Raw genomic sequence first — 57,671 nt, 5'->3', positions numbered from 1 at the left:
GCACTACGCCCAGCAGGGCACCATGCTCCATGAAGGGAGAAGGCGCAGGCGGTTTGAAGGCGATCGCCGGTGCGCACGCGTGAGGATCTATCGAAAGGTGGACGACCGGCGTCATGCCTCTCGGCGAGGCTGAGGGGCATGAAGAAGACGATCATTGCCGTGCTCGGCGCCATACTGCTCCCCGTAGCAGCGGGGACGCCGGCGGTGGCGGATATCGGGCTGGCCTGGCAGGACTGCGGAGACGGCCTGCAATGCGACCGGATCACCGTGCCCGCCGACTGGGCCGCTCCCAAAGGGAAGCAGATCACGCTGGGGCTCGCCAAGCTTCCCGCGCGTGACCCGGCCACCAGGAAGGGCACGCTTGTCCTCAACATGGGCGGTCCCGCCCAGCAGATCTCGATCCTGCGCCAGATGAAGGGCACCTTCGCCGACCTGACCCAATGGTTCGACGTGGTGCTCTTCGACCCGCGCGGGTTCGAGGCGAGCACCGAGGTGCGCTGCCCCAACCCGGCGCCGTATCCCACCAACGGGGAGTGGGTGTTCACCAACCGCGCCGCCTTCGCCCAGTACACGAAGCAGAACCACCGCTTCGGCAAGGGATGCGCCGAAGCCGCCGGCCCGCTCGCGGGCAATCTGAACAGCTGGCAAGGGGCCCGCGACCTGGAGGCGGTCCGGGTGGCGCTGGGCGAGCGGAAGCTGAACTACTTCGGCAACTCCTACGGCGGCGTCCTCGGTGTGGCCTACGCCGAGTACTTCCCGTCCCGCGTCGGCCGCATGTATCTGGATAGTCCGATCGACCACACCAACCGGTCGTGGGATGAATGGGTCCTGGCCAGAGCGAAGGTCAAGGAGGACAACCTGCACCGCTTCGCCGAGTGGTGCGCCACCGACCGGAGTTGCGCGCTCCACGGCCGCGACGTGCTCAAGGTGTGGGACGAGGTCATGGCCCTTGCCGCCAAGCGGCCCATTCCCGCGCCCGGTGCCGGAGCAGGTGCCACGGCCGGCGCGGCCCTGATCGCCTCCCGCGCGACTGTCTCGTTCGATGCGACGTGGCCCGAAGTGGCCAAGTCCCTGGCCGAGGCGGACGCGGGTGACGCCACCCGGTTCGCCAAGCCGTTCGCCGGGGCGCCCGACCCGGACCTCAGCAGGATCACGATGTGCGCCGACTTCCCGTTCCCGACCGCATACCGTGAGGTCAAGGCCATGGAGGCACGGCTGAGAAAGACCGCGCCGCGCATCGGCTGGACCATGGCCTGGCCGATGGCCGGCCTCTGCACCGGACTCCCGAAGAAGACGTCCTACCCGCCCCATCCGATTCGCCCACGCGGCCTGCCGTCGATCTTGATCGCCAATGGCGAGTACGACGACACGGCGGCGCCCGCGTACGGACGCCGGATCGCCGCGCAACTCGGCGGCGCCCGCTACCTGGCGGCCAAGGGCGGTCACGCGCTCTACTGGAGCGGCAACCCCTGCGTCCGCGACCACGTGCACCGCTACCTGACCACCGGGCAGCTCCCGCCCAAGGGCACGACCTGTGGTCCGGCATCGTCGTGACATGCACTGGCTGAGGGAGGTCTTGCTCGTCGCCGGCGCCGCGACCGCCGCGGTGCTGCTGACGGCGCTGGAAGCGCCGGTACCGATCGACGTGCCGCTCCTTGTCGGCTTCAGCGCCGGCGTCAGCCTCCCCTTGCTCGTACGGCGGGTGCTCCCGTTGACCGCCGCGGTGACGTCTGCGGTGATCGCGCTGGCCGGGATGGCGCAGCTGCACCGCTGGGAGGGGATGCTGGTCACGATGGCCCTGTTCTGTGCGGCCGTCTACCACCGGCCGCGGCGTCCGGGCCTGGTGCTGTCGGTCTCCTCGTGCTGGGTTCTCGGCACCCTGGCGGTGATGGGGGGCGAGGGCGTCCCGGAGCCGACCAGCATAGTGATCATGAGCATCGCGCCCGTGGCCACCGGCTACGCGCTGCGGCTGCACCAGGATCGGGCCGACCAGACGCTGCGATTGCAGCGGGCTGAGGCGGAGCGCGTCCTGGCCGAGGAGCGCACCTGGCTGGCCAGGAACGTGCACGACAGCGTCGGCCACCACCTGACCGCGATCCGGCTACAAGCGGCGGCGGCCAGGCGAACACGCGGTGACACCTCGGCGACGCGGGCCCTGGAAACGATCTCGGACCTGTCGCTGTCGGCGCTGACGGAGGTACGCGACCTACTCCGGACGCTCAGCGAGCACCCGGCCGCCCTTCAGCCCGGCACCGCCGACCTGGAGCGGCTGGCCGGGCAGCTCACCTCCGCCGACCGCACGATCACCATGAGCCGTTCGGGGACGGAGGGCGTCCTGCCGCCGGCCGTCGACCACACCGCCTACCGGGTCGTCCAGGAAGCACTGACGAACGTCGTACGCCATTCGACCGCGACCAAGGTGACCGTCCACCTGCGGCAGAACGACCGCGGCCTGCGCATCGAGGTACTCGACAACGGCGCCCCGGCTCAGGCGGCCCAGGCCGAGGGCCAAGGTATCCGCGGCATGCGGGAACGGGTGCGCCTGCTCGACGGCACACTGTCGGCGGGACCGGCCGAAACGGGCGGTTGGCGGGTCCGCGCCGACCTGCCCAGAGAAGGGAACGCGTGGTGACGATCCGGGTGCTGGTCGCCGACGATCAGGCGGCGGCTCGGGAGGCGCTGCAGCTCATCCTCGACGGTGAACCCGACATCGACGTGATCGCGACGGCCGCCGACGGCGCCGAAGCGGTGCACCAGGCGCTGTGGCGGCGGCCGGACGTGGTCGTGATGGACCTGCGCATGCCGGGCATGGACGGCATCGCCGCCATCGGCCGCCTGGCCGCCGCCGAATCCGCCCCCCGCATGCTCGCCCTGACCACGTTCGACCTCGACGAGTACCTGTTCGGCGCGCTGCGCGCAGGAGCGGCCGGCTTCCTGCTGAAGGACAGCGACCCCGACGTGCTCGTCACGGCGGTCCGCGAGCTGCACCAGGGCAGGGGGTTGATCGACCCGCAGGTCACCGGTCGCCTGATCAGCCGCTTCGCCGCGCTGTCCCCACGCCTTCCCACCCCCGAACTCGACCTGCTGACCCCGCGCGAACACCACGTGCTACGCCTCCTGGCCCGAGGACTGAGCAACGGCGAGATAGCCGCCGCCTGCACCATCGAGGAAGGCACGGTCAAAACCCACGTCAACCGGATCCTCACCAAACTCGGCCTCCGGACCCGCGTGCAAGCAGCGATCTACGCCCACGAACACGGCATCGTCACCCGTGATGCACCTTGACCGTCCGCCGGTCTCGGGCGCCCGCCCCGATCGACTTTCGTAACAGACCCTAGACTGGCCGGCGATCGCCACCAGGTGGGCGCTGACGACCCCCCGAGCCGTACCATCGCCCGGTTGGAGGGCGAGCTGGGCACGCCACTGTTCGATCGGAGCGGCCGGCTCCGGTTGAACGACGCGGGCAAGCTCTTCCTCGGTTACGTCGAACGCTCCTTGGGGGGAGTTGGACGCGGGGCGGCGGGCCGTCGCCGACGCCATCAGCGAAGGGGTGGGCACCGTACGGCTGGCATCGGAAACCTTCCTCACCCTTACCGGGCCGCTGGCGGCCTACAAGCGCGCTCATCCCGACATCGAGGTCGAACTCCGCTGGATGCTGGCCGAGGAGATGGCCCGCCATCTGCGAGCCCAGGAGGTCGACCTGTGTGTCGCCTCCCAGCCCATTTCCGCAGCGGGTTTGACGGCGGTTCAGCTGCTCGATGACGCGGTTGGGATGGCGACGCCGCTCGGCCATCCGCTGGCGAGCCGTACCTCTGTGAGCATCGACGAACTCGCCGGCCAGCCCTTCGTCAGCGCCCGCAAGGGACACTGGCGACGCAGGCTGCTCGATCGGCTCTTCGCCGCACGAAGCCTCACCCCGAAGATCGTGTGCGAGGTCGACGAACCCAGCGCCATCGCCGACCTGATCGGCGCGGGGCTGGGCATCGGCCTCGTCCCCGCCTTTGCCCGGCGTAGCTCCACGCGGGTCACCGCCGCCTGGGTCGCCGTCGACAGCCCCGACTGCCGTCGCACGGTCACCCTCTACTGGGCGGCCGACAGCCACCTGTCGACCGCCGCCCGGCTGATGCGCACCACGATCACCAGCTGGAACTGGATCACCGCAGAACCACGGAGCAACGCGGATGACGAGGGTGTCCTGCCGACGACGTCGACGATGTGATGCGCGATCCGCTCGCCGATGCTGGGCTGCCCGTGGGGTCGGTCCGCCCAGCCGGCCGTTCGGAGTCGTGATCATGTGGCTGGGAAAGGAGTGGACGGGATGGTGATCGGGCTTGTAGCTTGCAGTTGCCCGTGACACCGCCCGAGGAGGTGAGCCCCATGAACGCTGTATCGATGTGGGTGCTCCCCCTTCCTGTCACGGTCGGGCGATTGAGGTAGGTGTCGCCGGGAGCGCCTCGCCAACAAGGCACTCCCGAAAGGCAACACCTATGCACTCTCAGCAGGTCACCGCCGAGCCGCCGTCGAACGACAGGGTCGAGCGTGACTCCACGGTGGGCGACGTCCCCGGAGTTCTCTGGTCGCCGGCCTCCGGCGCCGATCGCGCGCCCTTCATCTTCGATGTGATCATTGCCGGGTGCGGGCCGACCGGTGCGATGCTGGCCGCCGAACTGCGGCTGCACGATGTACGGGTACTCGTTCTGGAGAAGGAAACCGAGCCCGCGTCGTTCGTCCGCATAGTCGGTCTGCATATTCGCAGTCTCGAGCTGATGGCGATGCGCGGACTGCTGGATCGCATTGTTCAGCATGGAAGACGGCGTCCGGCCGCCGGGTTCTTCGCCGCCATCCCCAAACCCGCGCCCAAGGGCCTGGATTCCGCGTACGCCTATCTGCTGGGCATCCCGCAGCCGGTCATCGAACGTCTGCTTGAAGAACATGCGATCGAACTGGGTGCGCAGGTCCGGCGCGGTTGCGCGGTCGCCGGTGTCGAGCAGGACGACGAGGGTGTGACCGTCGAGCTGGCCGACGGGGAGCAGCTGCGTTCGCGCTATCTCGTCGGCTGTGACGGCGGGCGCAGTACGGTCCGTAAACTGCTCGGTGTCGGCTTCCCCGGCGAGCCCTCACGGACCGAGACGCTGATGGGCGAGATGGAAGTGGGCGTGCCGCAGGAGGAGATCGCCGCCAAGGTGACCGAGATCCGCGAGACCCATCAGCCGTTCTGGCTCCGGCCCTTCGGCGAAGGGATCTACAGCGTGCTGGTCCCCGCCGCGGGAGTAAGCGACCGCGCGGAACCGCCCACCCTCGAGGATTTCAAACGACAGTTGCGCACCATCGCCGGCACCGATTTCGGCGTGCACTCCCCGCGCTGGATGTCGCGTTTCGGGGATGCCACCCGGCTGGCCGAACGTTATCGGGTCGGGCGGGTGCTGCTGGCCGGCGATGCGGCACACGTTCATCCACCCATCGGCGGACAGGGCCTCAACCTGGGCGTTCAGGACGCGTTCAACCTCGGCTGGAAACTGGCCGCACAGATCCGCGGCTGGGCGCCGGAAACACTGCTGGACACCTACCAGGCCGAACGTCATCCGGTCGCCGAGGACGTGCTGGACAACACCCGCGCCCAGACGGAACTGCTGTCCGCCGAACCGGGCCCGCAGGCCGCGCGCAGACTGCTCACCGAACTGATGGACTTCGATGAGGTGAACCGCTATCTGATCGAGAAGATCACCGCGATCGGCATCCGCTACGACTTCGGCGCAGGCCCCGACCTCCTCGGCCGCCGCCTGCGCGACATCGACGTGAAACGGGGCCGCCTCTACGAGCTGCTGCATCGCGGCCGCGGCCTGCTGCTGGACCGCACCGAACGCCTGACCGTCGGTGGCTGGTCAGACCGGGTCGATTATCTCGCGGATCCCACAGCGGAACTGGATGTCCCGTGCGTCCTGCTACGCCCCGACGGCCACGTCGCCTGGATCGGCGACGATCAGCATGACCTGGACGACCACCTCTCCCGCTGGTTCGGCAAGCCCGCCAACTGATCGGCGCCAGGAGCCGGGAGCGGTCGGCGTTCCCCTCGGACATCGACCGCTCGCCGGCATGGCGAAAACGGCCATGCCGGCGTCGGATGAGTTGCCCCAGGCGGCTTGCCGGCGGCCCCGGCGTCCCGGAAAAGGATCTCGGCGCGGTGACCCTCTCAACACGGGTGATCTCATCAGGCAACGGGGCGAGTTGCTCGCGTTCGTCCTCTGCGGTGAGCGCCTGGTAGCCCCCGGGCCTGCCGAGCAGCTCTTGCGCGGTTGCGCCGCCGCAAGCATGTACACCGGTACCCCTCCGCGCCGCGCCGCCGTCCGCAAATCGGGTTGCGCCCGTAATTAGGGTGGTTGTCATGGCAGAGATCGATGGCGAGGCGTTCGTCCGCGACGGGTTCGTGAAGGTGGCCGCGACGGTGGCGCCGGAGCTGGCCGAGGCGGCGCTGGCGCAGGCGTGGGCACAGCTGGGCGGCCGTTCCCCCGGCGATCCGTCCGGCTGGGACGAACCGGTGATGTGGGCGTCGGACCTGACCGGTCAGGGGCCGCTGGGCGAGATGGCGCGCAGCGCTCGGGTGGCGCGGGCACTGGATGAGGTGTGCGGGGCGGACGGCTGGGCGCCGCGTGGCGCGCTGGGCATGATCCCGGTACGGTTTCCCGGCAAGGCGGTGGTAGACGATCGAGGCTGGCACATCGATGCGAATGTGGCGCTGTCCGACGGGACGTACGCGGTCAGCGGGCGGCCGGAGATGATGCTGGTGCTGACGTTGCTGTCGCACGTGGGCCCGGATGACGCGCCGACGCGGATCCGGGTGGGTTCGCACCGGGCGGCGGGTGCGGCGCTCGCGGGGCAGGTGCTGGACCCGATGAAGGCCGGGCCGGTGGTCGACGCGGCCACGCGGGACTTCCCGCTGGCACACGCCACGGGCGAGCCGGGCGATGTGTTCCTGGTGCACCCGTTCACCGTGCACGCCGCCGACGAGCACCGGGGGACGGGGCCCCGGTTCATGGCGCAGGGGCCGGTGCTGCTGAGGCAGCCGGTTTCGCCGGAGGCGGGCAATCTCCTGGGACGGGCACTGGCCGGCTGACGCCCGCGGGTACCGGCGGTCCCGTACTCGGCATCGCCTTCACCGAACAGGTGCAGGTGATGCTGCTCCCAGCCCATCGCGGCCCTGGATCACCTCGTGCAGCTGGTCCAGGGCCGCCGTCGACGGCAGATGGACGTGGGAGCCGACGTGCAGCCGTGCGCGGTCGCGATGGAACTACTTCCGCTGGACGAGGAGTGTGCCGTCGAGGCGAAGGTGGCCGCGGCCTTCACGATCCGCGCCGCAAAGGTCTAAGGATGTCACCATTTGGTTAGGTCGCTCCTCCCCTGGATAGGCGATCATGAGGCGGCCAAGTCAGCGGATTACTTACGGGAGAGACCTCCGCGTGCGCAACGATGCCTCGTTACCGAGCTATGAACGTCTTTTCGGGCACCTCGATCTGCGGGCGGGAGATGAGGCCCGGTCCGTCTACTCGCCGGCGGCCTATCTGACCGACCTGCTCACCTTCCTTCAGGAGACCTTCTCCGATGTCTCCCTGCTGCGGCGACGGCCGGACATCGGGAAGGTCGAGCTCGACGCGGACGGCACCTTCACCGAGCTGCCCTACCTGGACGTCGTCAACGAGGTGCTCGAAGCCCTGGTGGGCGAGCGGCCCTACGACCGGCTGAAGACGCTCAAGCACCCGCTCCACCTGCCCTTCTCCCTGGACACCGCGCGATTCGCCACGTACCTGAAGTATCTGGGGGTCGATCCGGTCGAGTTCTACCGGCTGTTCGCCGCCAGGGTGGACCCCGATCGGGTGACCCGCGACCAGCTCGGGCTGACCCTGGAGGACGTCGATCTCATCTCCGTCCAGCGCTTCGACGCCGCCTCCCTGGCCGAGGCTTATGGGCTGGGCTCCGAGGAGCAGGTCAACGCGTTGTGCGACATCGACCGGTTCCTGTCCGCGACCTCACTGACCGGTGAGGAACTGCGCGATCTGCTTTACCAGGACCCCGAGATGGAACGTTCCCGGAGCGGGTTCTGGGTGCACCAGGGCGCCGTCGTGGAGGTCGGTCCCGACGACCGCACGCTCGTGCTGCGCTCCGGCGGGGAGCCGCCCCACGAGTGGTTCGACCGCGCCCATCGCTTCATCCGGCTGGCCCGCAGGACGGGGCTGTCGTTCACCGACCTCGACCGGGTGACCGCCGGGATCTCCAACGGGCTGGAGCCGGTCGCGCTGCGCGCCCTGGCCGCCGCGGTCCACCTGCACCGTACGCACGACGTGCCGTTCGATCTCATCGAGGCGCTCATCACCCGGACGCTGCCCGATGAGATCAAGGACGGCCCGTTCCCGGCCGGCGACATCCTCGCGCCGCAGAATCGGTCGTATCGTCGCCATTTGGCACGTTCCATCGACCTGGCGGAAACAGAGATCATCGAGGTGGTCCGCCGCCTCCGCGCGCGCTACGCGGGTCCGCTCGAGGAGAGCCCGTTCGACCGGGGCATCGGCCGTCCGGGCCTGGTCGTGCTCAACCGGGTGGCCCGCCTGACCGGCGCGCTGGGCATGTCCGTCGAGGAACTGTTCGCCGTGCTGGACGCGCTGGAGGCCGACCCGGCCATCGAACGCCACTCGACCTTCCCGGTGCTGCCGGTGCTCGACGGCGGGTCGGGCGACATCTACCGCATGCTCGAACGCGACGAGGACCCGGCCGCCTCGCTCTGGCTGACCCAGACGGTGTTCGAGGTCGTGGCCTGGATGCGTACGTGGGGCTTCGCCGGGGAGGACCTCGGCGCCGTCCTCGGCGGGCCGGCCACCCCGGAGTCGCGGGAGGAGCAGGCCCAGGTCATCGCCCAGATCGCCGAACGGTTCGCCGACATGGCGCTGTCCCCCCGGACCTTCGTCTCCGACCGGTTCGACGAGCGGGCCGCGCGGGTCCTGTACGAGGGGGTGACCACGTACACCGACGGCGTGGTGTCCCCGCACGACCCGCGCCTGCTGCGGATCGACCCGGCCGTGGTGGCCACCGCCGCCCACGATGCCGTCGGCCGCCTCGCCGTGCTCACCAAGGGCGACTTCCTGGGGCTCGGCCTGGGGAACCGGCTGACCGCCAAGATTTTCACCAACCTCGTTCTCCGGGATGTCATCCAGGCCGGCGGGCTGCTCGCCTCCGAGGACCTGCCTGCCGGGCTCACCTTGGCCGGGGACTTCTCCGCCTACCGGGAGACCCTGTTCGGCGTCGTCGCGGGGCTCCAGGACGCCTTTTACCCCTCCGACCTGGCCGCCGCCCTGCCGCAGCTCACCGAGGCCGACCGCGCCGAGCTGTACGACAACCTGGTGCACAACGGGTACCTCACCGAGGAGGGTGACGTCCTCGACCCCGAGATGTTCGCCGATCCCGCGCGGGCCGCCGACTTCCGCCTCAACGTGCCGCTCGACGACGTCGCGCCCGCCGTGCTCGCCCTGCTCAAGGAGCGGGCCGAAGCCTACCGTGCGGCCAGGATCCCGCTCGACCCCGACGTCTTCGGCGAGCTGAGGCTGACCGCCGAGCAGTTCGCCGCGCTCGCCGAGAGCCTGCGCTTCAACGGCGTCATCGACGCCGATGGCGTCTACCGTGACAAAGCCGCCCTGGCCGCGCTCGATGTCGCCGACCTCGGGATCGCCCTGGAGTTCTACCCGGTCCGGCGCGCGGTGCTGGCGGCGATGAAGGCCCAGCTCGCGGCGGCGAAGGCCATGATGCACCTGATCACCCCCGCTGACTTCGCGGACCTGGCCGATGACGTCATGGCCGCCCGGGTGGTCAGGCGCCTGGAGCGGGAGGTCCTCGACGAGGGCCACGCCGGCGAGGAGGACCGTAACGGCGTCGTCGACCTGGGCGAGGACTTCACCGGCGAGGACGGGACGCTGGTCGCCGAGCGCATCGCGGACATCACGCGGGCGCTGACGCCCTACCGCCTCGACCTGGACGCCCTCACCGAGCTCGGCTTCGACGACGACGAGTGCTCCCGGCTGGTCGCCATGCTCATCGACGCAGGACACCTGACCGAGACGCTCAGTGTGCCCGGTCGACGGCTGACCTACTTCCGCACCGTCACCAGCGCGCTCGACTTCAGCCTGCCCGGCGTCGACGACTACGCCAAGGACGTCTTCTTCCTGCTGCACGCGGTGGCCAAGGAGCAGGCGGACGCCGTCGCCGAGCTGACCGGCGCCCTCGGTGAGCTGGCCGCGCGCCAGCACGGCGCCCTGCTCATCCTGCTCCAGGACGTGCTCGGCGTGCCAGGCCCCGCCATCGAGGCGATCGGCGCGGCCGTGGCACCCGGCGGCCTCGACGTGCTGGTGGCACCCGCGCTCGGCGACGGCACGGCGGGACCGGAGTTCGCGCGGGTCTACCGGCGGCTCCGCGGCTTCGCCCGGCTGGCCGCCAAGCTCGGCCTGGACGGCGACGAGGTCACCGTGGCCTTCCACGACCAGGACCTGACCGGCAAATTCCCCGAGCCGCTCGCCATGCCGCCCGGTCACGACCGCTTCGACGCGCTGCTGACCGGCCACGACGGCCTGATCTACATGTTCCACGGCAGCGTCTACTGGACCTACTCCGCCCGGACACTGGCCCTGACCGACTCCCGGCAGAAGCCGCTGACCGAGCTGTCGCCCCACTTCGCCGGCCTGTCCGCGATCGACGCGGCCTTCACCCTGCGCGACGGCACCGAGTGGATCGTCGGCCGGGGCCCGAGCAACGTCTCGACGTGCTTCACCCGCGAGCCCGGCGGCACCCGCTGGGCGCCGAAGGAGCAGGTCTGGGGCAAGGTACGCAACAACTTCACGGACCCGAAGAAGATCGACGGCGCCTACGTCGATCCGGAGGGCCGCACCCACCTGTTCGCCGGCGACCAGTACGTGCGGTACTCCGGCGACGACCACACCTACGCCGACGAGGGCTACCCGAGGCCGATCACCGAGTGGTGGCAGGGCGACACCCCGCTTCCCGAGGTCTTCCGTGCCGCGGTGGACGCCGTGATCCACGGTCACGACGGCCGCACGTACGTCCTGTCAGGCGAACGGACCTTCGACGGCGTGACCGAGCAGCCGCTCACCGAACGGTGGGGCCGGTTGCGGAACGCCTTCGACGGCGCCGAGCGGATCGACGCCGCCTACGCCGACGCCGACGGCTATCTGCTGTTCTCGGGTGACCAGGTGGTGCGCTACTCCGACAGCCCGGAGAACGACGGTGTCCGGGTGGCCGAGGGCTATCCCCGGCGGATCGAGACGTGGCGGCCGGAGGTGCCGGTCGAGTTCGAGGGCGCCGTCGAGGCGGCCTTCGAGGACGGCTCCGGCACCGTGCACCTGTTCAAGGACGGCAAGACCGCTGCCCTCGGCACCTCCAGCGGCGTGGAGCCGACCGCCGCGAAGTGGGGCCTGATGGCCGACGTGCTGCCCGGTGGCCGGGTGGACGCCGCGTTCGTCGGGCTGGACGGCAAGACCTACCTGTTCAGCGGCGATCGCTACATCCGCTACTCCGGCGCCGACTACTCCGTCGTCGACCTCGGCTACCCGCGTGCCGTCGCCGGTGACTGGGGCGGGCTCGACCGGGTCGACGCCGCGTTCGTGATGGACGGCTCGGCCCACCTGTTCGGGCCGGTCGGGCTGATCCTCGACCTGCCCGCCGACTACGAGGCCGAACTGGCCGACGGCACCTGCTCGCCCGCGCTGCGCCGCCGCCTGCAGGAGCACGGCGTGGTAGTCGGGCCGGCCACCCCCGTGACCGGGGCCTCGCCCGAGTGGCGGGTGACCGCCGAGGGCGGCATCGCGCTGACCATCCGCCGGACCGGTGACCGCATCCGGGTCCACGGCGACGACACCCCCTTCTACGTGCGCTACTCCACCCGCGACTACACCGAACCCGACGACGGCTTCCCCAGGCCGCTGGCGGAGAACTGGCTGAACCTGCCCGAGACGTTCACCCGGCTCGACGCGGTCTTCGCCGGTGGCGACAACCAGACCTGCCTGTTCAGCGGCGACCGCTTCGTCGTGTTCGACAATCGGCACCGCTGGTGGTCGGAGCCCAGGAGTCTGCGCGAACGGTGGGACAGCATCCCGTTCGACCACATCGACGCCGCGTTCGTCGGCAAGGACGGCAGGACGTACGTCTTCTCCGACGACCGGTACGTCCGCTACTCCACCGCGGACTACACCGAGATCGACGACCGTTATCCGGCGACCACCGCGAACTTCTGGGGCAACGTCGTCAACACGATCCAGCGCACCGGCCGGGTGGACGCCACCCTGGTCATGGACGTGACCGAGCCGGCCGGCGACGTCCACACGTACACGTACCTGTTCGCCGGCGACCAGTACGTCCGCTACCGCGACCACGACTACCGGGTGATCGAGGACGGCTACCCGCGGGCCCTGTCGGAGCTGGCCGGGGAGCCCAGGCTGGGGGCGCTGGAGGTCACCCTCGACGGGGTGGACGCGGCGTTCGCCGACCGGCGGACGGTCTACCTGTTCCGGGGCGGCCAGTGGCACGCCGTGTCCGACGCCCTCTACCGGTCCTACGACCTGCCCGGGATCACGGCCGCCTACGTCGACCATGGCTCGATCATGGTGCGGACGGATCAGGGCTGGCGCCGGCAGCATGCCCTGGAGGGCCCGGAGAAGAGCGAGCCGGTCCGGCCGCCGGCGCTGCGCACGGCCCCGGCCGACTACCGCGACGGGCTCGACGCCGTGCTGACCGGGGCCGACGGGAACACGTACCTGTTCAAGGGGTCGATGTGCCTCAACACGGCCAGCGGGAAGGACTACCCGCTCGACGAGGAGTGGGGCCGCCCACGTAACACGATTTATCAGGACAACGTGGTGGATGCGGCGTTCGTTGGGCGGGACGGGAGGACGTACCTGTTCAGCGGGGACCAGTTCGTCGTCTACGGCGACTCGGCCGACGTCATCGACGGCGGGCCGAAGTCCATCGCCGAGCACTGGGGCGGGCTGACCAGCGTCGCCCTGGCCTACCACCGCGACGACACGACGCACCTGTTCGAGCGCCCAGGGCCCGACGGCACGAGCCGCCACCTGGTCTACACCGGCGACGAGGGAGCCTACGAGCGGCCCGACCCCGGCTATCCGGCGCTCGCCGACGAGACCTTCTGGAAGGCGCCTGACGGGTTCCCCATGCCTGACGCGGTGCTGTTCGAGGAGCAGACGATGGTGCTGCTCAGCGGTGACCGCTGCGTGCAGTTCAACGAGGCCACCGGCCTGTGGTCGTACCCGCGGCCGATCCAGCGCCTCTGGCGCGGCTTCACCGTCGCGCCCGGCGACCGGCTGAGGACCGCCTTCACCGGGACCGACGGGGCGACCCACTTCTTCTTCACCGAGACCTTCACCACCTACACCGGTCGCGCGTTCACCGCGCCCGTCCGGATCCGCGACCGCTGGGGCCGCGCGGTCAACCCGTTCGGCTCGGTGGTGGACGCGGCGGTGGTCTTCGGCGGCCACACCTACCTCTTCGGCGGCGGCCAGTACGTCCGCTACACCGGCCCGAGCTACCGGTACGCCGACCCTGGCTACCCCAAGCCCATCGTGCGCGAGCTGCGCAGGGAGGCGGCCTTCGCCGGGCTGCCCGAGTCCTTCGACGACGCGGCGGCCCTGCACGGCGTCAACGCGGCGGTGGCCAACGGCCGCACCGCGCACCTGGTCACCGGCCACCTCGTGCACGCCGTCTCCACGTCGCGGGCCGCGACGTACCCGATCGGACTGCTGGGCCAGGTGCGCAATGCGATCGCCGACCGGAAGAAGGTCGACGCCGCGCTGGTCCGCGACCGGCACACCTTCCTGTTCTCCGGTGACCAGTACGTCCGCTACACCGGCGCCGACTACCTCTACGTCGACGAGGGTTACCCCCGCACGATCGAGGGCGACTGGGGACCCCTGCCGGCCGAGTTCGAGGACGGCGTGGACGCCGCCTTCCTGAGGGACGGCAAGGTCTGCTTCTTCAAGGGCGACCGCTGCACCGTCGACGGTGTGGTCGACGGGGTCGGCGCCCGCTTCGGCCGCATCCGCAACGCGTTCGCGACCGCTCCGGTGATCGACGCCGCGTTCGTCGGCAGGCAGGGCGAGCTGTACGCCTTCGCCGGCGGGCAGTATGTCCGCTACGCGCCGGGTGAGCTCGACCACGCCGAGCAGGGCTACCCCCGCACGATCAAGGACGACTGGGGCGACCTGCCCGCCTCCTTCGAGGCGGGTGTCACCGGTGCCTTCACCCTGGGCGAGGCCGCCTACCTGGTCAAGGACGACCAGTACGTCCGTTACTCCGGCCGCCTGGACGTGATCGACCGCACCTTCCCGCAGCTCTTCCGGCACCGATGGCGCGACGGGGCCGACTACCGCCTGACCGACATGCACACCATCGTCTCCTTCGCCGACCTCAGCCGGCGCCACCCCGGCCTGGCAGCGCTGCTGGCCAAGGGCTCGAACGAGCCGTACGACCGCTTGTGCGAGCTGTTCCCGTGGGACCCCGACGAGCTGCGCTGGGTCAAGCGCAACGCGGGCCGGATCACCGAGTTCCCCGCCGAGGAGGACCGGTTCGAGATCGAGTTCCTGCTCAAGCTCAGCCGGCTGTTCACGGTCGCGGCCGGCATGGGCGCCGGTCCGTCAGCGCTGTACGGCGCCACCGCCGACACCCTTGAGGCGCTGCTGCCCGAGGCGGCGATCCCGCTCGCGCGGGGCGACCTCAACGTGCTCAAGCGCGACGCGCTGGTCCCGGCGGTGCTGCACCTGCACCGCGAGCTCGCCACCGCCGCCGAGATCTACGAGCACGCCCTGATCGACGTCGAGATGGGCCGCGAGGGCGTCACCTCGCGGGTGCGGGAGGCCATCGCGGCCGCCCAGCTCTACCTGCACCGCTACCTCCTGGACCTGGAGGAGCCGGCCGCGGGGGAGGACGTCAAGCCGAAGCTGCGCACCTGGTGGCAGTGGCTCCGCAACTACCGGATCTGGGAGGCGAACCGGAAGGTCTTCCTCTACCCGGAGAACTACCTCCGCCCCGAGCTGCGCGACACCAGGACCCCCGCGTTCAGGGAGCTGGAGGACGACCTCCTGCAGGGCGAGATCACCGCCGACACGGTCGAGCGCGCCTACAAGCGCTACCTCGACGAGTACACCGAGGTCAGCCGGCTGGCCATCGCCGGGGCGTACGTCTACCGGGCCGACGACGACGCCGACGGCACCCGGCAGCTCGTCCTGTTCGGCCACACCCGTACCGATCCGCGCCGCTGGTACGTCCGGGAGGCCGAGTTCCGCGACGGCGACCGCCTGTCGGCGAGCTGGGAGCCGTGGGACCAGGTCGGCGTGCAGATCGACGCCGGGCGGGTCGACCCCGTGCACGCCTTCGGCCGGATCTTCGTCTTCTGGAGCGTCGTGGAGGCGGTCGTCCCCGAGGACACCGGCAAGACCGTCATCACCACCAAGACGGAGGGCGACAAGCAGAACGTGTCCACGCCGCCGCCCGAGCACCGGGTGCGGATCTTCTACTCCTTCCAGAACCTCAACCGCGAATGGGTCGCCCCGCAGGCGCTGCCGCCCGGCCCGCTGCACGACGGCCCGATCACCGGTGAGAGCCTGTACGTGCGGGCCTCGGCCACCGTCCCGGGCGCGGGCGCGCACGACTCCATCGTGGTGTCCTGCTCGTACGCGGCCGGCGGCAAGCAGCACGCCGTGTCGTACGCGCTCACCCCCGAGCTGTACGCCGTCCCGATCGGCACGCCTGCCCTGCCCGCCAAGCTGGTGGACGTCGGCAAGGTCTTCGCCGAGCCGGTCGGCGGCGTGGTCCGGTTCAACATGCCGGTCGAGTCGCCCGACGGGCCCTGGTTCAGCGTCGACCACAAGGGCGGCAGTTTCCTGGTGCGCCCGGTCATCGCCGACCCCGGTGAGGACCCGCCGGTGCTGGAGCTCAAGGGCAACGGCCACCGGCTGCCCAACTGGGAGCGCATCGACGCCGCCTTCGAACGCGGCGACACCCGCTGGTTCTTCTCCAACCTGACCAAGGAGTTCCTGGTCACCAAGCCGTTCGGCCCGCTGCGGACGACCGGCGAGTCCACCGCGAGCCGCTGGGGCAACGTGGCCGGCGGGGAGCTGGCCGGCACCGGCCGGGTCGACGCGGTGCTGGTGCGCGGCGAGTTCACCTACGTGTTCAGCGGCCACGAGTACTACCGTTACCGGGGCCGCCTGGTGGACCGGGAGATGGACCTCGGGTATCCCAGACGGCTCGACGGCAACGCCGAGGACCTGCCGCCCTGGGCGTCGATCGACGCGGCGTTCACCTGGGACGGCGCCGAGTACTTCATCAAGGACGACAGCTACGTCCAGCGTGACGTGACGAGCGGCGCTTTCAGCCGGTCCGGCAGGGTCCGCGACCGGTGGCCGGTTCCGGACCGGGCCCGCGTGCGAGCCGCGCTCGTCAAAGACGGCACACTGTTCCTGATCCTCGGGGACACGTACCTGAAGATCGAGGACGGTCACCCGGGCGACGGCGTGCGCAGACTCAGGGACAACCCCGACGGGCTGCCCCCGAAGATCCGGGCGGCGGCCGACGTGCACGGCACGCCGCACTTCTTCGGCGACGAGACCTTCACTGTGGGCGCCGACACCACCCAGCACCAGACCCGCTCGCTCGGGAAGATCGCCACGGTGCTCAACACGACCGGGACGGTCGACGCGGCCTACGTGTCCGGCGACCACCTGTTCCTGGCCAGCGGGCGGGAGTACTACCGCTACACGCTCAACGGCGCCGACATCCCGCAGCTCGCCGATCCCGGCTACCCGAAGGCGCTGCCGCGGCCCGTCCACGCGACCTTCCAGCGCGGCGACCAGCGCTACATCTTCAGCGGCGCGGAGTACGCCGTCATCCCCGCAGGTCAGGAGCCCGCGACCCTGGGCGCCTTCACGCCGATCGACGGCAACTGGGGCTCACTGCCGCCCGACTTCGCCACCCGCTACACCGGCGCCCTGGACACCCCGTCGGACCTGTACCTGTTCGTCGGCAGCCAGTACGCCGTCCACCCCAGGACCGGCGTCGTGCAGCGCCCCTACGAGCACGCCGCCCTGCCGCACGAGATCGTCCGGCTCACCTCCAGCACGGCGTTCGAGCTCAACCGCAGGCTCCTGGTCGGCGGCGTGGCCGGACTGCTGGCCCCGGAGACCCAGGAGATCGACGAACTGCCCGCCTTCAGCACCGAGAGGACGGGCTCCACCACGATCCAGGTGCGCACCGAGGTCGCCGGCGCGCCGGTCAGCGGCCACCTGGACTTCCAGAGCGCCAACGGCCGCTACTACTGGGAGATCTTCTTTCACGCGCCGCTGCTCATCGCCCAGGCGCTCAACGCCGCCCAGCGCTTCGCCGACGCCAAGACCTGGTACGAGTACGTCTTCGACCCCACCGAGCAGGACCGCTACTGGCGATTCCTGCCCTTCCTCGCGATCGACGTGCGGGCGCTGGCCGCCGGATGCCGGGCGGACCTGGAGAACCTGCCCCCGAGTGTCGGCCAGCGGCTGCGCCCGATCCTGGCCGACGTCGAGTCGCTGGCTCCGCTGTTCGAGCACGCCCGCCCGTGCACCGCCGCCGACCTGGAGCTGCTCGACGGCCTGGCCGCACGGGTCCGCCCGTTCGAGAGCGAGGACCGGCTGCGCGAGAAGATCGGCATGATCGCCGGCCTGCGCCGCCAGTACGACCTGATGGGCGACCACGGTGCCCTCCTGAAGGCATACCGGGACGACCCGCTCGACCCGCACGCCATCGCGGAGCTGCGCCCGGCCGCCTACCGCCGGGCCGTCGTGATGGCCTACGTCGACAATGTGCTCGACTGGGGAGACCTGCTGTTCCGCCAGCACACGATGGAGAGCGTCGACGAGGCCAGGATGCTCTACATCCTGGCCTACGACCTGCTCGGCGAGCGCCCGCAGAGCGTCGGCCCGCGCCACCTGCCCCCGGCGAGGACCTACGACGAGCTCGACCCGGCCCAGGTCGCCGACCCGTACGCCGAGACCGTGACCGCCGGCGGCACCCTGCTCGACGGCATGGGGGCCGTCCACCGCAGCGTGGGCGACCCCTACTTCTTCATCCCCGGCAACTCGGTGCTGGGCGACTACTGGGACCGTGTCGAGGACCGGCTCCGCAAGATCAGGGCCTCCCTCGACTTCATGGGCCTCAGCCGTCCGCTGCCCCTGTTCGAGCCGCCCGCCGACGTGCTGGCCCTGGTCCGGGGCACCGCGGCCGGGCTCACTCCCGACCAGGTCACGGCCGGGCTCTCGGCGCCGGTTCCGCACTACCGGTTCGGCTTCCTGTACCGCAGGGCGCAGGACCTGGTCGACCGGCTGCGCGGCTTCGGCGGCGAGCTCCTGGGAGTGCTCGAACGCCGCGACGCCGAGGAACTGACCCTGCTGCAGACCCGGCAGGAGGGCAACATCCGGCAGATGATGCGAGCCGTACGCGAGGCCCAGGTGGAGTCGGCCACCGAGTACCTCGCCCAGGCCGAGGCCTCCCGCCAGGCCGCCGCGGCCCGGCAGGAGTATTACGACAACCTCATCGAGGCCGGCCTCACCCCACTCCAGCAGTCCCAGATCCAGGCCATGACGGACGGCGTCAACTCGCACTTCGCCTCCGCAGGGCTGAAGATCGGCGCCGCCATCGCGTACGGCGCCCCGCAGGTCCTGGCCGGTCCGTTCATCTTCGGCACCATGATCGGCGGCGAACAGGTCGGCAGGGTCCTGGACGTCGGCTCGGAGATCGCCCAGACCCTGGGCGAGGCCTTCTCCGTCCTCGGCGAGCTGTACGGCGTCCGCGTCGAGCAGGAGCGCCAGGAGGGCGACTGGCACTTCCAGGCCATGCTGGCCAGGGCCGACCAGCGCGAGCTGGGCCACCAGATCACCGCCGCCAAGGCCGGCCTCGCCGCCGCGCAACGGGAGCTGGAGATCACCGACCAGGAGATCGCCGACCTGGAGGCCGTGGCGACCTTCCTCACCGGCAAGTTCACCAACGCCGAGCTCTACCGATGGAAGGCCGGGCGCCTGGCGACGATGTACTTCGCCTCCTACGGCCTCGCCCATGAGATCGCCAAGGCCGCCGAACGCGCCTACCAGTACGAAAGGGGCGCGTCGGAGTCGTACATCCAGCCGGTCTACTGGGAGAGCCGCCGCAACGGCCTGCTGGCGGGAGAGGCCCTGGCGGTCGACGTCGAACGCCTCGGGCACGCGTACACCTCCTCCGACAACCGCGGCCTGGAGATCACCAAGCGGATCTCCCTGCTGCGGCTCGACCCGCTCGCGGTGCTCGCGCTGAAGAACGACGGCCGGTGCGAGTTCGCGCTGACCGAGGAGCTGTTCGACCGGGACTTCCCCGGGCACTACCGGCGGCGGGTCAAGACCGTCTCGGTCGTGTTCGACGGGCCGGAAGGGCCGATCGAGGTCAACGCCGTGCTCACGCAGACCGGGCACAGGACGGTGCTCAGCCCCGACGCCAAGGCGGTGCGCTACCTGCTGGACGCCAAGGGGGACGCGCCCGCGTCCGTCCGGTCGGACTGGCGGCCCAGCCAGCAGATCGCGCTGTCGGACACCGAGCAGCACCGCGACAACAACGGCCTGTTCGAGCTGCGCTTCGACGACGAGCGTTACCTGCCTTTCGAGGGCACGGGAGCGGTGTCGACGTGGCGCATGGAGATCACCGGCCGGCGTCCGTACGACCTGTCCGACGTGACCCTGCTGGTCAAGTACACCGCCGAGCAGGGCGGGGAGGTGTTCGCCAACGCGGTGCGCGGCATGCGGCGGCCGTACCCGGCGGCGCGGTACGTCGACGTGGCAGGCGAGTTCCCCGAGCAGTGGCAGGAGTTCCTCGACGGCGGCGACCTGGTGCTGCCGATCGGGCCGGAGAGTTTCCCCGACATGCTCGGGGTCCAGATCACCGGGATGTACGCCCGGTACGAGGTGGCCGACTGGGGATCGGCCCGGCTGCGCCTGAACGGGCAGCTCATCGACGACGGGAAGGCGATCCACCAACCTGGCCTGCGAGCCCAGGAGTGGACGCTGACCGTGGACGGCGAACGGGAGGCCCTGATCAACGTCGGCCTCGTCCTTTTCTACCGCGCCCGCTGACCTGACGACGGAGGCATCACCATGAAGAATCTGAAGACGTCGGGATCGGGCAGCGGCAGGGTGCCGGTGCCGCCGGCGCAGGGGAAGGCGACACCGTACCGGACGCCGCAGCCGGCGGAGGCGCTGGCGAAGACCAAGGGCGCCAAGAAGTGGGCTGCCAAGACCCTGGTGAGCGGGGGGTCGCCCACCGCACACCTGCAGACGTTGAAAAGCACCGCGCTGAACGACCGGGAACTGCGCGAAGCGGAGATCCTCGCCCCGGGATTCGTCGCGAACCTGGTCACCGAGAGGAAGCCGGAGGAGTTGTCGAGGGCACTCGCGGATCTACAGGGCGCCTCCGAGGTCGTCTCCGTGGAACGCCACCGACTGCTCCACGAGCTGCTGAAGTCCATCGTTACGGAGAAGGGTCTGCTCGCCGGGTTCGTGGGCAGCGAACCCAAGATCGTCGTGAACTATCTCTTCGCCGCCGACCAGGTCAGGATCGACGTCAGCGGCGCGCTCGCCGAGCTGAGCGGAAGCACGCGAGCGGTCATGGAGAACCTTCTGATCCTGCACTGCCGGAAGAAACGGGATGACACCCCCTCGTCCTCCGGCGACGCCGCGCCGCCGAGGGCGGCGGACGAGATCGGTGCGACCCTGTACGACTACATGTGGCAGCCGGGCGTGCTCTCCGTCGAGCAGGACTGGAACGACAAGAGCACCGGTCTCGCCGCGAGGGTCTACAACTCCTTGTGGAACGGGGGAGACTACGACAAGATCTGCGATCTCATCGCCATGGGCGTGAGCACCGCGCTGGCATGCATCCTGCCCATGAACACCGGCCGGGGGAGCACCACCGAGGAAGGGGTGTGGAGCGGCTACGTCCAGCCGCTGGACCACCTGCTCAGCACCTACCTGAAGCGGGTCCACGACTACGAGCAGGGCACCCTCGGCAAGCACGAGAACGAGGCGAAGGTCAGGGGGGCGAAGCAGGTTCTGGAGGCGATGTCCACCAGCGAGTCCCCGGGCATCCTGACCACCTATCAGCAGGTGATGGGCTCAGAGCTGCTGGTGGCGTTCGAGGCCGAGCCGGGCACGTTCTGGGGATTCGAAGACGTCCGGCTGCCCTACGTCGAGGCCGCGCGGACGAAGCCGGGCGGCATGCGCCCACTCCGGATGATGGACCTCTGGGCGGCGGTGCAGGACATCATCACGGCCGACAACTACCGCGCCCTGCTCCGGAACCCCACGGAGACCATCCCCAAGTGCGTGGAGGGCGGCATCGCCAAGGCGGAGATGGCGTTCGACATGCTGGCGGCGGGCAAGCCGAACCCCAGCTCGGAGGTGAACTACGCGCTGATGCTGGATGACCGGACGGCGTACATAGAGGCGTTCCGGGAGCAGGCCACGGACTTCCTGACCTTCCTGTCGAAGCAGGGCCCCGAGGCCAAGCTCCTCACCGCCGACCTGACTGGCAAGGACGCCGCGAAGATGATGGGCGCGCTGGCCTGCAAGGCCGGCCTGTGGTGGGCCCGGCAGAAGGGAGAACCGGTCTACTACTGCCTGGACGGGATCAACCTCGACGACGTCGCCGACTACAAGACCTTCAAGAGCAAGCTCATCAACGCCGGCATGACCAAACGTGCGGGCGAGGTATCGCGGAAGGACCTGTTCTACGAGGTGATCACCCTTGCCGAGATGCGTGAGATCCTCCGCGAGGAGAACTGGCCCTTCCTCAAGAACACCGTGAAGTTCGTCAAGCTGGGCAAGATCCTGAAGGACACCGAGCTCGACAATATCGAAAAGGTGCGGCGGCGGATGGCCCGGTCCGACGCGAAGGCCCCGCCGAGGGGGGCGCCGACGCGAGCGGCCTTCGATTCCTACGTCAAGGAACTGGGACTGGACCCCGCGCTCGCCGCCAGCCTGGACACCGTGACCCTCAAGAGGGTAGTGACGAAGGCCAAGGTGCTCGGCGGGGTGAACGCCGAGGCCCAGCATTTCCTGCTCTTCCTCGAATATCTGTGGGACTGCCAGATTCTCTACACATCGGGCGTGCTGCCCGATGTCCGCGTGGCGTTCCTCGATCTCGCGAAGGAGCCGGACCCCGCCATCAGGCAGAACCGGGCGCAGATGATCGTCGATGACCTGAACGAGTTCCCGCAAACGAGCCGGTACCTGCGGGACATCCTGACGGGTGTCGCCCGGCGCATCGCCGCCGAGGACCCGATCGACGTCAGCATCCTGGCGGAGGAGCTGTACCCGCCAGACCGCTAGCCGGTTTCCCGCATGTGAGCGATCTTCAGCGGAGCACCGTGGTCGAAACGGGGTTGCACGGCCCGGCGCCGTGCAACCCCGTCGCCACGAGAGGAGACATACGGTGGCGCCTGATGCGAGGCCTGACCTCCCGGCGGAGAACCAGTGGGACCTGCTGGCCGAGTACGGACAGGGGCTGGAGAACGCATTTCACGCCATCTGGGTCGAGGGTGACGATCCGGAGGAAGTGGCCGTGCTGTTCGGGGTCGACCCGGAGTCACGCGTGGAGTGCGGATTGGACACACCTCTTCGCTTTCAACCTGTACTTGCATCCCCTCGGGCTCCCCGATCTGGGAAGGCGGCGGGTATTCGACATCGACTACACGGGGGAAGTAGGTCCAGGGCTTTCGCCGCTGCACCTCCACTACGACGGGGAGACGCTGGGCGACGTCACTCCGCCGCAGGAGCCGGGCGAACCCGTCGACCTCCCCGAATACCAGCCTCTGACGGAAGGGCTGGAACTCGGCGGACACGACACGTACGACGAGGATCTGCACAGCTATTTCTGCCTGATGGGCCACATCACAGGCCGTTTCACCGATCGGGAATGGTGGACGGCGACCCGCGCCTTCTACCGCATTCCCGCGAAGGTCAGGCCATACGACGGCCCGTTCTCGTCCAGCCCGTGATCCGGCACGCCCCGCTCAGGGCGGCGCCACCGGCCAGCGGGGCAGGCAGCTCGCCGGCTTCCACCCCGCCGTCCTCTTCCCAGGCGCCGAAGTCAGCAGCAGCTCCTCCAGCTCCGTCATGGCGTGGGTGATGTTGACGCAGACCCCGCGTGGAGAGTACTCGGACGCAGTCGGGCACGGACCCGCACCGGAGGTCGTCGTGGTGCTCGCCAACTTGGACGCCGACGCGTTCCCGCCCGGTCACTCGGACCTGATGGCCAGCACGGCGTCGGCGGCCGCTCGGAGGGTGGCGATGGGGTCGTCGCCGAGGGGGTAGACGCCGACCTGGTCCGCGCCGGCATCGAGGTGCGCGGTCAGGCCGCGCGCGAGCCCGGCCGGGTCGCCGTGGGCGACCAGTGCGTCGATGAGGCGGTCGCTACCGGTGCCGGAGAGGTCCTCGTCGGTGAAGCCCAGCCGCCGGAGGTTGCTCGCGTAGTTGGTGACCTGCAACGCGTTCCCTGGCGGTGCTGCCCGGGCGACGGCGCGGGCCCGCTCGACGTCGGGCTCCGGCAGCGTGAAGTGGCCGGGGAGTACCAGCTTGCCCGTCCCGAGCACCTCCCTCGCCCGCCGGGTGTGCTCGGGCGTGACCATGCAGGGGATGGTGCCCGCCGTGCGGTCGCGGGCCAACCGCAGCATTCTCGGACCGAGGGCGGCCAGCACCAACCGCTCGGCCGGGACGCCGGCCAGCGCCAGTTGGTCCAGGTAGGACACCAGGGTGTCGTACGGCGACGCCCACTCGGTGTGGACCTCGCGGTGCCCGATCCCGACGCCGAGCAGGAACCGGCTGGGGTGGCGGGCGGCGATTCGGTGGTAGGAGGCGGCGACGGTCTCGGCGTCGGCGGTCCACACGTTGACCACGCTCGTGCCGACCACCAGCCGGGTGGTGGCGTCGAGCAGTTTCTCCGCGAAGGCGAGGTCGGCCGGTGGCGATGCGTCCAGCCAAAGCGTGCCGTAGCCGGCCCGCTCCACCTCCACCGCGCTTTCCGGGCTCACCTCGTGCTCGCGTAGGTGGGCGCCGAGCAGTCCCAGGTCGATATCCATGATCCGATCCCAGCACCACGCCGCATCGGAAACCAGGACCAGTTCCGACGCGCTCGATAACCTGAGGGCATCGTCGCAGAACAGGGGGCCGCTCAGTGGAACTGCGCGCACTGCGCTACTTCGTCGCGGTCGCCGACGAACTGCACTTCGGGCGGGCCGCCGAGCGGCTGCACATCGCCCAGCCCGCGGTCAGCAGGCGGATCGCTCAACTGGAACGGGAGCTGGGAGTCCGGCTGCTGGACCGTTCACCGCGCCGGGTTCGGCTCACTGCCGCGGGGCACCGGGTGCTCGCCGCGGCGCGTGATGCGCTCGCGGCCGCGGATCGGGTCCAGGCCGCCGCCGGTGCGCCGGCGGGCACCATGCGCATCGGTACCGCCGCTGGGTTCACCGCTCGCCTGGAGCGCGGGATCGACGCGCTGCGCGAGCATCCCTCGGCGCTCGGCGTCGACGTCGTGCTGGTCGACCTTCCATTGGAGGCTCGGCTGGACGACGTGCGACGGGGGGAGATCGATCTGGCACTGGCTCGGGGGGTGCGTTCGGCACCCGGGCTGAGGGTGCTGCCGACGTGGACGGAGCAGTTGTTCGCGATCGTGTCCGTGCAGCACCTCGCCGCCGGTCGCTCGACAGTGGACCTGGCCGATCTCGCCGTCGGCGAACTGCGGATCCCGTCGCGGGACCACGGCCTGTTCCTGCCGGAGGCTTTGACAGCCGCGATACGGAAGGCCGGGGTCGAAGCCCGGGTCGGCCGCCTTGCCGGGACCGTCCAGGACACGATCGTCGAGGTCGGTTTCAATCCGCGTAGCTGGACCGTGCTGCCAGGCGACCAGGTCGCGGAGATCCGCTCCACCCGGGTGCGGGCGATCCCGTTCGCACCACAGACCACGATCACCGGCAGCGTCGTGGTGCCGGTCGACCTCCCGCACACCTGCGCCGCTGCCCACCAGGCGGCCTTCGGAGACTGACCCGTCCACAGCAAGATGCGAACCCGACGCGGTGCGGCGATGGCGGCCCACACGTCGACGGCGGCATGACACGTATCCCTTCGAGGACGGGATCCTGCTCGAAGGCTGGTTCGTGCCGGCCCCGGGTTCCGATCGCATCGTGATCGTCAACCATCCGCGCTTCTTCAGCCGCTCAGGCCTGCCGTCCCACCTGGAACTTGGCGGTCGATCAACAGCGACGCCAACGGCGGCGTGACCAAGCGATTGTGAGAGTCCAGGGTCGGGGTGTCGCTGGTGCGCGGTGGTGAGGAAGTCCAGGACGAGGGGGCTGGCGTGGGTGCGGCACTCCTCGAAGTAGGCGTGCCGGCCATGGGGGACCAGATGCAGTCGGGCGTCGGGGATGCGGTCGGCGAGCAGGGGTGCGTTGGCGGTGGGGTTGAGCAGGTCGTCGCTTCCGTGGACGACCAGGGTGGGGGCGCTGATGTCCGGCAGGAGGTCCCAGGCGTTGTGCCGATCGCTGGCCGCGAGGTGGTGGCGCCGGGCGTATGCAGGCATGCGAGGGTCGCCGAGGGTGTGGTGCGTGCCGGGATGGGAGGCGAGCCATCGAGGGGTGTACATCAGCTCCAGCAGGGCCTGTCGCACGGCTCCCGGTTGAGGTTGCGTCAGGGCTTGGCGGACGTCGTCGCCGCGCTCGACGCTGTGCGGGCCGCCGGGTGAGGTGCAGCCGAGAACCAGGGCGCCTACCCGGTGGGGGTGGCGAGCCGCGATCTGCTGGGCCACTCGTCCGCCTATGGACGTGCCGTAGACGTCCGCCCGGTCGATGCCGAGTTCGTCCAGGACGGCGATGACGTCCTGGGCGAACAGTTCGGTGCTGTAGGGGGTGTCGGGCTTGTCGCTGTCGCCGGTGCCGCGGTAGTCGAGCGTGAGGGTGCTGCGAGCGGGATGGAAGTCGGCGCGAACCGCGTCCCACCAGTGGTGGTCGTTGGCCTGGTCCGCCAGCAGGACCAGCGGCGCCCCCTGGCCCTGGAACTGGTAGGCGATGCGGGTTCCGTCCGCTGTCATGGCGTACGTCATCGGCTCAAGAAGCACTCGGCCCGGCCCTCAGACACCTGCTACCACCGCGGCGCCCAGCCCCAGCAGCACGACGCCGGTGGTCACGCTGAGTCCCCGCAGGACGGTCGGCTGCGACACCAGGGCGCGCCCTCGGCTGACGGCCCAGGTGAGCAACACGTACCAGGAGGCGCTGACGAGCGCCCACAGGGCTCCCAGGGCGACGGTCGACAGGAACACCGGGCCGTTCGCGGTCACGAACTGGGGCGGCCGTGGACCACAGCAGGAAGCCGCTGGCATTGCCCGCGAGCGTGCCTCGGAGCGTACGTTGGCCGCCTTCCAGAACCTGCCGGATCATCAGGGCTTGACTCGCGCCTGGCAGCATCGCCAGCAGCAAGGTGGTGGCGATGAAAACGGGCACATGTGTGGGCATGGGAAGAACCCCTTCCGGGGATCGCGGCCGATGGATGTACCACCAGGCTTCCTGTCTCGCGCCCATAAGAGAAGTTAAAAGAGAAGGGTGCAGCGTTAGGATTAGTGAATGCTGGTGGATCCAGGACAGCTGCGGCTTCTCGCGTTGATCGAGCGGCACGGCTCCCTGACGGCGGCGGCTCACGCACTCCAACTCACGCCCGCGGCGGTCACCCAGCAGGTGGCCAAGGCCGAGCGCGACTGGCGGGTGCCCCTGGTCATCCGTGGTCCTCGCGGAGCAACGCTCACCGCGGCCGGTGCGCTGCTCGCCTCCCACGGCCGAACTGTGGAGCAGGCATCGGACAGGGCCGAGGCGGAACTGGCCGCACTGCTCGGCCACCTCTCGCTCCGTCTGCGGATCGGGACGTTCCAGGCGGCTGCCCTGCACCTGCTGCCACCGGCCCTGACGACTCTGCGACACCGCCATCCGGACGCCGACGTCTCCGTCATAGACGTGGTGTCCGGACGCGGAGCGGACGAGATCAGCGCGGGGCGCCTGGACGTCGCCATCGTCGCGTCCTGGGGCACGCCGCTCGCGCCGCCCCCACACGTACGGGCCCACTCGCTCCTGTTGGACCCGATGGTCGTGGTTCTCCCCGATGACCATCCACTGGCCACCGGGCAGCCCGCGGACACCGAACTTCACATGGAACAACTGCGCGACGAATCGTGGGTTTCCATCCTGGCCGGCCATGCCGCCCGCGAACAGTTCCACGACGCTGCCCGCGAGGCCGGCTTCACTCCCACCGTGCGGTTCGAGACCGAGTCCTACGACGTCGCCCAGGCCCTCGTCGGCACAGGCATCGCAGTGGCCCTGGTCTCGCGCCTGGCCCTGACCCATGCGCCTGGCACCACCCATCGCGAACTGGCCCACCCCAGGCCCTACCGCCGGCTCTACGCCGTGACCAAAACCGACGCCGGCCTCACACCACTCGCAGACATGCTCATCGACCTCCTACGTGATGTCGCCCGCGACATCACCGCCACCTGGGAGGCTCCCCTGCAAGAAGAACAACGCTCATCGAACTCACCGCCCGGAAGTCTGAAAAGCCCCCGGCTCTAAATCGACACCGCCTGGTCCGGAGCGGCCGCAGAACCGCTGGAACCCGTATCCGCCACTCCAGGAGTTCCTCGTCCTTCGCCATGCCAGGGCAGTGTGCACCATCCAAACGCCGCGTGTTGCCGGGCCAATGTGCAGGACCAGCATGCTGGGGCCGTCAGTCAACGTTGGCCGGCAGGCTTGGACGCGGGGGAGGGGGTCGAAGGTTGGTCGGGACGCGGGTTTTGCGCAGGGGAGAGGGACCGTCATGGCTGCAGGGGGAGCGGTGCAAGCGGCTGCCTCACGCCACCCCTACTTGGTGTCATATACGGGAACACGTGATCAGACGTGGCGCGCGAGCGGAGCACTCATATATAAATCTACATTGTAAAGGGCCTAGCTTTTTTGAAAATCCTCCATACACCGCTAACAAACCCTCACAGCAAGGCCAGTAGGACGAAGGCTTTCGCTGATCGGGTCGCTCTTGCGCGGTGAACGACCGCCTCGCGATGCGCGAGCGGACCGCCCGGAAAGATCACGCGGCGATGCGATGTCCGCATCCGCACTCTTTCGCCCATCCGGTGCCGGCCAAGCGGCTTGGGTGCCACCGGGATACGGCGGAAACGGCCGCGGGACGACATAACCGCAGGTCGGCGTTGAGCGTGCGGGCGGCCTCAGTGACCGACTCGCCATCGGCGACTTCCACGGGCCTGGTGGTCACCCAGGTAGCGGCTGTTCCACAGCGCGACGGACTGGATCAGGCGAGCAACCGCTTGACCAACCCGTCGAGGTAGTCAGGGGTGAGCGGGCCCGCGCCGAACAGGACGCGCATGTAGATCGGCGCCAGGAGATGGTCCAGCACCTCCAGTACGTCAGGGGGGTCCTCGCCACGGCCGCGGGCGCGGTCGAGCATGGCCTGCAACTGCCTGGTGCGGTCGGCCAGGAGCTCGTCGCGCGCCTGAAGGCCCTGCTGACCCTCGCCTGACAGCGCGAGGGTCAGCCGCACCAGCGCCAGGCCGTCGGGTCCGGTGACCTCGCGGGCCACGTTGGCGGCGTGGGTCCGCAGGTCGCCGGCCAGGCTGCCGGTGTCAGGCATCGGCGACTGCGTGTTGAGCCGGGTCAGCAGCACATCGCTGAGCAGGGCTTGGAGGTTGCCCCACCGGCGGTAGAGGCTGGTGTCGGCCACGCCCGCGCGGGCCGCGATGTCGCCGACTGTGAAGTTTCCGTAGCCGCGCTCCCTGACCAGCTCGGTTACGGCCTGGTGCACTGCCGCGCGGACCCGGGCGCTGCGCCCGCCGGGCCGCCTGGCCCGCCCCTGCTCATCCATGCCCCCACCTTAACGCAGTCAAGACTTGCGTTAGAGCGTATGAGGCTCTATGTTAACGCAGTCATTTACTGCTTTTAGGAGGGATGTACGTGAAAGCGCTGCTCACCCTGACCTGCGCAGGTCAGTTCATGGTGCTGCTCGACAACACGATCGTCGGCGCCGCCCTGCCCGACATGCAGCAGCGGCTTCACACCGGGCTGACCGGCCTGCAGTGGATCGTCGACGCCTACGTGCTGCTGGTGGCCATGCTGCTGCTGTCGGGCGGCGTCTTCGCCGACCGGTTCGGCCGCAGGCGGGTGTTCCTGGCCGGGGTGGTGGTGTTCACGGCCGCGTCGGTGGTGTGTTCGCTCGCGCCCTCGATCGGCTGGCTGATCGCCGGGCGGGTGCTGCAGGGCGTCGGGGCCGCGGCGCTGAGCCCCGCCTCACTGGCGCTGCTCGCCGCCGCGTATCCCGCCCCGAGAGAGCGTGTCAGAGCGATCGGGTTGTGGGCCGGGTTCAGCGGCATCGGCCTGGCCGCCGGACCGCTGGCGGGCGGGATCCTGGTGGAGTCCTTCGGCTGGCCCGCCATCTTCCTGGTCAACGTGCCCATCGGGGCGGTCCTGCTGCTGGCCGGGCTGCGCGTGCTGGGGGAGTCCCGCAACCCGAGCGCGCCGCCGATCGACGTCCCCGGCACGGTGCTGTCCGCCGCGGGCGTGGGCGCTGTGACCTACGGCCTGATCGAGGGCGGTTCCCGAGGCTGGACCTCGCCGGTGATCCTGGGCAGCTTCGCCGCCGGGCTGGTGCTCTTGGCCGCGTTCGTCGTGGTCGAGGGTCGTGTGTCGACGCCGATGCTGCCGCTGCGGCTGTTTCGTCAGCGGCTGTTCACGGTGTCCAACACGGCGATGGTCGTGGTCGGGTTCGCGCTGATGGGGTCGTCGTTCTTCTTCTCCCAGTTCTTCGTCTACGTCCAGGGCACTTCGATCCTGGTCGCCGGGCTGCAGACCCTGCCCGTCTCGCTGGCCATGGTGATCGTCAGCCCGTACGCGGGCCGGTTCGCGGCCAGGTACGGCTTCCGTGTCGTCGTCAGCATCGGCCTGGCGCTGGCCGGGCTGGGGCTGCTGGCGCTTGGCTTCGTCCACGCCGATACCGGCTACGGGAACGTGTGGTGGCGGCTGGCGGTCGTCGGCATCGGGTTCGCTCTCACCAGCAGGAGGGCGGCCTCGCCTCGGGCGTCAGCAGCACCACCCGGCAGATCGGCGCGGTGCTCGGCGTGGCGGTGCTCGGGGCGATCGTTCACACGCGTGAGTCTGGCGGAGCCTCCTTCGAGTCCGGCCTCAACAACGCTTTCCTCGCGGCGGGTGCCGTGACGCTGGCCTGCGCCGTGTTCACCGGCCTGTGGCTGACCGCGGCCCGGACGTCGAGGGGCGTCCGGGCCGAACAGGCAGGAGGCCAAGCAGTCAGTGAGCCGCCGCTGACGGCTCCTCCCAGTCGGCCCACGTCTTGAGCCGGTTGGCGTAGGCCTACTAGGGGGGCAGACCAAGTACGAGAGAAAGGGACAGTCATGTCGCTGACCAGGGCGATCAAACAGCTCCGGCCCAGCGCGCCGCATGGCCGAGATGGGGTGTGCTCCGGAGCTGACGATGGCCCGACGCGATGCGCGGGCCATGCGTCGTGGTGGCGGGTCGATGGTGTCTCAGGCGGTGGCGGGCTGGAGGAGTTCGATCTCGATGGCCAGCACACCGAACCGAGGGTTTCCTTCTCGGGGCCGTAGATGCGCTGGCGTAGCGGGCCACCCGCTTGACGCGGGTAAGGGCGTCGTCGCGGCCGAGGCCGAGCCCGCCGGGCACGCGCGGATCGGCTACGCCCGCGCCTCCACTCTTCGCCAGTCCCTGGACACCCAGCTCGACGCGCTCAAGACCGCCGGCGTCACCCGCGTCTTCGCCGAGAAGATCTCCACCCGCGCCACCACCCGCCCCGAGCTCGACAAGGCCGTCACCCTGGCCCGGGAACTGCGCGCGGCCGGGGTGGCGGTCACCCTCGTGGTGCACGAGCACAAGCGGCTCGGCCGCGGCCTGGACCTGGCCGCCCTGGCCGAGCAACTGAAGGCGGCCGGTATCGGGCTGGAGTTCCTCACCGGCGAGCTGCAGGGCTGCCACGATCCCTCGGGCGTGGTGTTCACCGTGCTCGCCGCGCTGTCGGGGATGGAACGCGAGTACATCCGCGACCGCACCCTGGAAGGCCACGAATCCGCCCGCGCCCGCGGCAAGGCCATCGGCGGCGCCGCCGTCACCGACGAGAACATGCTGTCCATGGCCCTGCACCTGCGCGGCCAGGACCTCAGCCTGCGCGACATCGCCGCCCGGCTCGTCATCACCAATCGTCTACCCGGCCCTCAACCGGCAGTGGGAACGCGCCTGGCTCTATCCCCCGCAATGGGGAGGTTCCTCCCCCGCTGGGGTGAGGTCCGCAAGATCGAAGCTCGCGAAAGTAGTCATTATGGATCTGCAAAGCATCCCGGCGATCGCCGATGGGTTGCGCAAGGTCGAGAACACCATCACTCGGCTGGGCGGCTCGTCGGCGCTGCCGGCCATCAACGAAGCAGCCGAACGCGTCATCCACGCCGGCGGCAAGCGGCTGCGTCCTGCGCTGACCCTGGCCACCGCGCTGGCCTTCGGCAAGAAGCCCGATCGTAGGGTCATCACCGCCGCCGCCTGCGTGGAACTGATCCACGCCGGGTCGCTGGTCCACGACGACCTCATGGACGGCGCCACCCAGCGGCGCGGCATCCCCACCCTCAACGCCGATCTCGGCCACAGCAAGGCGCTGGTCATCGGCGACTTCATGCTCGCCAGGGCGGGGCTGGCCGCGCTGACCGCCGTGTCCAGGCCGGTGGCCGAGGTGCTCGCCGCCACCACGGTGGAGCTGGCCGAGGGCCAGTTCCTGGAGACCGCCGACCTGTTCAACCGCGAGCGCACCCAGGAGTCCGCGCTCAGGTCGATCACCGGCAAGACGGCCGCGCTGTTCCGTGCCAGTTGCACCGTCGCGGCGATCTGCGCCCGCGCCGAGGCGCAGGACCGCGCGAGGATGGCCGCGTACGGCGAGCGGTTTGGCCTGATCTTCCAGATCCTCGACGATCTGCTGGACCTGGCCGCGCCTGCCGGCTCGATGGGCAAGCCCACCGGTCACGATCTGGAGCAGGGCGTCTACACCCTGCCAGTGCTGCGGACCAGGGCCAAGAATCCGCAGCTGCTCGACGGCGACGTGCCCGCGATCCTGGCCAGGCTCAATCGGGCCGAGATCGTCGAGGACACCCTGGCCTACTGCCGCGACCTGGCCGACCAGGCCGCCTCCGCCCTGCCCGCCTTCCGCGAGCCGGGCATCGCGGCGTCTTTGCGCGGACTGCCGCACTCCTACATCGACCAGGTGGCCGAGATGACCCGCCGGCCGGCGCTGCGGAAGGCGATCTGATGCGCACGCTGGCCGCCCTGTTGTCGATCGCTGTGGCGGGCGTCGGCGTGTGGTGGTGGACGTCGCCGGCGTCGTATCCGTTCGGCGCCCGTGACCGGGTCACCGTCTCGCTGTCGCACCTGTTCGAGCATGGCGTGGCCGGGATGATGATGGTGGCCGCCGGGGTGGTCGGCGTTGCCGCGGTCCTGCTGCGTAACCGGTGGCTAGTGGCCGCGCAGGTGCTGTTTTTCGGGGTGGTGATGTCCGACGCCGGGATCATCTCCGCGATGGGCTACCTGTTCGGGCTGGGCGCGCCGCTCGCGCTGGCCGGGTCCCTGGTGATCATGTGCGTACGCGGTCAGCGTGCCGGGTTCATCGCGCTCGGGGTGACGGCGGCGCTCACGGCGGCCGGCGTCGCCGCGGGTCTGCTCACCGGCGAGGTCATCCAGACGTACGTCACCAGTCTCACCACAAGCTTCAGCTCGTACGGCGTGCGCATCGCGTGGACGATCGCCAACGCCGCGGCGTTCATCGTGTGGCTAGTCATCGCCATCCGCCCGTTCGTCAGCCGGTCTGGCGCATGGGCTTCCGACGCGGGCTGGACCAGGCCGGAGGCGGCTGCCCGGTGGGGTCGCATCGTGACGATCGCCGCCGCGTTATGTCCGCTCCCATACGGCCTGTACCGGCTGACCTGGCTGACCCCCTGGCCCGTCCAGGATCTGCAAGGGGGGAGCCTGACCATGGCCATGCGCCTGCAGGGTTCGGTCATCGCCGTCTCCGCGCTCATCGCCGCCGTGCTCACCCTCGGGCTCATCAGCAAGTGGGGCGAGGTCTTCCCGCGCTGGATCCCCATCCTCGGCGGCCGGCCGGTTCCCGTGGGATTCCCGGTGATCGCCGGCGGTCTCATGGCCGGGTTGTTCTTCCTGGCCGGGACCGGAATGGTGATCAACGCTATCGAGCGGGACACGCTGTCGGCACTTCTCCTCTTCCCCTACCCGCTCTGGGCCGTCCTCCTGGGCGCCGCGGTGTTCGCCTACTGGCTCCGCCGCCGCCCAGTGCCCGCCCTCGCCGCCGCCTGACCGGGCCGCAGGGTCGGAAAGTGCGGGAAAGCGTGGATAGTCGGCGAAGATGGGCCGTTGGCATCGGGGTGGCCGAGGCCACGACAGCGGCGGACGACTCGATGCCCGCCGCCCCCGTCCATGCCAGGTGAGCCTCGTACGCTGCTGGACGTGCTGGACGCGACCGCCTCGCGTCATACCGGCGAGCCCGCGCTTGACGACCGGCGGCGGGTGCTGAGCTACCGGGAGTTGCGGGCCGAGGTGAGGCTGCTAGCCCTGGACCTTCACGAGGCGGGGGTACGGCGGGCGACCCGGTGGGTGTGCGGGTGCCTTCGGGGACCGCCGAGCTGTATCTGTGGATTCTGGCGGTGCTCACCGCCACAATCGTCTCCAGCCTGTTCGGCGGCATGGGCGGCTGCGCCATGATCGGCCAGACGACGATCAACGTGAAGAACGGCGCCCACACCCGGTTCTGAACGTTTGCTGGCCGGAGTGTTCCTCATGGTGCTCTGTATCCCACGCCGATGGGATGTGCGCGCATCTGGTCGATTGATCCCCAGGCGAACAACTCGTAGGTGCGCCGGTCGAACAGGAACGCCTCCGCGCGCTGGTAGGTCTGCGCGATGAACGCCCTGGTCCCGTCGTCGCCCTTCGCCCGGGCCCATCCGCCGCGCTCGAACCCCGTCGGGTGGTCGTCCGTCGGGGCGCCGTTGTTCTGCATCACTCCATCGACGGAGATCTGGGTCATGGTCGTCAGCTTCATGATCGGGTTTCCTTCGCCTTGACGCCGCCCCTTGCGGGCGGCCTCACCCCTGCTACGAACACCACCGCCCCGATCCGACACCGCCTCCCGGATTTCTATGAACAAGCTCGTGGATCAGGTCGATCGCGAAGATCCTGACCAGTGGTGGGGGGCGTCCAACGGCTCGGGCGCGTGGGCGATCTCGTCGGTGGCGTAGCCGCCGAAGCGCTGGATGCGGGCGTCAGACCGAGCACGGCGTCGGCTTCGATGGAGATGCCATTGTTCGATGAGTTCGGTGGCGTGGGTGTGGCGGAGCTGGGTGAGCAACAGTTCCTGAGTTGAGTTCCCTGGAGCTCTCCTAGCTTCCCCTCGCCTGGCCTGCGAGCTGGTGATCAAGGGGCCAGCTCGACGTCGGTGAAGTCGACCTCCTTCAGCAGGGGGTCGAACGGATCTGGCCGATGACGTAGCTCGGCAGCAGGGCGACGGCGTCCAGCACACGCCCCACGAGACATTCGGCTCTCTCGCCTGCGGGCAGCCTCCCGCCGCCCGCAGATCCACGACTCCGGTGTCCATACTGACCGTGCTTGATCGTAACCGGTGGCGAGGGGCCTATCCACCGAGGCCGGAGCGCTGCTCGGGCGGTACGTACTCGAAGGTGGGGCCGGCCACGGTGCCGTTCCCGTCGGGCAGCTCCATCAGGGCGGCCGCCTGGGCCTTGACCGCGTACATGGTGCCGGTGGCGACGCCGAGCATCGTCGGGTCGCCGTTGAAGGCCTGTTCGAGTTGGTTCAGGAGCGTGCAGTAGGTGGCATTGAACTGCTCCTGCGCCGTGCGGATCGGGTCGCCGGGGGCGTGGTCGGACAGGCGCGGGTCGGGCCGCATCGGGCGGGCGGCGGCCAGGTCCACCGTGACCGGCTCGCCGGTGGGGCCGGACTGCGGGGTGTCGCCACGCTGGTAGCGCCGGCCGAGCTTGAGCTCCTGGAAGCGGTAGTAGTGGGCGACCTCATCCCGGTCGGGGTGGAAGATGTCCTGGTCGCCGTCCCAGACCTCGCCGCGGGCGGTGCCCTCGCCCTGCTCGACGATCTCCTCCAGCGCTCCGAGCGCCGACTCCAGGTCCTTGACCGCGAACAGGTTTCCGGCGGTGTGCCGGAAATGCGCGCCGCTCAGCTGGCGGGCGGGGTCACCGCAGAAGACCTCCTGCTCGCCGAGCCGTTCGCACAGGTCACGCAGGCTCTGCTCGATCGCGTCGTAGAACTGGCCGATCGTCTCGTAGCCGTCGCCCTCAGGCGGTGCCCCGGGCGGCGCGGGCCGCTCGATCCGCAGGAACATCTCCAGCGCTTCGGGGCCGAACGGCAGCAGCGACAACTCGATGTCGCTGTGGGGCAGCGGCCGGGGGTGCGGCGGCACCATCCCCGGCGTGTCCAGCCGCGGGCGGCCGCCGACCGCGTTGAGCAGGTTCGCGGCCAGCGCCAGGTGCAGCATCTCCTCGACGAATACGCCGCCCAGCACCTCCACGGCGTCCGGGTTGCGCTCCGGGTCCAGCGAGTACAGGGCGCACAGGTACGGCGGCAGCGTCGCGTGCTCCAGCTCGATCGCCCACTGCAGGTGCTCACGCAGGCTGTCGAGTGTGTCGATCCGCGCCGGCCCACGGGCGGCGACGCCTTGCCGGTTCTCCGTGTAGGTCATGGGTGTTCTGCCTCACACTGGTGGACGGTGGCCGGTCGGTCCGGCCGTGCATCAGCTGAGACAGGACAGCACCCGGATCTGTGACAAGGCGCGCTCGGCGGGGGTGGGGATGTTCTTGGAGGATCCCCTGGACGTGCCGACGGTGGTCATCGACTTCGTGGCCGGGCAGCTGGGCATCGAGGATCCGTCGTGCGTGCGGTCATTTTGGTCTACTGCTCGGGCTGGTAGACCAGGATGACCAGGCCGGAGCTGAACGTCTTGTTCTCCAGCAGCTTCAGCTTCGCCTTCGACTCACGCCTGAACAGCGGCTCACCCTCACCGAGGATGAGGGGGTGCACCCACAGGTGGTACTCGTCGAGCAGCCCGGCCTGCGACATCGCGTCGGTCAGCTGCCCGTTGCCGTAGATGATGATGTCGCCGCCCGGCTGCTGCTTGAGCTTGGTGACCTCCTCGACGAGGTTCTCGCCCCTGATGATGGTGGAGGTGCCCCAGACGTCGGCCTTCTCCAGGGTGTCGCTGACCACGTAATGGTGCATGCCGTTGATCCGGTCGGAGAACTCGTCGCTGGGCCTGGTCGGCCAGACCGACGCGAATCCCTCGTAGGTGACCCGCCCCGCCAGCAGGGCGTCCGACCTGCGCATCAGGTCCAGGGCGTACTGGGTGGCATCGTCCGTCCGGTAGTCGAACGACCAGTTCTGCGGCTCGTCGATGTAGCCGTCGAGCGTGGTGTAGGTCGAAGCGATGACTTTCCTCATGGTTGCCTCCATTGGTGATCGTTTCTGGCGGTCCGCAGCGTACGGGCCCACCATGACAGCTGGTCAAGCGTGATTCCGGCCGCCGCATGGCAGCTCGCGCCCCGTTTGGGCCAGGAGCCGTCGGCGTCGAAGAGGTCCCAGTAGCAGGGCAGGCTGACCGCCTCGGTGACGGCCACCGCCCGCAGCACGGCGAAGATCTCACGGAGCTGGGCGACCGCGTGCAGGCCGCCCGACTCTCTGCCGTACGACACGAAGGCGACCGGTTTGGCCTGCCACTCCGCGTAGTACCAGTCGATGGCGGTCTTGAGCGGTGCGGGGAAGCTGTGGTTGTACTCGGGGGTCACCACCACGAAGCCGTCCGCCGCGGCCAGTCGCGGAGCCAGCGTCCGCACCTCGGCGGGCAGCTCCTCGCCCTCGTCGATGAGGACCTCGGGCAGCCGTGCCTCGGCCAGATCGACGACGTCGACCTCCAGCTCCCTTCGCCTGCGGGCCTGGGCGGCGAACCACTCGGCCACCGTCGGGCCGAACCTGCCGCTTCTGGTGCTACCGATGATCACCGCCACCCGCAGCCGTTCGTCGCTTGCCATGTGACTACTGTGCCGGGCGGCCCTTACCGTTTCCTTCCACCGCGCTTACCGCTCCGGCATAGGGTGACGGTCATGCGGTTTGGGGTGCTTGGCCCGCTGATGGTGTGGGACGCGGACGGCGCGCCCGTCACGATCCGTGGGCTGAAGGTCCGCGCGCTCCTGGCCGACCTGCTCCTGCACGAGGGCCGCCCGGTGTCGGCCGACCGGCTGGTCGACGACCTGTGGGGAGACGACGCCCCCGCCAACCCATCGGCCACGCTGCAGGTCAGGGTCTCGCAGCTGCGCAAGGCGCTGGGCGATCGGAACCTGGTGGCGCACCGGCCTGCGGGCTACCTGCTGCAGGTGGAGGCGGACGCCGTGGACGCGCGCCGGTTCACCGAGCTCACCAAGCAGGCCCAAGCGGCGAAAGACCCGGGAACGCGGGCCGCGCTGCTGGCCGACGCGCTGGCCCTGTGGCGGGGTCCGGCGTTCGCCGATTTCGCCGACGAGGAGTTCGCCAGGGCGGCGATCGCCCGGCTGGAGGAGCAGCGCCTGACCGCCGTGGAAGCGCACGCCGAGGCCCGGCTGCGGCTGGGAGAACACGCCTTGCTCGCCGGGGAGCTGGCCGACCTGGTGGCGCGGCATCCGCTGCGTGAGCGGCTGCGTGCCGTACACCTGAAGGCCCTGTATCGGGCCGGACGGCAGAGCGAGGCGCTGGACAGCTACGCCGACCTACGCGAACGGCTCGGCGAGGACCTCGGCCTGGAACCCAGCCCCGAGCTGGCCGAGTTACAGCGGGCCATCCTCGCCCAGGACCCTGACCTCGCTCCAGTGGTACGGCACGCCACCAACCTGCCCGCTCCGCTCACCGAGCTGATCGGACGGGACGAGTCATTGGCCGCGGTATCCGCACAGCTCGGGGCGCATCGGCTGGTGACGCTCTGCGGGTCCGGCGGGGTGGGCAAGACTCGGCTGGCCGTGGAGACGGCGGGCCGGCTGGTCTCCGCCCACGCCGACGGTGTCTGGCTGGTCGAGCTGGCCTCCATGCCCCGGTCCGGCGAGGTGGCCGAGCTCGTGATGGCGGTCATGGAGATCCGCGACCCGGGCGGCGAGCCGCTCTCGGCACGCGACCGGCTGGCGCGTGCGCTGCGCAACCGGCGGGTGCTGCTGGTGCTGGACAACTGCGAGCACGTCGTGGACCAGGTGGCGGACCTGGCGGAGGCGTTGCTGCGGGCCGCGCCGGAACTCCGAATCCTGGCGACGAGCAGGGAGCCGCTGGCGCTGGCCGGCGAGGTGGTGTGGAACGTGCCGCCGCTGGAGCAGGACAGCGCGGTCCGGTTGTTCGCGGCCAGGGCGGCGGCCGCGCACAGCGATTTCCGGCTCGACGACTCGACCACCCCCGCCGTCTCGTTGCTGTGCAGGCGGCTGGACGGGATCCCGCTGGCGCTGGAGCTGGCCGCCACCAGGGTGCGGGCGCTGGGCGTGGACGGCCTGGTGGACCGGCTGGATGACCGCTTCCGGCTGCTGGCGACCGGGCATCGGGGTGCGCCTCCCCGCCAGAAGACGCTGACCGCCATGATCGACTGGAGCTGGGAGCTGCTGACCGAGCAGGAGCGGCTCGTGCTGCGCCGCCTGGCCGTACACGCCGACGGGTGCATCCTGGAGGCGGCCGAGGCCGTGTGCCCCGGCGACGGTGTGGCCGCCGATGATGTCCTCGACCTGCTCGCCCGCCTCGTCGACAGGTCGCTGGTGGCCAGGGTGGGAAACCGCTTCCGCCTGCTGGAGTCCGTCGCCGCCTACTGCGTGGAACGCATGCGAGAGGCAGGCGACCTGAATGAGGTACGGCACCGCCACCATGCCTATTACACCGATCTCGCTGAACGAGCCGCCCCCCACCTCTACGGCCCTGACCAGCGCCAGTGGCTCGGCCGGCTCGACGCGGAGGCCGCCAACCTCCGCGCCGTCGTGGACGGCGCTCATCCGGAGCTGACCCTCCGTCTCGCCAACGCCCTCACCTGGTACTGGTACCTCCGCGGCCGCCTGACCGAAGCCGGTCGCTCACTCGAAACCGCCCTCACCGCAGCGGGTGGCGGGGTGCGGTCTGTGGCGATGGCGTGGCTTATGGGCATCTCCGTTCTGAAGGGCGGGAGTCCCGAGTGGGTGGCCCGCCGGGATCAGGCAGCGGAGGTGTTCGCCGGAGAGCTGGGGGAGCGGGCCAGGGCCGCATGGTTCCTGGCCTTCGCGCTGGTGAACCTGGGCGAGATGGAAGCCGCTGAAGACCTGCTCGACAGGGCTCTGGAGGCCCTGCGCGCCGCGGGTGACCGGTGGGGCGAGGCGGCGGCGCTGAGCACTCGCGCCCAGTTCGCGCACGTACGCGGCAACCTGACCGTACTCGAGCGGGCAGCGACCGGAAGCGCGGAGCTGTTCGCCGACCTCGGCGACCGATGGGGTCAACTGCAGGCATCGGCCTGGCTGGGCGGCCTGGCAGAACTGACCGGCGACAACGACCGCGCCGCCAGACTGCACGAGGAAAGTGTGCACATGGCGGAGGAGCTGGGCCTGTGGCCGGAGGTCAGCGGTCAACTCGCCTGGCTCGGCTGGACCCACGTGCAACTGGGCGACTACGCGAAGGCCTGGAAGCTGTGCGAGCGCGCCTTCCGCCTCGCCACGGAACAGGACTACGCGGGCGGCGAGATCCTCGCCGAGATCGGCCTCGGCTCCGCCGCCCGCAGGCAGGGCGAGTTCGATCTCGCCGAGAAACACCTCGGCAATCTGGTACGGCGGGCGAAGTCAGGAGGCGGCGCCGAGCCCCTGTACCTCTCGATGGTCCTGGTCGAACTGGGCTTCACCGCCGAGGAACGCGGCGACGCCGAGGCCGCCCGCGCCCTGCACCTGGAGGCGTACAGTGCGGCACGCAAGCTCGACGCCCCGCACAGCGCGGTCGCCGCCGCGGAGGGCCTGGCCGGGGCCGTGGCCCTCGCGGGCGCCCACGCCCACGCCGCCCGGCTCCTCGGCGCGGCGGCTGCGTCCCGCGAGGCCACCGCCCTGCCGCAGTCCCCGGCGGAACGTGCCGACGCCGACAGAATCGCCGCAATCTGTCGCCAGATCCTGGGCGAAGAGACCTTCACCACTGAATACACCGCCGGCCGCCACCAGACCCTGGACGAGACGATCACATAAGCACGTCGTGGTCCTTGTACGGAAGATCCTGGCCCGTCGCCCACAGTGAGACGGTGCTGCGCGGGTTCTACGACCTGCACCGCGATACCGGATCCTGGCCGTTGGTCAACCCTTTCCCGCTGGACTTGGCGCGTCGCTCCGGACGCGCACACGCGCACCACAATCCGATGGAAGCCTGGGCGCGGAAGAACGTGCGCCCGGCGTCTTTCGCCTGATGCACGATCACGTTGGCGTTCGGCAGAGCCGCGAACGTCGCCTGATCGTCCGGAGTCGTCGGCTCACAGGCGTCATCCTGTCCGGGTCACGCACGCAGATCAGCATCAGGCTCCAGCCGATCCGTTCGGCCTGCGGGCGGGCGGCCACCAACTCCCGCATCCGGGCCTCGGCCTTGGTGAAGGCCGCCTGTCCGCGATCGAACTCCGTCTCCACCTTGACGAGCAGGACCCGGCGCGGCGAGTGCCACGATCCGCGCCTCATGGACTCGACGGCGTCAGAAGGAACCGGCCCTGGAGCTGTCATGGGCGCCTTCCAACCAAGATCGAGAACAATGCCAAGAAGTGTGCGTCAAACGCCCTTCAGAACACGATCAAGTGCCGCCCGGCCTGCAGGTCCCCAGTGCGGCTTGCCGCCGGGAAGGCCCCGATCTCCGTTCTGCCCCATGAGCATCAAGAAGAGGCTCTTCATAGCGGCCAGCCCGCGGGCGCGCCGGATCGCCGCCTCGTCTGCATGCGCGTACATGTCGAAGAACCGTGAGGCCGTGCCCCCGGGTAGCAGCACCCAGGCGGCGGCGAGGTCCCACGCCGGATCGCCGGCGAACATGTCACCGAAGTCGACGATGCCCGAGAGCGTTCCGTCCGAGACGACGACGTTCGCGGGATGGAGGTCGCCGTGCACCCACACCGGCGGGCCCTCCCACACCTGGGCCGCGACCGCGTCGTCCCAGACGTCCCGGACGTCGGCAGCGATGTCGTCGGGGGCAACGGCCTGGAAGAAGTTCTCGAAGCCGTCCGTGCAGTTCCTGGGATGGGCACCGCGATCCGTAGCGATCGGCGCCTCAGCGGGCGCCTCCACATGGAGCGCCCGGAGGAAACCCGCCAGCGTGTCGGCCGCGTGGGTGCCGCGGCTGATCGAGCCGTGGTCCAGCGGCTCGCCGGGAACCCACGTCATCACGGTCCAGTGCTTGGGGAAACGCTCGGACGGTTCGCCGAACCGCACCGGGGTCGGTACCGGGAGCGGCAGGCGCGGGGCCAGCACGGGTAGCCACCGCCGCTCCTTGAGCTGGAGCTCCGGAGTGGGGTCCATGCGCTGCATGCGCACGGCCAACTCGTCCCCGAGGCGCCACATTTGGTTACCCCAACCGCCCACCACCTCGCGGATGGCCAGCCCTGCAAGGTCTGGATGTTGCTCCTGCAGCAAGTCGCGGACCAGGTCCGCGGTGATCTCGATCTCAGTGTCGGTCATGCGGAGTCACAGTACTGGGGCGGCAGGCGGAGCGGCTCTCGCTCTCCGGAACATCTCGCTGCCCTTCCTCTGACATCACCGATGAGAGCCTCAGATCAGAGGCGTCGGGACGGAACGGCACCATAGCCCGGAGGAGCTTATACAAGCGGCTACGCACGCGGACTGAAGAACCGAATCAGAGTATTCGGGGAAATCCGGCTAGCTGAACGCCCTCGAATTCTCAGCGGATAACTAGCATTATCCGCTGAGAAGCGCTCCAAATCTCAGTGGGTAAAAGGATTTCGTGAAGCTCTTCCGACGTCGTCCAGAACGCAGCCACCGCGCAGCTCTACCTGCACGGGCTATCCAGTGGGGACTTCGTCCCCGCGCTGGGCCAGTTCCTCGGCTCGACGGCGGGCCTGTCGGCGGCGGTAATCACTCGGCTCACCGAGCAGTGGAAGGGCGAGTAGGGTGCTTTTGCCGCCCGTGACCTGTCCGGCGTCGACTACGTCTATCTGTGGGTGGCCGGCATCCACGTCTACATCCGGCTGGAGGAGCACAAGCTGTGCCTGCTGGTGATGATCGGGGTGCGCGCCGACCGCCGCAAAGAGCTCGTCGCGCTCACCGACGGCTACCGCGAGTCCACCGAATCAAGGCGGTCGCCAAGGTGGTCGACGACCTCGACGAGGTGCTCGCCTTCTACGACTATCCCGCCGAGCACTGGGTGCATCTGTGCACCACCAACCCGATCGAGTCCACCTTCGCCACTGTCCGGCACCGCACCAAGGTCACCAAAGGGTCGGGCTCACGCGCTGCCGGCCTGGCGATGGCCTTCAAGTTGATCGAGTCCGCCCAGGCCCGATGGCGTGCCCTGAATGCCCCTCACCTGGTCGCCCTCGTCCGTGCGGGCGCCCGCTTCGAACGCGGTGTTCTGCCGGAACGTCACGCGGGGAAAGACACCGCATGACCAGCCCCGACCGCTACGACTACTGCGGGCTCTACCTACGCGGCGCAAGCCAAGAGGCTGCGATTGAGCTGACCGCCCGTGCCATCGGCGCGATACGTGATGGCCGCCTGCTGCGCGTCGGCACCATAGAGATCGAGATCCGGCGCAATGACAACTGCACTCACCATGGGGCCGACTTCCCCACCTGGCCGATCAAGATGGAGATCGAAAGAGGGAACGCTCCCAGCCACCAGGTCATCGAGGCCGTGTCCAAGATCCTCACCCACGCCTGGCAGGCCGGTCATGACGCAGTCGCTGCCTGCGACTACGAAGACGAACTTCCCGACCACGGCGGATATCCCCGCTACCGAGCCTGACCACCCGCCCGACCCACAGGCATTGACCATTGCTCAAAGGAACGGCCGAGCCCGAGTGGACGGCGCGACCGGGGACCGCAGGCCGAGCCACTGTTCGGCGTCCCAGGCCTGAAACCGCTCTACCTCGGTGAACCCCAGCTTTGCCGCGAGGCGCATCGAGCCGAGGTTGGCGGTCTGGGTGGTGAGCACCACCGGCTCGCCGGGAAGGACGCCGTCGAACCAGCCGAGTGCCGCCGCGCACGCCTCGGCGGCGTACCCCAATCCCCATGCTCGCGGCAGAAACAGGTAACCGAGATCGGCCTTCCCCACGGCAGCCGGGCGACGGTGCCCCGTTGCTCTCCTGAGCAGGATCTGGCCGATCATCGCCCCGTCGAGATCAACGACGAGACTCCCGGGCCACCGCTCGGGCACCCCGGACATCTCGCGCTCAAGCTCGTCACGCGGGCGGGGGCCGCCGAGGTAGGTGTGCACCTCTGGCGACGCCAGCAGCTCGATGAACGCCCCACGGCTTCGGCGTTACCGCTGAGAATTCGGCGCCGTGAAGCTCTGAAGGTCACAGACCTGCGGAAACGTGACCGCTTCGAGGGCTCTCGCTTGAAGGGCCCGTACGCGGGTCCGTGTCCTACGGGGCAAGGTAGCGCTGAGTGAGATATGAGGGCGGCGGCTGTCCGTTTGAGCCCTCTAGACCGGGTACCGCAGGCCAGGGCCGCGTTCGGGATCAGGAGCCGACTCTTGGCGGCGTTGATCTGCGGGCGTAGCCCGGAAATCAACGCGGGTTCCCGCAGCGGGTCGGTGATCTACTTGTTCCGCGTCCGGGACGCGAACTACTGGAGAGCCCGAAGGGGCAGGCACGGCCTTACCGCCGCGAGACCGCCAGGCTTTCAGCTCTGGAGCGGGTTCCCTCCACAGAATGAAGACCATAACGCTGGTGATAGTCACCACGCAGGCCAGACCGTACAGGACGAAAAGCGCGATCGATGGGGTTGCCACGGCGATGCTGGTTACGATCGCCAGGATAGAGGTCATCGGGAATACCGAGCGGAGCCCCCAGTAGGCAAATCGTCCCCGTGGTAGCGGGTTTTGCTGGACGAAGTGTTCCCAGCCGAGATTGTGCCGTCCGACGCGGTCTTCCACGCCGGTACGCAGGTAGGTTGCGATGCGGGCGATCAGGTGGGCCTTGTACAGCCATACGACGCCCAAGACCAGCGACAGTAGCGGGTAAATCAGGATGATTGCTGCGTTCTTCGCCTGAAAACCCACCGGCAGTACGGCGCCGAAGGCTACAACTGTCAGCGTGATGATCTGCGACTGCAGACCTGTTAAATGCACGATCTCGGCACGTAGGGCGGTGAATTCAGCAACGGCCAGAGGGGTGGAATCCCAACTGGGAGGAGAGGTCTCTGCCATACGTGAGTATGTACCCACGCTGCTGCCGACACGGCCTGGATCTCCTATAACCGGCGCGCGCTCAGCCCGCTGTTCTGGGCGCACATGAGTGAATTCCTACGGCCGGTTCCGCCTGGACATGGACACCCGGCTCGACCTCACTGCGGCCTGAGCAGACCACCGACGATCGGGGTCATACGGTGGGAAAACAAGCCAGCACGGTGGTGGCACGGGCTGGGCGGCAGGCGCCGACCGTGGCGGTGGTGGTGGAATCACCGTCTGGATGGCCTCCTCGACAGAGGGTGCCACCTGGAACGCTGTGCGCAGGTCGGTGATCGTCAAGACGCGCTCCAGGTGGGGCGGGATGCCTGACAACGCCAGGTTGGCCTGCGGCTCGCGGCTCTGGTTGGTCAGCAGCACCAGCACGTCGACGCCATGGACGACCCGCCTCCGGATGCAGCAGTCCCACCGCCATCGACAGCGAGGAGGTCTTGCCCGCCCTGTTGGGACCGACCAGGCCGAAGAGCTAGCCTTGCGGAATAGTGCGGTCGATCGCGTCGATGGCGCGGGTGGCGCCGAACAGCAGCGCCCACGCCGCCATCCGCCCATGCACGTGGCCTTGAGGGCGCCCGGTGTGGTGAGGAGCTGCCACAGGGCTGTGCCGTCCAGGGCATAGGTGTTGATCGCGACCATCGCGCCGAACACGGCTGCCGCTAGACCTACCAGGGGCAGCGCTCAGCTCCAGCCGGTGAAGGCGATGATGAGCGTCATCAGCAGCGGTGTCAGCCAGGCGCTGCGCAGCTCAACGCCGCGCGCCGGGTCACGTAGCCAGGTGACCAGCTCCCGCGAGATGACCGCGGCCACCTGCGGCGTCGCGAACGGCAAGGACAGCCCACGTCCCGGTACGGCTGGCCGCCGCGAACGCGCCCGGCGAGGCGGCCGCGGGGGAGACGTTCACTCCCCAGCGTCCCGGCAAGGGTCCCGAAATTTGAGGTCCACTAGCGAGGTTTCGGGATGACTGTCAGATTCCGAAGTCGCCTGCACGGATGTGCGAAGTCCTGCGCACAGGGTGTTGTGCCAGGGGGAGAGAGCGGCCTGCAGGCTGAGCATGTACGCAGCCGGATGGGCGTCCGACTCCATGCTGCCTCTTATTTCAGCTGCTGAGGTCAGGGTCTTGCAGACCGTCCCGGAGAACTTTCCGCTGGGCGGAACGAGCGCGGTGCCTGTCCAGAAATCCTGCGCCAAGAGTCCTGAGCACATAGGAAGCAAGCAAGGTGGTCGCGGCCAGTACGCAGGCCGTGAGGGTAGAGCCAGTAATGGTGAGGACGATCACGGCGATCTCCAGGTCCGTCCGCATACCACGTGCCAGATCAGGATGGTGATCCACCCGCTGGACGGTTTCGTTTCGCGTGTCTTTCATACCGGTTCCCTCCGTGAGGCTCTACCTCCTGGATAGAGATGTAGTCGCCGTCGGAGTTCGCTCGTCCGTTCTCGAAAAAAGAGGTCATGTGGCCGAACGACGTCGATCGTGGAGGAACGGTGGCTGATGTCATGGACCTCGACGGACAATGGCTGACATGCCATCGCGTCCGCGCAGCCTTGATCCCGACCTCCCACTGGAATGCTTCGCCCTGGAATTGAGGGACCTTCATCGGCAAGCAGGACGGCCGAAACAGCGAGTGCTCGCAAGCGCGATGCACTGCAGTCACGCGACTGTGTCGGCAATCCTCAACGGTCATCGTTTTCCCTCGTGGGAGCAGACGGAGGCGCTCGTGCTCGCTTGCGGGGGTGACATGCGGACATGGAAGCACCGCTGGGCCGTGACCGACCGGGCGCTCGGCGCGGAACCTGCCACCGAACGCCCGGTCGGCGTTGGCACGCCAGGGTCGCCCTGGCACTTGTCTGGCCGGGAGTTCTATCGAGTCATGCTCACCGAGGTGAGCCGTGCCCGGTTTCGGATCATGACAACCTTTATCCGGCATCGGCCACCGGAGTACTTCCTTGGTTTCACCGACGGGGAAACCGCGCAGGTCGCCTCCGCTTACTTCGAAGCCGTCGTCCGGTGGTCAGCGCTGCCCGGACCTCGCTCGGTGCGGCGGATCGTGTGTACTCCGAACGCGGAGATGGAGGGGTGGGCGCAGCGGTTCGTGCAAGAGACATCGGCCTATCCGCGTCATGAGATCCGCGTCGTGGATTGGCCGCTCGGTATAGATGCCGTCAACATGGCCGTCTTCGACGACTCGGTGGTCCTGCTCGCCTTTACGTCCGGGCCAGCGCAGCAACTGAACGGGTTCCGGATCGATGAACCCGAGTTCGTCCGCTGCTCGGTCGGCCACTTCGAACAACTCTGGTCAGTCTCCCGCAAACTCGCGGCCTCCTCTCAGCGCACATGACGATCCCGTTCGCTGTTTCATAGGTCAGTGCGAACAAGTAGCCATCTGAAACGCTCCCATGAAAAAACTTCCGGGTGCGCGACGACGGCTACCTCCGCGTGGAGGCCCATGCCTGCCCGATGACCTCCTGCGCCGCCCCGGCCGTCCGCAAGCCGGGCACACTCTGGATTGAGCTGCCCCGCCCCGCCGCGACTGGCGCCGAACCCGCGGGGGACGTGCGGATCGGCTACGCCCGCGCCTCCACCGTCCGCCAATCCCTGGGCACCCAGCTCGACTCCGTCAAGGCCGCCGCCGTCACCCGCATCTTTTCCGAGAAGATCTCCACCCGCGCCACCACCCGTCCCGAACTCGACAAGGCCGTCACCCTGGCCCGCGAGCTCCGCTCGGCCGGGGTCGCGGTCGCGCTCGTGGTGCATGAGCACAAGCGGCTCGGCCGCGGCCTCGACCTGGCCGCGCTGTCCGGAATGGAACGCGAATACATCCGCGACCGCACCCTGGGAGGACACGAATCCGCCCGCGCCCGCGGCAAGTCCATCGGCGGCGCCGCCGTCACCGACGACGCCATGCTGTCCAAGGTCCTGCACCTGCGCCAGCAGAACCTCAGCCTGCGCGACATCGCCGCCCGCCTCGTCATCACCAAAGGCGCCAAGAAGGGGCGGCACCCCTCTCCGGCCACCGTCCTGGCGCATGCTGCGCGATCACGACGAGGCCGCCGCGACATCCGCGGCCGTCGCCGGATGATCACGGAGTTTAGCGATTCCTATCCTCGTCTCGCCTGCACGCCCGATGCCTCACTCGCGTGTCAGTCTTTCCGAACGATGGTCCCGGTGATCGGGTCCCCCACTTCGAGAACGTATTGTTGGATGTCCGCCGGAGGATAGGCAGGCCAGGACACAAAGAAGCGGCCTAGCATGATGACCCCATCCATTGGTCCGTCCGGAAGTTCGATACGTGCAGCCACGAGCGGGGACGCTGACAGGCGTTCATCTGCGTAGAAACGAACAACGGTGAGCCCAAGCGCTACCGGGCTTACTGGCATGGGGTCGCGCTGTGAGGCGTCCCGCGCCGCCATGATGCTTTCTCGAATGTGATCCGCCAGGGCTCCTTGCGGGATTCCGGACCATAGACACTGCGCCAGGTAAACATGCTTCAACAAGGCAAGGCGGAGTATGTTGGGATCGGGACCTCGGCCTCTGACGACCACCTGCATGCTCAGCAGCATGGCCCGGAAGTCGTCTTCGCTTCCTCCCCCCATGGTCAGGAAGCCTCCACCGCGCGCCGGCATGATCTGCATCTTGCCGACTCTTCGAGAGCCTCGCATGTTTTCAGAAGCTAATTCGACCTCGCTGATCGCGCCGTAGAACCAGTCTTTCACTCCGCCTTCTACACGACCCCCGAAAGTTTGATTACAGCCACGACAGGTTCGCGTCATGATGACCCCCCAATACTCTTGGGGGGCACATGCTCGTCCTTCTCCGGAAGCCCGCCGCAGATAGGGCAGCTCTCGAAGAGGCGCCGCCCAATCTCGTCACGCAACTCCGGTCGTCCCATGCGGGCGCCAGACCCTATGTCGATGCCTGCCTCAATGATGCGTCCATCGTCGACACTGATGTCCAGCGAGCGAGGGGGCGACGTTTCACGAAGGCTAGGTTATCCGCTGCGTCGTCGCTGGATTGCCCGGCGAAACCATAAAGCGTGTGCCCCTTCGTAGGGCCTCAGGCGACGCGAAACTAAGGTCGTGGCCGTTCCATCTGGTCAGGGGACGGGTTGGTGGGGCTGGTCAGTTCACCAGCACGATCTTCCCGCGGGCGTGCCGGCTCTCGCTCAGCTCGTGCGCGGTGGCGGCCTCGGTGAGCGGGAACGCCGCCGCGACCGGCACCCGCAGCCGGCCCTGCTCGGCGAGCTCGACCGCGATGCCGAGGCCGTGCACCGCCAGCGGGTCGGCGGCTCCAACGGCCGTCGCCCTGTCGCCGGTCGGCGCGCCGTGCGACAGGTGCACGCCGAGGGCCGCCGCGGTGAAGTCGGGAGCGATCGTCACCACGCGTGCCGGATCCCCGGCGATGGCGATCAGGTCGGGCAGCGCACCTCCTGCGCAGTCGAACACCGCGTCCACCCCGTCCGGTGCCAGCGCGCGGACCCGTTCGACCAGGCCCGCCCCGTACGTCGTCGGCTGCCCGCCGAGCGAGCGCAGGAAGTCGTGGTTGTGCTCCCCGGCCGTACCGATGACGGTGGCGCCACGGGCGATCGCGAGCTGCACGGCGACCGTGCCCACCCCGCCGGCCGCGCCCTGCACCAGCACGGTGTGTCCGGCGCCGACCGCGAGCCGGTCGAGCACCCGGGTGGCCGTCTCGACGCTGCCCGCGGCACCACCGGCCTCCTCCCAGCTCCACGCGGCCGGCTTCGGCGCCCAGTCGACCAGGACCGCGTGATCGGCGTTCGCGCCGCGCTCGGTCGTCGCGGTCATGCCGAACACCTCGTCGCCGACCCCGACACCCGTGACGCCGTCGCCGACCTCGTCCACCACGCCCGCGGCGTCGAACCCGGTCCGGTACGGGAACGTCACGGGCACCACATCACGCATCTTCCCGGAGCGGATGTACGTCTCTCCCGCCGACAATCCGGACGCCCGTACGGCGATGCGGATCGTCCCCGGCCCTGCATGCGGCTCCTCGACCTCGGCGACATGCACCACGCCGGCCGGGCCATACTCGGAAAACTGAACAGCTCTCATGCGCCGCAACGTAACGGAACACCCCGCCCGTTTGATTAAAGTGAGAGCGGTGACGGCCGAAGTGAGTCAGAAACTGCGCTCGGACGCCCGCGACAACCGCGCGCGCATCCTCGCGGTCGCCCGCGCGGCCTTCGCCGCCGAGGGCCTCGATGTGCCGATCAGGGAGATCGCCCGGCGGGCGCAGGTCGGCGCGGCCACCGTCTATCGGCACTTCCCTACCAAGGAAGCGCTGCTCAGCGAGGTCATCGCCGAGCCGATGGCCCTGTGCTCGGCGGTCGTCGAGGAGGGGCTGGCGGAGGCCGACCCGTGGCGCGGGTTCTGCTTGGTGATTGAGAGGCTGATGGAGGTGCACGCCCTCGACCGGGGTCTGTCCAGCGCCTTCACCTCACGACTGCCGTACTTCACCGCAGACCGCGACCGTACGATCCGGCTGCTGCTCCACCTCATCCGGCGTGCGAAGGAGACGGGAAGCCTGCGGGCGGACTTCGTCCTGGAGGACTTCATCTTGGCGATGATGGCGAACGAGGGCATCCGCGCCGAGTCAACCGAGCAGCGAGCGGCGGCGTCGCGCCGTTTCGCAGCCCTGATGATCCAGTCGTTCCGTGCCGACCCCGTCCCCGCACCGCTTCCACCGGCGGTCCGGCTGCTGCCGACCCTTCGGTAGCGCCTCGGCGGCGGCCTCCCGGTGTTCCTGCCGCCCCTGCCCAACGGCCGAGGGCACGCAGCCGGGCCGGCGCCTGGCGGTCGTGATCCGAACCAGGTAGGCACGCCGATCTCGCACCGCGCCCAGCTCGACGTCCGCCCACCGCAGCCAGGTCTCCTGCAGGGCGTCCTCGGCGTCAGCGGCCGAACCGAACATCTCGTAGGCGACGGTGAACAGCGAGTTCCGGTGAGCGATGAATGTCTCGGTGGCGGAGGCACGCTCCAGATGGCGACGCAGGAGCTGGTCAACGAGGCGTTCTGCGGCGGGCAGGCCGAGGCGGCTCAGTAGACGGGGGCCGAGCAGCGCGGACCCGTACGCCCTGAGGGCGGACTCCTTGCGATCAGGTAGAGCGCGAACCGGGCCACGCCGAACAGGGAACGGCGATGTTCCCCGTCAACGACCTGCAGTGGATGCTCGCCGCCCGCCTCGGCGGCCGATCAGGCAAGGCCGGGGACGGCCGAATGGTCAAGGCCGGCGGACAGCAGGTCGAACGCCTGCCCGATCAGCTCGGAGTCCGGCGCGTCCCGGCCGGTGGCGCGCCACGCGTTGACCGCCGTCGGCACCGCGCACAGCACCACCGAAGCCACCAGATACGGCCGCGGATCAGCGGCCACGTCGACGCCCATCCGGACGCCGATCAGCCGCGCGACCTCGTCGAGCCGGGCAGCGGCCCGCTCGACGCACGCGGCCATCAGGGCCGGGCTGGCCGAGATCAGGTCCTGCATGCGCAGGTAGCGGACCCGGTCCGAGTCGGTCGTCTCGCTCTCGTAGGCCCGTACGACCTCGACCGCGGCGCGCCGCATCGCGGTCAGCACCGGCAGGTCGGCCGGTTGTGCGGCGAATCCCTCCAGCATCGTCGTGATCTGCTCGTCCGCGAGCGAGAGCGCGACGTCCTCCTTCGAGGTGAAGTACCGGAAGAAGGTCCGCGGCGAGACCTCGACCGCCTCGGCGATCTGGTCGACGGTGGTGGCGTCGAAGCCGTTGGCGCAGAACATCGAGTAGGCGGCGTCGGTCAGCGCCTCGCGTGTCCGCTGCTTCTTCCGCTCACGCAGCCCTGGCTTGTCCACGGCGCCAGCCTACGCCTTCTCGACATCGCACGCCAAGTGTCACGCTCTGCCTTTTTTCAGTTGACGGCACATGCCAGTTCCTGTCAGCATGATGCGAATGCCGAAGCCTCCTCCTCCACCCACCTCCCTTTACTGGAAACTCCAGCGTCAGATGGCACGCCTGCACAAGTTCTTGTTCCGCGCGACGCGCGGCAAGCTGGGAGGCACCTTCCTGGGTCCGCCCGTGCTGCTGCTCAACCATGTCGGCCGCAAGTCCGGACAGGCCCGGACCAACCCGGTGCTCTATCTCGACGACACACCCCGGCTGGTCATCGTCGCGTCGAAGGGCGGCGTAGACGCCCACCCGGCGTGGTTCCACAACCTGATGGCGATGGCGACCACCGTGGTCGAACTGCCCGGTGGCGAACGCCGCCGGGTCTGTCCACGCCTCGCCGAAGGCGACGAGCGGGCGGCGTTGTGGGGGCGACTGGTGGCGATGTACGAGCCGTACGCGGCCTACGCGACCTACACCGAACGGCAGATCCCGGTGGTCGTGCTCGAGCCCGCCCCTGCGTGATCATGGTCATCCGGCGGCACGGTGTGGACCGTGCCGCCGGACGCGGCGCCAATGCGTCGCTCGTGGCCTGGTGTGGGTGATGAAGCAGTCCGCGAAGTGGGCGAGGGGAGCTTCGGCCACCTCGTCATTGCGGTCGGTGAGAGCCAGCCGAGAAGGAGCCCGTCCATCGCCGTGGTGAACACGCGGCGGGATTCCAGCAGTGCACGCTGAGGCAGCCGGTCATGAATGGCGGCCTCCAGCGTCTCCGGCCGCCGGGTCGACGCCCTAACGGCGCGCAGCATCGGCCGGCCGCCTTCCAGCAGCAGATCGAGCCGCTCCACCAGGGCGGGGGTTCGACCCACGACTTGCTGTGGACATACCACCGCTATACCGCCGGTGTTTAGCATTCTTCGCGGTGCTCTGATCACAGGCGGAGCACCGCGAAATTCTCGTTCAACTGACGGACAAGGATCGAATTTCATGCGGAAGCTCTCCCCCTCGAAGATGCTCGCCACTGTTGTCGGGGTCTCTGCGGCCTTCGCCGTACTGACGCCGGCCACGACCGCCACAGCCGCCACCACCACCGCCTCCTCGGGCGTCTCTTCGGCCGGCTGCAAGGACAAGTGGAGCAAGCTGAACACCAAGGACGGCTTCGTCAGCTACGTCCTGAAGCTCTGCAGCAACGGCTACGGCGAGGCGCGCGGCAGCGTGACGGACACCAAGAGCGACGCCTGGACGACCGTGGTGGAGGTCTCCTTCAAGAAGAGCAACGGCAACGAAATTTACGGTGGGTACAAGGAGGCCGGCCGGAAAAAGGGCCACAAGAGTTTCAAATGGTCCACGACCCGCACCAACCTCGACCGGATCACGATCAGGGCCAAGCGCTGCCTCCCGGGCACGATCGTGTGCAACAACACCAAGACCTACACGCTCTACCCCTGATCTGAGGCGTGGCAGTCGGGTAGCCAATGGTTGTCAGTTTCGGCGAGATGGCCGAGAGCTTTCGGAGTTATCGGGCCGCGGGTACCTTTCGTGCAGCCGAGTCGCCGCCGCGACCGCCGCAGTAAATACCCTGCCTGACCTGCGGCGGAGGCTTATCGTTCAATTCCGGCCGGATAGTCCCAAGAACCCGGCTTGGCGGCCTGCGGTCGCCTGAGCGATCACCCGGGCGGCGCTTCACATCACGAGAGGCGAACGTGGCCTGATGCGGTACTAGGCAGGCGCACTCCTCCGCCCGGTCCCCGGCCAGCACCGTTGTGGCCACGATCGCGCGATCCCAGGCGCTGCGGCCTCGAAGAGGGTAGAGGTGGAGGATCCGGATTGTCCGGAAGTTGTCCCGGGTCCGCATCCTGGGCTACAACTTCAGCCCCCGGTTCAAGGACCTGGACGACCAGCGGTTCTGGCGGGCGACGATGCCCGGCGTGGAGACGGCGACGTACGGCGTGCTGGAGCCGCTCACCCGCAACCGGGCGAACCTGAAGAAGATCGAGACGTGGTGGCCGGACATGCTCCGGGTCGCGGACTCCCTGGTCACCAACCAGGTCCGCGCCTACGACCTGCTGCGGATATTCGGTCGCGGCGGCACCATCCACCAGGCGTACCGGGACGGGATGTACGACTGCTGGAGCGTGGGCTAGTTGGTTCCGGTGGTGAGTTCGCTGAAAAGCTTGTTCGCCGCGTCCGAGGTGAACTGGCGCTGGAGTTCGGCGCGGGCGATCTGCTTGCGAAATTCTCCTTCGTAGCCGGTGAAGCCGGCGTTGTGCATGGTGTCGGTGATCCAGGTGGCGAATGCCTGGTAGTTCCAGATGTGGGGCAGGCAGGTCTCGGAGTAGCTGTCGAGGAGGCGTCGGTCACCCTCCTTGACCTGGCGGATAACGGCGCGGGCGAAGATCTCGGTGTCATGGAGGGCCAGGTGGATGCCCTTGGCGCTCATGGGCGGGACGATGTGGGCGGCATCTCCGAGCAGGTAGAGCCTGCCGTAGCTCATCGGGTCGAACACCACGCTGCGCAGCGGCACGATCCGCTTGTCGAGGATCTCGCCGGCTGACACGGGGGTGCCGAAGCGGGCTTCCAGTTCGTTCCAGATGCGAGCGTCCGGCCACTGCTCGGGGGTGTCGTCGACCGCGCACTGGAGGTAGATGCGGCTGGCGTGCGGGCCGCGGGGGATCATGCCGGCGAGGCCGAGTGAGTGGATCGCCATGCTGGACGGGTTGGTCGGCACCGCAGCCAGGACACTGAGCCAGGAGTATCCGTACGCGTGGGAGTACTCGGTCAGCGCGGAGGCGGGGATGGTGCGCCGGCTCACGCCGCGGAAGCCGTCGCAGCCGGCGATCAAGTCGCAGTCGATGACCTTGGCCGTGCCGCCGGCGTTCCGGTAGCGGACAAGGGGGCGCTCACCGGTGATGTCCTCCAAGGCCACGTCGGCGGCTTCGTAGCGGAGGTCTCCGCCGGCCCGCAGGAAAACGTCCGTGAGGTTGCGGACCAGGACCTGCTGAGGGCAGTAGAGGCTCTCGTTGTCGTCGTCGTCCACGTCGATCGGCATCGCTTCGCCGTCGATGTAGAAGCCGCCCTGACTGTGCGGGATGGGATCACCGGCCAGCACTTCTTCGAGGCCCCACTCGCGGAACATGCGCACCCCGAAGGTGTCGATGGTCCCGGCCCGCTGACGCTGCTCGACATAGGCACGGGGGTGCTTTTCCAGCACGATGCAGTCGACGCCGTTGCGCAGCAGGAAGTTGCCGAGCGTCAGGCCGGCGACGCCGGCCCCGACGATGACGACGGTCGTGTTTTCGCGTGTCTCAGTCATGTGTGTGCGAGCCTCCGTGCTCAAAGCGGTGACCGATCACGCCGGTGGCTCCCGGGTGATGCGGCGCATGGCTCCCACTGTGGGACTTCTAAAGGCTTGCGAACCACCGGTACCTGGACAGCCGATACCGGAAAGCCGCCAACCTTGCGGGATGGGTGGCTGGCCTGTGGCGGTGAACCGCCACTACCGACCGTTGCGCAGATCCGCCTGGTAGCGGCCGGGCGTCTGACCGATGACTTCGGTGAAGGCATCGATGAAGCTGGAGGGGCTGGACCAGCAGCACGCCACCGCCGTCTCGGTGACGGACATGCCGTCGGTGAGGTGAGCCAGGGCGTGGTGGATACGCAGGGTGATGCGCCAGCGGCGGAAACTCATGCTCAGTTCCATGTGGAACAGTCGGCTCAGGGTGCGCTCGCTCGCCCCTATCATCCGGCCCAGCTCGGCCGGGGCTGCCGGCGACCCTCGCCATCCTGGAACGCTCTGCCTCCGCGCTGCCTGCCGAGGTGTTCCTGGAGGTCCCGGCCCGCGAGGACATCCGCAGCGATGTCATCGCGCCCCCGGGCACCACAATCCACTGGCTGCCTCGACGCGACCCCGGCGCCAGGCCCGGGGCCCTCGCCCTCCAGGCGGTGAAGCAGGCCCAACTCCCCGCCGGCCGCTTCTACACCTGGGTAGCAGGCGAGTCCTCATTGGCTACCCGCCTTCGCCGCCACCTCGTCAGTGAACGTCACATCCTCAAGTCCGATGTCTGCTTCCGCGGCTACTTCAGCCACGGCAGAGCCGGCGTGTGACCGCCATGCGACGGCAGTCGGGCGCCTACTTGCCGCCGAACGAACGAATGACGACAGGTGCCGCTGAACCCGGACTTCCCGGGGCGCGACGGAGGCGCCGATCCGATCAGCTCCGATGGAGGTGATGACAGGGTTTGCTGACAGTTGGGGCCGAATGCGACCACCGCCACGGGGAGCGGCATGGCCAACCTGGTCTACAAGCGGGTGTCGACCGACCGTCAGAACCTCGTCCTGGACGAGGCCGGGATCGAGAACCTGGTTCTTCGAGGAGCAGGCCGGGGTCTCCAGCCGCCTTCACCCGCTGGAGCTGCCAAAGTTCGGCGAGCTGCCCGCGTACGCGCGGCCGGGCGACGCCGTGCCCATCTCCGAGATGTTCCGCCTGGTGCGCGACACCGGACACGTCCTGACGTGCTCGACGTCCTGCACCGCAACCGTCTCGCCCTGCGCATCCACGATGATCGTCCTGACCGGGACGACGAATCGCAGCCGGCACCCTCGTTCAGCTGGTAGTCGCTCTGCGCCTGAGAAGGACCGAGTACCGTCACCCACGCCACGCCCGATCGCCTCCCGGCACTGTCCGTTCTGGCCGAAGGTGACGGGGCCCGGTGCGTCGAACTGCGGCTCGCCAAGTAGATCCGAACGGCGGTGGCTCGGGTTGTTCAGACCGACTTTGCATCTTCCATGCCGCCGCGTGACCCGGAACGGCACGTGCGAGGATGACTGACCGTGATTGATATCGGTCCGTTGCGCCCCGAGGACCGCGTCGCCTGGGAAGCGCTGGCGCGTGGCTACAAGACGTTCTACGAGACTACGGTGCCCGACGAGGGGTACGAAGAGACCTGGCAACGGCTGCTGCTGCACGGCGCCGAGCTGTACGGCATCGGCGCGCGGTTGGACGGGAAGCTAGTCGGCATCGCACACTACCTGTTCCACCCCACCTTCTGGGCAACGGACGCCTGCTACCTGCAGGACCTGTTCGTCGAGGAGGCGGCACGCGGCCAGGGGGCGGCGCGGGCACTGATCGAGCGGGTGGCCCAAGCGGCGCGGGAGCGAGACGCTTCCCGCCTGTACTGGACCACCAAACAGGAGAACACCAGCGCCCGCATCCTGTACGACAGGGTGGCGCGCTTCCACGGGTTCATCCGTTACGACTACCCGCTGAACTAGAGCCTGTACGGAGTTGAGATCAATGGGATCGCCTGCGACGTGGTCGGCGATCCTGGTAGGCCATCGACATGGCGCGTGGAGACCTCACCGATGAGGAGTGGTCCTTGATCGAGCCTCACTTGCCGCTGGGTGAGCGGGGCCCGATCCCGGATCTTCGGCGGCAGTTCAACGCGGTGATGTGGCGGTTTCGTACGGGCAGCCCGTGGCGGGACCTGCCGATCGAGTACGGGCCCTGGTCCACCGTCTACGACCGATTCCGCTCCTGGGCGCTGAACGGCGTGTTCGAGCAGCTGATGCAGGCGATGATCGCCGAAGCTGCGGCTCGTGGGCAGGCCGGCCTCGACCTGGTCAGCGTGGACTCCACCACCGCCCGCGCTCACCACCACGCCGCCGGGATGGTGTTGGACGGTGAGCTGTCCGCAGCGCTGCACGAGGCCGTCGAACGGGAAAAGGGGCTACGCCAAAGGGGCAAAACGCCTGCGGCGGCGACCCCGGCGACGACGGGCATGGCGACGGGGACGGGCGACGACGGATACGCCGTCGCCACCGGTTCCGGCTGAAGGCGGCCAAGCTGGGCCGTTCGCGGGACGGGCTGACCAGCAAGGTGCACCTGTCGGCCGACCGGCGATGCCGTCCGTTGTCCTTCGTCCTCAACATGCGAGCACTCCACTGGTTGTCATCCCGTCATACCCGAAGCCGACGGCCAGAGCCCAGGCCGCGGCGTGCTGAACGTCACCATCCACTGCGACGATGAGTTCAACACCACCATGTTCGTTCTACGTCCAGACCTGAACCCAGCCCCGAGCAGGGCTCGAATTCTTGGGGCCATGAGGATTTCGACACAGACAGTAGGCGGCGAACACGATTTCCTGAACCCCGTCAGCCATACGACCAAGGACGG

At 69.0% G+C, this 57,671-nt stretch carries 47 protein-coding genes and 6 pseudogenes; 32 read left to right on the top strand and 21 right to left on the bottom strand.

All coding sequences use genetic code 11. The features are described from left to right. The first annotated feature begins 138 nt into the window (after positions 1 to 138). From ACTMTF_RS42525 to ACTMTF_RS42475, 11 genes and pseudogenes are all read left to right on the top strand, one after another. Positions 139 to 1,554 (top strand): alpha/beta fold hydrolase, encoded by a 1,416-nt coding sequence (locus tag ACTMTF_RS42525; RefSeq protein ID WP_441115771.1) that lies wholly within the window; start codon positions 139 to 141, stop codon positions 1,552 to 1,554. A gap of 1 nt (position 1,555) precedes the next feature. Continuing rightward, on the top strand, positions 1,556 to 2,632 hold the full coding sequence (locus ACTMTF_RS42520; protein ID WP_441115770.1) for a sensor histidine kinase: 1,077 nt from the start codon (positions 1,556 to 1,558) through the stop codon (positions 2,630 to 2,632). After that, positions 2,626 to 3,285, top strand: coding sequence for a response regulator (locus ACTMTF_RS42515; protein WP_441115769.1), 660 nt, complete (start codon positions 2,626 to 2,628; stop codon positions 3,283 to 3,285). Before ACTMTF_RS42520 ends, ACTMTF_RS42515 begins: the two co-directional genes overlap by 7 nt. Before the next feature lie 75 nt (positions 3,286 to 3,360). Further along, positions 3,361 to 3,456 (top strand): annotated as a pseudogene (locus ACTMTF_RS42510) (helix-turn-helix domain-containing protein); the annotation flags it as partial. Between the two features lie 49 nt (positions 3,457 to 3,505). After that, complete coding sequence (locus ACTMTF_RS42505) at positions 3,506 to 4,219, top strand: LysR family transcriptional regulator substrate-binding protein (protein WP_441115768.1); 714 nt, start codon at positions 3,506 to 3,508, stop codon at positions 4,217 to 4,219. A gap of 391 nt (positions 4,220 to 4,610) precedes the next feature. After that, positions 4,611 to 6,035 carry a rifampin monooxygenase gene (gene rox / locus ACTMTF_RS42500; RefSeq protein ID WP_441115829.1) on the top strand — a complete coding sequence of 475 codons (1,425 nt, stop codon included), beginning with the start codon at positions 4,611 to 4,613 and terminating at the stop codon, positions 6,033 to 6,035. Positions 6,036 to 6,382: 347 nt separating this feature from the next. Then, on the top strand, positions 6,383 to 7,111 hold the full coding sequence (locus ACTMTF_RS42495; RefSeq protein WP_441115767.1) for a phytanoyl-CoA dioxygenase family protein: 729 nt from the start codon (positions 6,383 to 6,385) through the stop codon (positions 7,109 to 7,111). A 96-nt stretch (positions 7,112 to 7,207) separates the two neighbouring features. Further along, entirely contained in the window at positions 7,208 to 7,363 is a 156-nt protein-coding gene (locus ACTMTF_RS42490; protein ID WP_441115766.1) for a hypothetical protein, read from the top strand. A 91-nt stretch (positions 7,364 to 7,454) separates the two neighbouring features. Then, a complete protein-coding gene (locus tag ACTMTF_RS42485; protein WP_441115765.1) occupies positions 7,455 to 20,186 on the top strand; it encodes a hemopexin repeat-containing protein in 12,732 nt (4,243 codons plus the stop codon). Between the two features lie 21 nt (positions 20,187 to 20,207). Beyond that, positions 20,208 to 22,439, top strand: a complete 2,232-nt coding sequence (locus ACTMTF_RS42480) for a hypothetical protein (protein ID WP_441115764.1) — start codon at positions 20,208 to 20,210, stop codon at positions 22,437 to 22,439. A 305-nt stretch (positions 22,440 to 22,744) separates the two neighbouring features. Further along, complete coding sequence (locus tag ACTMTF_RS42475) at positions 22,745 to 23,107, top strand: hypothetical protein (RefSeq protein ID WP_441115763.1); 363 nt, start codon at positions 22,745 to 22,747, stop codon at positions 23,105 to 23,107. Positions 23,108 to 23,347: 240 nt separating this feature from the next. On the opposite strand, the gene ACTMTF_RS42470 is transcribed toward ACTMTF_RS42475, so the two are convergent. Then, positions 23,348 to 24,187: a TIGR03620 family F420-dependent LLM class oxidoreductase gene (locus ACTMTF_RS42470; RefSeq protein WP_441115762.1), complete on the bottom strand. Its 840-nt coding sequence runs from the start codon at positions 24,185 to 24,187 to the stop codon at positions 23,348 to 23,350. 95 nt (positions 24,188 to 24,282) lie between these two features. Between ACTMTF_RS42470 and ACTMTF_RS42465 the strand changes: the two genes are divergently transcribed. Next, entirely contained in the window at positions 24,283 to 25,149 is an 867-nt protein-coding gene (locus tag ACTMTF_RS42465) for a LysR family transcriptional regulator (protein ID WP_441115761.1), read from the top strand. A gap of 384 nt (positions 25,150 to 25,533) precedes the next feature. On the opposite strand, the pseudogene ACTMTF_RS42460 reads toward ACTMTF_RS42465, so the two are convergent. Next, positions 25,534 to 26,190: pseudogene (locus ACTMTF_RS42460) on the bottom strand (alpha/beta fold hydrolase); the annotation flags it as partial. Positions 26,191 to 26,229: 39 nt separating this feature from the next. After that, positions 26,230 to 26,436, bottom strand: coding sequence for a hypothetical protein (locus ACTMTF_RS42455; protein ID WP_441115760.1), 207 nt, complete (start codon positions 26,434 to 26,436; stop codon positions 26,230 to 26,232). Positions 26,437 to 26,719: 283 nt separating this feature from the next. Between ACTMTF_RS42455 and ACTMTF_RS42450 the strand changes: the two genes are divergently transcribed. Next, entirely contained in the window at positions 26,720 to 27,712 is a 993-nt protein-coding gene (locus ACTMTF_RS42450) for a LysR family transcriptional regulator (RefSeq protein ID WP_441115759.1), read from the top strand. A 733-nt stretch (positions 27,713 to 28,445) separates the two neighbouring features. Here the strand turns inward: ACTMTF_RS42450 and ACTMTF_RS42445 are convergent. Continuing rightward, entirely contained in the window at positions 28,446 to 29,015 is a 570-nt protein-coding gene (locus tag ACTMTF_RS42445; RefSeq protein WP_441115758.1) for a TetR/AcrR family transcriptional regulator, read from the bottom strand. 89 nt (positions 29,016 to 29,104) lie between these two features. On the opposite strand from ACTMTF_RS42445, the gene ACTMTF_RS42440 reads away from it, so the two are divergent. From ACTMTF_RS42440 to ACTMTF_RS42420, 5 genes and pseudogenes are all read left to right on the top strand, one after another. After that, positions 29,105 to 30,361 carry a DHA2 family efflux MFS transporter permease subunit gene (locus tag ACTMTF_RS42440; RefSeq protein WP_441115757.1) on the top strand — a complete coding sequence of 419 codons (1,257 nt, stop codon included), beginning with the start codon at positions 29,105 to 29,107 and terminating at the stop codon, positions 30,359 to 30,361. A 240-nt stretch (positions 30,362 to 30,601) separates the two neighbouring features. After that, positions 30,602 to 31,249: pseudogene (locus ACTMTF_RS42435) on the top strand (recombinase family protein); the annotation flags it as partial. A 241-nt stretch (positions 31,250 to 31,490) separates the two neighbouring features. Then, a complete protein-coding gene (locus tag ACTMTF_RS42430) occupies positions 31,491 to 32,462 on the top strand; it encodes a polyprenyl synthetase family protein (protein WP_441115756.1) in 972 nt (323 codons plus the stop codon). Continuing rightward, positions 32,462 to 33,520, top strand: a complete 1,059-nt coding sequence (locus ACTMTF_RS42425; RefSeq protein ID WP_441115755.1) for a hypothetical protein — start codon at positions 32,462 to 32,464, stop codon at positions 33,518 to 33,520. The genes ACTMTF_RS42430 and ACTMTF_RS42425 overlap by 1 nt, the downstream gene beginning before the upstream one ends. A gap of 305 nt (positions 33,521 to 33,825) precedes the next feature. Then, positions 33,826 to 33,975, top strand: coding sequence for a hypothetical protein (locus ACTMTF_RS42420; RefSeq protein WP_441115833.1), 150 nt, complete (start codon positions 33,826 to 33,828; stop codon positions 33,973 to 33,975). A gap of 23 nt (positions 33,976 to 33,998) precedes the next feature. Here ACTMTF_RS42420 and ACTMTF_RS42415 read toward each other — a convergent pair whose 3' ends face one another. Further along, positions 33,999 to 34,262 (bottom strand): hypothetical protein, encoded by a 264-nt coding sequence (locus ACTMTF_RS42415; protein WP_441115832.1) that lies wholly within the window; start codon positions 34,260 to 34,262, stop codon positions 33,999 to 34,001. Between the two features lie 171 nt (positions 34,263 to 34,433). On the opposite strand from ACTMTF_RS42415, the gene ACTMTF_RS42410 reads away from it, so the two are divergent. After that, positions 34,434 to 34,583 (top strand): hypothetical protein, encoded by a 150-nt coding sequence (locus tag ACTMTF_RS42410; RefSeq protein ID WP_441115754.1) that lies wholly within the window; start codon positions 34,434 to 34,436, stop codon positions 34,581 to 34,583. Between the two features lie 267 nt (positions 34,584 to 34,850). Here ACTMTF_RS42410 and ACTMTF_RS42405 read toward each other — a convergent pair whose 3' ends face one another. From ACTMTF_RS42405 to ACTMTF_RS42390, 4 genes are read right to left on the bottom strand one after another with little or no spacing between them, the layout of a single operon-like run. After that, positions 34,851 to 35,927: a ferritin-like domain-containing protein gene (locus tag ACTMTF_RS42405; RefSeq protein ID WP_441115753.1), complete on the bottom strand. Its 1,077-nt coding sequence runs from the start codon at positions 35,925 to 35,927 to the stop codon at positions 34,851 to 34,853. Between the two features lie 51 nt (positions 35,928 to 35,978). Then, positions 35,979 to 36,104, bottom strand: coding sequence for a hypothetical protein (locus tag ACTMTF_RS42400; protein WP_441115752.1), 126 nt, complete (start codon positions 36,102 to 36,104; stop codon positions 35,979 to 35,981). A gap of 32 nt (positions 36,105 to 36,136) precedes the next feature. After that, the gene (locus ACTMTF_RS42395) at positions 36,137 to 36,682 is read right to left on the bottom strand and encodes a dihydrofolate reductase family protein (protein ID WP_393173907.1); all 546 of its coding nucleotides are present in this window, start codon (positions 36,680 to 36,682) and stop codon (positions 36,137 to 36,139) included. Next, entirely contained in the window at positions 36,679 to 37,269 is a 591-nt protein-coding gene (locus tag ACTMTF_RS42390; RefSeq protein WP_441115751.1) for an NADPH-dependent FMN reductase, read from the bottom strand. Before ACTMTF_RS42390 ends, ACTMTF_RS42395 begins: the two co-directional genes overlap by 4 nt. Before the next feature lie 72 nt (positions 37,270 to 37,341). Here ACTMTF_RS42390 and ACTMTF_RS42385 point away from each other — a divergent pair, with 72 nt between their 5' ends. Continuing rightward, the gene (locus tag ACTMTF_RS42385; RefSeq protein WP_441115750.1) at positions 37,342 to 40,428 is read left to right on the top strand and encodes a BTAD domain-containing putative transcriptional regulator; all 3,087 of its coding nucleotides are present in this window, start codon (positions 37,342 to 37,344) and stop codon (positions 40,426 to 40,428) included. A gap of 222 nt (positions 40,429 to 40,650) precedes the next feature. On the opposite strand, the gene ACTMTF_RS42380 is transcribed toward ACTMTF_RS42385, so the two are convergent. Further along, on the bottom strand, positions 40,651 to 40,905 hold the full coding sequence (locus ACTMTF_RS42380; RefSeq protein WP_441115749.1) for a hypothetical protein: 255 nt from the start codon (positions 40,903 to 40,905) through the stop codon (positions 40,651 to 40,653). Positions 40,906 to 40,992: 87 nt separating this feature from the next. Then, a complete protein-coding gene (locus ACTMTF_RS42375; protein ID WP_441115748.1) occupies positions 40,993 to 41,889 on the bottom strand; it encodes an aminoglycoside phosphotransferase family protein in 897 nt (298 codons plus the stop codon). Between the two features lie 308 nt (positions 41,890 to 42,197). On the opposite strand from ACTMTF_RS42375, the pseudogene ACTMTF_RS42370 reads away from it, so the two are divergent. Together ACTMTF_RS42370 and ACTMTF_RS42365 are read left to right on the top strand one after the other, a co-directional pair. Next, positions 42,198 to 42,835, top strand: a pseudogene (locus ACTMTF_RS42370) (transposase); the annotation flags it as partial. Then, complete coding sequence (locus ACTMTF_RS42365) at positions 42,832 to 43,191, top strand: hypothetical protein (protein WP_441115747.1); 360 nt, start codon at positions 42,832 to 42,834, stop codon at positions 43,189 to 43,191. The pseudogene ACTMTF_RS42370 and the gene ACTMTF_RS42365, both read left to right, overlap by 4 nt. A 33-nt stretch (positions 43,192 to 43,224) precedes the next feature. Here the strand turns inward: ACTMTF_RS42365 and ACTMTF_RS42360 are convergent, their stop codons facing one another. From ACTMTF_RS42360 to ACTMTF_RS42345, 4 genes are all read right to left on the bottom strand, one after another. Next, positions 43,225 to 43,680, bottom strand: coding sequence for a GNAT family N-acetyltransferase (locus ACTMTF_RS42360; protein WP_441115828.1), 456 nt, complete (start codon positions 43,678 to 43,680; stop codon positions 43,225 to 43,227). Between the two features lie 192 nt (positions 43,681 to 43,872). After that, the gene (locus ACTMTF_RS42355) at positions 43,873 to 44,598 is read right to left on the bottom strand and encodes a hypothetical protein (protein ID WP_441115746.1); all 726 of its coding nucleotides are present in this window, start codon (positions 44,596 to 44,598) and stop codon (positions 43,873 to 43,875) included. A 714-nt stretch (positions 44,599 to 45,312) separates the two neighbouring features. Continuing rightward, the gene (locus tag ACTMTF_RS42350) at positions 45,313 to 45,462 is read right to left on the bottom strand and encodes a hypothetical protein (protein ID WP_441115745.1); all 150 of its coding nucleotides are present in this window, start codon (positions 45,460 to 45,462) and stop codon (positions 45,313 to 45,315) included. A gap of 268 nt (positions 45,463 to 45,730) precedes the next feature. After that, positions 45,731 to 45,997 carry a hypothetical protein gene (locus ACTMTF_RS42345; protein WP_441115744.1) on the bottom strand — a complete coding sequence of 89 codons (267 nt, stop codon included), beginning with the start codon at positions 45,995 to 45,997 and terminating at the stop codon, positions 45,731 to 45,733. 148 nt (positions 45,998 to 46,145) lie between these two features. Between ACTMTF_RS42345 and ACTMTF_RS42340 the strand changes: the two are divergent. From ACTMTF_RS42340 to ACTMTF_RS42330, 3 genes and pseudogenes are all read left to right on the top strand, one after another. Beyond that, positions 46,146 to 46,355 (top strand): annotated as a pseudogene (locus ACTMTF_RS42340) (helix-turn-helix domain-containing protein); the annotation flags it as partial. Positions 46,356 to 46,502: 147 nt separating this feature from the next. Continuing rightward, positions 46,503 to 46,970 carry a hypothetical protein gene (locus ACTMTF_RS42335; protein ID WP_441115831.1) on the top strand — a complete coding sequence of 156 codons (468 nt, stop codon included), beginning with the start codon at positions 46,503 to 46,505 and terminating at the stop codon, positions 46,968 to 46,970. 74 nt (positions 46,971 to 47,044) lie between these two features. Beyond that, positions 47,045 to 47,851, top strand: a complete 807-nt coding sequence (locus tag ACTMTF_RS42330) for a recombinase family protein (protein WP_441115743.1) — start codon at positions 47,045 to 47,047, stop codon at positions 47,849 to 47,851. On the opposite strand, the gene ACTMTF_RS42325 is transcribed toward ACTMTF_RS42330, so the two are convergent. Together ACTMTF_RS42325 and ACTMTF_RS42320 are read right to left on the bottom strand one after the other, a co-directional pair. Beyond that, positions 47,773 to 48,345: a hypothetical protein gene (locus ACTMTF_RS42325; RefSeq protein ID WP_441115742.1), complete on the bottom strand. Its 573-nt coding sequence runs from the start codon at positions 48,343 to 48,345 to the stop codon at positions 47,773 to 47,775. The genes ACTMTF_RS42330 and ACTMTF_RS42325 overlap by 79 nt on opposite strands. Before the next feature lie 405 nt (positions 48,346 to 48,750). Beyond that, positions 48,751 to 49,701: an NADP-dependent oxidoreductase gene (locus ACTMTF_RS42320; RefSeq protein WP_441115741.1), complete on the bottom strand. Its 951-nt coding sequence runs from the start codon at positions 49,699 to 49,701 to the stop codon at positions 48,751 to 48,753. Positions 49,702 to 49,750: 49 nt separating this feature from the next. Between ACTMTF_RS42320 and ACTMTF_RS42315 the strand changes: the two genes are divergently transcribed. Continuing rightward, positions 49,751 to 50,365 carry a TetR/AcrR family transcriptional regulator gene (locus ACTMTF_RS42315; protein ID WP_441115740.1) on the top strand — a complete coding sequence of 205 codons (615 nt, stop codon included), beginning with the start codon at positions 49,751 to 49,753 and terminating at the stop codon, positions 50,363 to 50,365. Positions 50,366 to 50,503: 138 nt separating this feature from the next. Here the strand turns inward: ACTMTF_RS42315 and ACTMTF_RS42310 are convergent. Together ACTMTF_RS42310 and ACTMTF_RS42305 are read right to left on the bottom strand one after the other, a co-directional pair. Further along, a pseudogene (locus ACTMTF_RS42310) lies at positions 50,504 to 50,560 on the bottom strand (hypothetical protein); the annotation flags it as partial. Positions 50,561 to 50,841: 281 nt separating this feature from the next. Beyond that, positions 50,842 to 51,471, bottom strand: coding sequence for a TetR family transcriptional regulator (locus ACTMTF_RS42305; RefSeq protein WP_441115739.1), 630 nt, complete (start codon positions 51,469 to 51,471; stop codon positions 50,842 to 50,844). A gap of 97 nt (positions 51,472 to 51,568) precedes the next feature. Here ACTMTF_RS42305 and ACTMTF_RS42300 point away from each other — a divergent pair, with 97 nt between their 5' ends. The 3 genes from ACTMTF_RS42300 (at position 51,569) to ACTMTF_RS42290 (ending at position 53,643) form a co-directional block, all read left to right on the top strand. Further along, positions 51,569 to 52,027: a nitroreductase family deazaflavin-dependent oxidoreductase gene (locus tag ACTMTF_RS42300; protein ID WP_441115738.1), complete on the top strand. Its 459-nt coding sequence runs from the start codon at positions 51,569 to 51,571 to the stop codon at positions 52,025 to 52,027. A gap of 459 nt (positions 52,028 to 52,486) precedes the next feature. Next, positions 52,487 to 52,948 carry a hypothetical protein gene (locus ACTMTF_RS42295; RefSeq protein WP_441115737.1) on the top strand — a complete coding sequence of 154 codons (462 nt, stop codon included), beginning with the start codon at positions 52,487 to 52,489 and terminating at the stop codon, positions 52,946 to 52,948. 389 nt (positions 52,949 to 53,337) lie between these two features. Further along, positions 53,338 to 53,643: a Tn3 family transposase gene (locus ACTMTF_RS42290; protein WP_441115736.1), complete on the top strand. Its 306-nt coding sequence runs from the start codon at positions 53,338 to 53,340 to the stop codon at positions 53,641 to 53,643. Here ACTMTF_RS42290 and ACTMTF_RS42285 read toward each other — a convergent pair. Then, the gene (locus ACTMTF_RS42285; RefSeq protein WP_441115735.1) at positions 53,640 to 54,812 is read right to left on the bottom strand and encodes a 4-hydroxybenzoate 3-monooxygenase; all 1,173 of its coding nucleotides are present in this window, start codon (positions 54,810 to 54,812) and stop codon (positions 53,640 to 53,642) included. The two genes, ACTMTF_RS42290 and ACTMTF_RS42285, sit on opposite strands and share 4 nt — an antisense overlap. 183 nt (positions 54,813 to 54,995) lie before the next feature. Continuing rightward, complete coding sequence (locus tag ACTMTF_RS42280; protein WP_441115734.1) at positions 54,996 to 55,241, bottom strand: helix-turn-helix domain-containing protein; 246 nt, start codon at positions 55,239 to 55,241, stop codon at positions 54,996 to 54,998. A 20-nt stretch (positions 55,242 to 55,261) separates the two neighbouring features. Between ACTMTF_RS42280 and ACTMTF_RS42275 the strand changes: the two genes are divergently transcribed. The 3 genes from ACTMTF_RS42275 (at position 55,262) to ACTMTF_RS42265 (ending at position 57,330) form a co-directional block, all read left to right on the top strand. Continuing rightward, complete coding sequence (locus ACTMTF_RS42275; RefSeq protein ID WP_441115827.1) at positions 55,262 to 55,603, top strand: siderophore-interacting protein; 342 nt, start codon at positions 55,262 to 55,264, stop codon at positions 55,601 to 55,603. Between the two features lie 726 nt (positions 55,604 to 56,329). After that, entirely contained in the window at positions 56,330 to 56,770 is a 441-nt protein-coding gene (locus ACTMTF_RS42270) for an N-acetyltransferase family protein (RefSeq protein ID WP_441115733.1), read from the top strand. A gap of 68 nt (positions 56,771 to 56,838) precedes the next feature. Continuing rightward, entirely contained in the window at positions 56,839 to 57,330 is a 492-nt protein-coding gene (locus ACTMTF_RS42265) for an IS5 family transposase (RefSeq protein ID WP_441115732.1), read from the top strand. The last annotated feature ends 341 nt before the right edge of the window (positions 57,331 to 57,671 follow it).

The sequence above is a fragment of the Nonomuraea sp. ZG12 genome (assembly GCF_052068115.1).
In the GTDB taxonomy this organism is placed as follows: Bacteria; Actinomycetota; Actinomycetes; order Streptosporangiales; family Streptosporangiaceae; genus Nonomuraea.
Note: the sequence above shows the minus strand (reverse complement) of the source record. Positions and strands in the feature narration are given on the sequence as shown.

What these genes read in the sequence shown, in the direction of transcription:
- ACTMTF_RS42375 (WP_441115748.1), bottom strand. Translation starts at nt 41,889, where the DNA reads ATGACCGACACTGAGATCGAGATCACCGCGGACCTGGTCCGCGACTTG.
- ACTMTF_RS42470 (WP_441115762.1), bottom strand. Translation starts at nt 24,187, where the DNA reads ATGGATATCGACCTGGGACTGCTCGGCGCCCACCTACGCGAGCACGAG.
- ACTMTF_RS42380 (WP_441115749.1), bottom strand. Translation starts at nt 40,905, where the DNA reads ATGAGGCGCGGATCGTGGCACTCGCCGCGCCGGGTCCTGCTCGTCAAG.
- ACTMTF_RS42450 (WP_441115759.1), top strand. Translation starts at nt 26,720, where the DNA reads ATGCTGGTGGATCCAGGACAGCTGCGGCTTCTCGCGTTGATCGAGCGG.
- ACTMTF_RS42300 (WP_441115738.1), top strand. Translation starts at nt 51,569, where the DNA reads ATGCCGAAGCCTCCTCCTCCACCCACCTCCCTTTACTGGAAACTCCAG.
- ACTMTF_RS42480 (WP_441115764.1), top strand. Translation starts at nt 20,208, where the DNA reads ATGAAGAATCTGAAGACGTCGGGATCGGGCAGCGGCAGGGTGCCGGTG.
- ACTMTF_RS42405 (WP_441115753.1), bottom strand. Translation starts at nt 35,927, where the DNA reads ATGACCTACACGGAGAACCGGCAAGGCGTCGCCGCCCGTGGGCCGGCG.
- ACTMTF_RS42445 (WP_441115758.1), bottom strand. Translation starts at nt 29,015, where the DNA reads ATGGATGAGCAGGGGCGGGCCAGGCGGCCCGGCGGGCGCAGCGCCCGG.
- ACTMTF_RS42390 (WP_441115751.1), bottom strand. Translation starts at nt 37,269, where the DNA reads ATGGCAAGCGACGAACGGCTGCGGGTGGCGGTGATCATCGGTAGCACC.
- ACTMTF_RS42365 (WP_441115747.1), top strand. Translation starts at nt 42,832, where the DNA reads ATGACCAGCCCCGACCGCTACGACTACTGCGGGCTCTACCTACGCGGC.
- ACTMTF_RS42495 (WP_441115767.1), top strand. Translation starts at nt 6,383, where the DNA reads ATGGCAGAGATCGATGGCGAGGCGTTCGTCCGCGACGGGTTCGTGAAG.
- ACTMTF_RS42395 (WP_393173907.1), bottom strand. Translation starts at nt 36,682, where the DNA reads ATGAGGAAAGTCATCGCTTCGACCTACACCACGCTCGACGGCTACATC.
- ACTMTF_RS42265 (WP_441115732.1), top strand. Translation starts at nt 56,839, where the DNA reads ATGGCGCGTGGAGACCTCACCGATGAGGAGTGGTCCTTGATCGAGCCT.
- ACTMTF_RS42525 (WP_441115771.1), top strand. Translation starts at nt 139, where the DNA reads ATGAAGAAGACGATCATTGCCGTGCTCGGCGCCATACTGCTCCCCGTA.
- ACTMTF_RS42320 (WP_441115741.1), bottom strand. Translation starts at nt 49,701, where the DNA reads ATGAGAGCTGTTCAGTTTTCCGAGTATGGCCCGGCCGGCGTGGTGCAT.
- ACTMTF_RS42295 (WP_441115737.1), top strand. Translation starts at nt 52,487, where the DNA reads ATGCGGAAGCTCTCCCCCTCGAAGATGCTCGCCACTGTTGTCGGGGTC.
- ACTMTF_RS42280 (WP_441115734.1), bottom strand. Translation starts at nt 55,241, where the DNA reads ATGATAGGGGCGAGCGAGCGCACCCTGAGCCGACTGTTCCACATGGAA.
- ACTMTF_RS42430 (WP_441115756.1), top strand. Translation starts at nt 31,491, where the DNA reads ATGGATCTGCAAAGCATCCCGGCGATCGCCGATGGGTTGCGCAAGGTC.
- ACTMTF_RS42285 (WP_441115735.1), bottom strand. Translation starts at nt 54,812, where the DNA reads ATGACTGAGACACGCGAAAACACGACCGTCGTCATCGTCGGGGCCGGC.
- ACTMTF_RS42385 (WP_441115750.1), top strand. Translation starts at nt 37,342, where the DNA reads ATGCGGTTTGGGGTGCTTGGCCCGCTGATGGTGTGGGACGCGGACGGC.
- ACTMTF_RS42415 (WP_441115832.1), bottom strand. Translation starts at nt 34,262, where the DNA reads ATGAAGCTGACGACCATGACCCAGATCTCCGTCGATGGAGTGATGCAG.
- ACTMTF_RS42345 (WP_441115744.1), bottom strand. Translation starts at nt 45,997, where the DNA reads ATGAAAGACACGCGAAACGAAACCGTCCAGCGGGTGGATCACCATCCT.
- ACTMTF_RS42520 (WP_441115770.1), top strand. Translation starts at nt 1,556, where the DNA reads ATGCACTGGCTGAGGGAGGTCTTGCTCGTCGCCGGCGCCGCGACCGCC.
- ACTMTF_RS42335 (WP_441115831.1), top strand. Translation starts at nt 46,503, where the DNA reads ATGCTCACCGAGGTGAGCCGTGCCCGGTTTCGGATCATGACAACCTTT.
- ACTMTF_RS42355 (WP_441115746.1), bottom strand. Translation starts at nt 44,598, where the DNA reads ATGGCAGAGACCTCTCCTCCCAGTTGGGATTCCACCCCTCTGGCCGTT.
- ACTMTF_RS42425 (WP_441115755.1), top strand. Translation starts at nt 32,462, where the DNA reads ATGCGCACGCTGGCCGCCCTGTTGTCGATCGCTGTGGCGGGCGTCGGC.
- ACTMTF_RS42400 (WP_441115752.1), bottom strand. Translation starts at nt 36,104, where the DNA reads ATGCCCAGCTGCCCGGCCACGAAGTCGATGACCACCGTCGGCACGTCC.